Raw genomic sequence first — 57,671 nt, forward strand, 5'->3', positions numbered from 1 at the left:
GTGATACGCACGATGCTGATGCACGACGGAGCGAGTTGGATCTCTGCGTCGATACAGATCGTGACACTCTCGTTCGTCCTTATTGCAGCTTTCCTGGTCGAGAATCTGACACTTGCACTCGTGACCTATACGGTCGGTGTATTCGTCGCGCTCGCGCTCGGTCACGCATCCATGCGTCTGGTACCGCCGGTGCCGTCGGTCAGGTACTCGCGCACTCACCGATATAGATCCGTGCCGTTTGCGATCGAGATATTGATGGGATCAGCTGCGCAGCAGGCGATGTTCTTGATACTCACCGTGGTGGCGTCGATCTCGATGATCGGTGAGATCAGAACTGCCCAGACACTGCTCGGTCCACTGTCCTTGATGTTCGCGGGCATCTCGCCAATTCTGATGCGTAAGTTCGGCAGTGGTGTCGAAGCGAGGAGCGCGAGCGAGTGCATGGCACTCGGCCGCCGAGTGGGCTTGCAGATCTTCTGGGTTTCGATCATCTGCGTTTCGCTGATCTGTCTCACGCTCGAGATTCGACTCTCGGGAGTGCGATTGATGGATCATCTGGTCGGGCCGCACTTTCCGAACTTGATACCGGTCATTCTGCTGTGCGGGTTGGCGGTGGCGTTCAACGGGATTCTGCTGGGAGTCGGCACGTCGATCCGCGTCGTGGACAAGACGGGAAACCTCAACAGATTTCGCGCCTTGCTGTTGCCTCTACAGTTTCTGATCGTTCTCGGGGCAGGACTGACCGACAGCGCCGTGCACGTCGCAGGAGCATTGGCCGCGTCGGCGTGCGTCAGCGCGAGCGTCGCACTCCTGGTCTCGATGAACCGTGGCGCCCGACCGAAAGTTGACCTCTCATGAAGAATCCCAGCGGCGTCATAGTGGCGATTCTGACCTTCCGTCGCGAATCGGAACTGGCTGTATGCATCGACAGCGTCCGGGCATCGATCCAGGCTTCCAGTGTCTCCGCCCAGGTCGTAGTAGGCGACAACGATCCGGAATCCACCACACCGACGTATGTTGCCGACGGGACCGAACGACTGCATCTCGGATTTGGCGGGGTATCTCCGGCGCGACGTGCGCTGGTCGATCTCGCCCGTGCACGAGATCGTCGTTACATCGTCTTCGTCGACGACGACGAGTACGTCGATGTCGACTGGCTGTCGAATCTCCTCACCTGCGCCGCAGATTTCGACGCAGGTGCTGTGGCCGGTCCTGTGATTCCGGTGGGTCTGCCTGCCTCAGAACTTCCATTGCACACTCGCGTTCGCCATTCGACCGGCACCCCGGTTGCGTCTGCAGGCGCTGGAAATCTGTTGTTGGACCTGAAGACTTTGAACGGCTTGAACTTCAGTGACGACTGGGATCTACCTGGCGGCGAGGACACCGAGTTCACGCTCAGGATGAGCGCCGGCGGTGTCCGGTTGTTGTGGTGCGACGAGGCGCTTGCGTACGAACCCGTCGACGAGAATCGGCGTCGGGACTCCTGGCTCTTCGCCCGGTATGTCAACAACGGACGAATCCTCGCGGTCTGTCAGGGACAGCTCGACCTGCCACTGTTGACGGCTCAGAGTGCCAAACGCGCTCTGCTCGTACTCGCGTCGGCGACGTTGATCCCCGTTGCCCTGATCAGTCCACGGATCAAACGCGTGGTTCTCGACCACGGTGCACGCAACATCGGTTGGTTCTCAGAGCGATTCAGCCGCCGCGATTCTCGGACGCCGCGCGCACAGAGGCTGGTGGTAGCGCGATGACACGGTTGTTGATGACGGCATACGCCTGCGATCCGAATCAGGGGAGTGAATCCGGTGCGGGTTGGGCGCTTCTCTCGGCGGCTTCCGAACTGTGTGAGTCGATCACGGTGGTGACTCGCTCCGGTGAGGCTCCCGCATTGGAATCGGAGTGTGAAAAGCTCGGTTGCGAAGTTCGTGTCGTGCGAATAGCGACTTTGACCGCGGAAGAAGCCGGATCGTACGGTCGCTACCTCCGATGGCTCTGGCGCACTTCAGTGTTCGTTCGGCGTGAAGCGGCAAACTTCGACGTCCTGCACCATGCAACGTTCGCCTCCGACTGGCTGCCTCCACCGGTGCTGTTCGGTGGAGCCGGCGGCGCACGACTCGTATGGGGGCCTGCCGGGGGCAACACCTACCCGCCGATGCCGCTCGCCAAGCGCGTCGGTGTGCGGTATCTGGCATCCACGGTAGTTCGAACCTGCTCGACGAAAGCCGTTCGGTCACTGACACATATCTTCATGGCCGGACGAGTTGACACTTTCATCGCGATGAACTCCGACAGCGGACGTGGCGCACCGCGGGCACGCAACGTCGTCATCCAACCCAATTGTGTTCTGGACTACGACGGAATCGAGAAGCAAGCGGTACCCAGGCCGAAACGAAGGCTCTTATTCGTAGGAAGACTGCTGCAGTACAAAGGAATCGACCTGATTCTGGACGCGCTCGAGCATTTGGGCACCGAGTGGTCCATGACCTTTGTCGGGGACGGACCCGCCCGCGGGCGGATCGAGAAGTCGCTTCCGTATCGGCGCGGTCAGGTCACGCTTCGCGGGTGGCGCGACAGATCGGAAGTGGTGGGCGAGATGGGGTCCTCCTCCGTTCTGCTCTTCCCGAGCATGCACGATTCGGGCGGCTGGGTGGCGGCCGAAGCGGCTGCGGTTGGCCTCCCGGTGGTCTGTTTGGATCTCGGCGGTGTGCCGACACTGGCCGGTAGGAACGCCGTGGCGATCCCGGTTGCTCCGGCGTCGACTCTCGCCTCTCGTATCGCTCGATCGGTTGTCGAGACAGAACTTTCTTTCTTTGAACCGCAGCGTGATTGGACTCGATCTCGGATGAAATCGGTCTTGTCGCGCAGCTACGGCCAGTGCAATGAACGTCAACAAACGAACTCGAAGAAGTGGTGAGACAGAATGAGCAGTCCGTTCGAGGTCATCGAGGTGGGTGGCATTCCGTTTGCCGCGACCAATCTCGAGGGAGCTACCGATTGGGTAGTCAACGACAGGCGAGAGGGAGCGGGAACCGGAGTCTCCGTGAGGTTGTCGAATTCCTACTGCGTGTCGGCGGCGCACAGCGATCGCGACTACTCCGCGGTTTTGAAGGGTCCCGGTGTGAACTTCGCAGACGGAACCCCGGTCAGCTGGGTGATGCGCCTGATCGGGGGCACCGCTTCCGATCACGTCGGTGTTCGACCAGTCCGGGGTCCGTCGTTCTTCGAGGCCACCCTGGACAAGGGGCGCCGCTACGGCCTTCGTCACCACTTTGTCGGCACGACAGAAGAGACGTTGAGTCTCTTGACGGATCGAGTCGAGGAGTTATACCCGGGCATCGAGGTGGCTGGCACTTATGCCCCGCCGTTTGCTGCGTTCAGCAAGGAGTTCGTCGATGACATCATCACGAAGGTCGGTCCGTCGGCCCCGGACATCGTGTGGGTCGGCTTGGGAGCTCCGAAGCAGGATTTTGTCACGAAGGCGATAGCGGATCGAACCGACTACGTGGCCGTCGGTGTCGGCGCGGCTTTCGACTTTTTGGCCGGAACTGTCTCGGAGGCACCATCTTTCGTCCAGAACTCGGGTTTCGAGTGGCTGTATCGACTTGCATCGGAACCCAAACGTCTGTGGCGGCGCTACCTGTTCGGTAACTCGACATTCGTTCGGTTGGCATCGCGCGACATTCGAAAGTTCCTAGGCCGTTCGGGGGGACGCACATGAGCGAGATCAAGACTGCCGGGCGATTCGGAGGAATACGGACCACAACCGTGGTTTCGCAACTATCAGGCGGGCTGTCCCGCAACGGAAGGAACGCAGGATGAAACGCGCACTGATTACCGGAATCACGGGACAGGACGGCTCTTACCTCGCCGAGTTGCTGCTCTCCAAAGGCTACGAGGTTCACGGACTGATCCGTCGATCGTCGACGTTCAATACTTCGAGGATCAACCACATCTATGTGGACCCCCACCATGCGGATGCACGGCTTTTCCTTCACTACGGTGACCTCAGTGACGGAGCGCGCCTGGTGACGCTGCTCGCGCAGATCAAACCGGACGAGGTCTACAACCTCGCTGCGCAGTCTCACGTCAGAGTCAGCTTCGACGAACCCGAACACACGGGGAACACGACAGGTGTCGGGTCGATCCGACTACTGGAAGCGGTTCGGATGGCCGGACTCGACTGCCGGTTCTACCAGGCGTCGAGCTCTGAGATGTTCGGTGCGACACCGCCTCCGCAAGACGAGCAGACTCCCTTCTATCCACGATCGCCGTACGGTGCGGCGAAGGTGTACTCGTACTGGATCACCAAGAACTACCGTGAGGCGTACGGAATCTTCGCGGTGAACGGAATTCTGTTCAATCACGAGTCCCCCAGGCGCGGTGAGACGTTCGTGACGCGCAAGATCACGCGGGCGGTCGCACGTATCAAGGCCGGGATCGAGGATCATCTGTACATGGGTAATCTCGATGCGATACGCGATTGGGGGTACGCGCCGGAGTATGTCGAGGGAATGTGGCGCATGCTGCAGGTCGACGAGCCTGAGGATTTTGTGCTGGCCACCGGTGGCAACTACTCGGTGCGCGACTTCCTCACAGTCGCTTTCGAACACGCAGGTCTGAACTGGGAGAACCACGTTCGATTCGACGAACGGTATCTTCGGCCGACCGAGGTGGACGCACTGATCGGTGATCCGAGCCATGCCGAGCGCAAACTCGGTTGGAAGGCCGGCGTGCACACACCCGAATTGGCCCGGATCATGGTCGAGGCAGACATCGAAGCGCTCGAACATGAAGGGCGCCCGTGGATCGACACTCCGGCACTTCCCGACTGGTTGGCGACGCGATGAGTGATTCATTCGCAGCGCGGCCACTCGATCGAGGCGCACCGTTCTACGTGGCTGGACACCGAGGTCTGGTCGGCTCTTCGGTGTGGCGAAAACTGGAATCTGCCGGCTTCTCCCGGTTGCTCGGACAGACCTCCGCCGAACTCGATCTGCGTGACCGGGAAGCTGTTTTCGATTTTTTCGCCCGCGAAAAGCCGACCAACGTGATCCTTGCAGCAGCAAAAGTTGGTGGGATTGCGGCGAACAGCACGTTCCTCGTCGACTTCCTGTCGGAGAATCTCCGTATCCAGGTGAACGTGCTCGACGCTGCCCTTGCGCACGGCGTCGAGCGTCTCCTGTTCCTCGGATCATCGTGCATCTACCCGAAATTGGCGCCGCAGCCGATCAAGGAGGAATACCTGCTCACCGGGCATCTCGAGCCGACCAACGACGCCTATGCAATAGCAAAGATTGCGGGAATACTCCATGTTCAAGCTGCCAGGCGGCAGCATGGTCGATCGTGGATCTCGGCGATGCCCACCAACCTGTACGGCCCGGGAGACAATTTCTCGCCGCGTGGATCGCATGTACTTCCCGCCCTCGTTCGGCGTTACGACGAGGCGCAGTCATCCGCAGTGCCGTTGGTTGTCAACTGGGGGAGTGGCAATCCTCGACGTGAATTTCTGCATGTCGACGATCTGGCGTCGGCGTGTCTGCATCTGCTCGACAACTACGACGGTGCATCGCACGTCAACGTGGGAACCGGCGAGGACCACACAATTCGTGAGATCGCTTCGATGGTCGCCGACGAGGTCGGATACACCGGCGAGACGCGGTGGGACACCTCGAAGCCTGACGGAACAATGCAGAAACTTCTGGACGTGAGCATGATTCGTGAACTCGGATGGCAGCCGACAATCGGATTGCGCGAGGGAATCGCGTCGACGGTCTCGTGGTACCGAGACAACATCGGTGCCGTGCGCACCTGAATTACCCATCCCATCAACACTTCACACACTGTCGAGAAAGCAGATCGAGCAACATGAGCACTCGCATAGCAGTTTTCGGCACGGGATACCTGGGCGCGACACACGCGGCGTGTATGGCCGAACTCGGTCACGAGGTCCTCGGAGTGGATGTCGACGCGGCCAAGCTGGAGAAACTGGCAGCAGGGGAAGTTCCTTTCTACGAGCCAGGTTTGGGCGAGGTCCTACGACGAAACATCGATCGAGGAAGGCTGAAGTTCACGTCGTCTTACGAGGAAGCCGCTGAATTTGCGGACGTGTTCTTCCTCGGGGTCGGTACGCCGCAGAAGAAGGGTGAGTTCGCCGCTGACATGGTCTACGTGGATGCCGTGATCGAAACTCTGGCACCGCTGCTCACCAAACCCGCGGTCATCTTCGGGAAGTCCACGGTGCCGGTGGGAACCGCGGAACGGCTCGGTATGCGCGCGCGGGAACTGGCACCGGTTGGTGACGGCGTCGAAGTCGCATGGAATCCCGAGTTTCTGCGCGAGGGGTTTGCCGTCCAGGACACATTGCATCCAGATCGTCTGGTGCTCGGGGTCGACCGCGGTCGACACGGTCGCGCGGAATCCGCTGCGCGCGAGGTTTATGCAGACCTCCTCGATGAGGGAATTCCCTTTCTCGTCACGGACCTCGCTACGGCCGAGTTGGTCAAAGCGTCAGCGAATGCATTCCTGGCCACGAAAATCTCGTTCATCAACGCCATTTCCGAAGTGTGCGAGGCTGCTGGCGCCGACGTCACAGTGCTCGCCGACGCGATCGGGTACGACGTTCGGATCGGACGTCGATTCCTCAACGCGGGAATTGGTTTCGGCGGCGGTTGCCTACCCAAGGACATCCGTGCCTTCATGGCTCGCGCCGGTGAACTCGGTGCCGACCAAGCACTGACGTTCCTACGCGAAGTCGACAACATCAACATGCGCAGACGGACACGCATGGTCGAACTGGCGCGGGAGGCATGCGGATCGCTTCTCGGTGCGAGAGTCGCAGTTCTGGGTGCCGCGTTCAAACCGGACTCGGACGACGTTCGTGATTCGCCGGCGCTCAACGTCGCGGGTCAGATTCAGCTTCAAGGCGCAGCAGTGAACGTGTACGACCCGAAGGCCATGGACAATTCGCGTGCGCTGTTCCCGACGTTGACCTATTCGGCAAATGCGTTGGAGGCGTGCGAAGGCGCCGATGTCGTCCTGGTGTTGACCGAGTGGCCCGAATTTTTGAAGTTGCAGCCGTCCGATCTCGATGCAGTCGTTCGCAAGAAGGTGATCGTCGACGGGCGCAATTGCCTTTCCCCCGACGAGTGGCGAGGCGCAGGTTGGAACTACCGCGGACTGGGACGCCCGTGAGCACAGGACGTTTCGTCCGTCGCAGCTGATCGATATCGAAATTGAGAAAGCCCGGTTCGCCCTCGCGGTCTGACCGGCAAAGACCGCTCAGACCCGCAGTGGACATGCGTGAGCCGAAGGAGACATCAAGATGGAAATTGTCGACTACCTGAAGATATTGCAAGCCAGATGGCGAATAGTCGCTGCTGTAACCGTGCTCGGAATCCTGGGAGCCCTTTGCGCTTCTCTTCTTTCGACGCCCGTTTACCAGGCCTCGACGAGGCTGTTCGTTTCGACGTCGGCGGGTACCTCGGTCAACGAGGCACTGCAGGGCAGTCAACTTTCACAGCAGCGAGTTCTGTCCTATACAAAACTCCTGACCGGCCGGACACTTGCGCAGCGGACGATCGACGAACTGGGACCGAGGGTGGTCGGCGGGATGTCGGCTGAAGAGTTGGCCTCCAAGGTCACTGCGACGTCGGCGCCCGACACTGTGTTGATCGACCTCGGAGTCAAGGATCCTTCACCGGAGCTCGCGCGAGAGATCGCAAATACTCTGTCGTCCGAATTCGTCGCACTGGCAAAGGAACTGGAGACACCCGAGAACGGCGGAACGCCGCCTGCACGTGTGGTCGTCGAGCAACAGGCCCAAGAGCCGTCTGTTCCCGTTTCGCCCAAGACTTCGCGCAATCTCGCTCTCGGAGCAGTGGCGGGACTGGTGTCGGGAATCGCGCTTGCGTTGATTCGCGATCGACTCGACAACACGGTGAAGGATCGTCGAACGGTGGAAGAGATTGCGGGTGCGGCGATGGTGGGCACGATCCCGTTCGACAAAGTCGTCGAAGTCAACCATGCGATCACTTTCAGTGACGGAAATTCCGTGAGTGCCGAAGCCTTCCGTGAATTGCGCACCAACCTTCAGTTCCTCGAGGTGGATCATCCACCGCGTGTCATTGTCGTCACGAGTTCGCTTCCCTCCGAGGGTAAGACGACGACCGCCGTGAACATCGCTCTTGTCTTGGCGGAGGCCGGTAAGTCAGTGTGCCTGATGGAAGGCGACCTCCGGAAGCCGCGAGTGTCGAAGTATCTGGGGTTGATCGGAAGCGTCGGCGTCAGTTCGGTGCTCTCCGGTCAAGCGACGCTGGACGATGTGCTTCAGCCGACCGAATTCGACGGGCTGACAGTGCTCGCCTCCGGACCGATCCCGCCGAACCCGAGCGAACTACTCGGCACGGACACGGCCAAACATGTTCTCGATGAACTGCGGGCGCGATACGACTACGTCATCATCGACGCCTCGCCGTTGCTACCCGTCACGGATGCCGCGGTCCTGGCCGCGATGTCGGACGGTGCCCTGGTGATCGCCCGACACGGCTCCACGAAGCGCGATCAACTGGCGCGCGCGGTCGGAAACCTACAGAGTGTGGGTGCACACGTCCTGGGCACTGTCATCACGATGACGCCGTCTCGCGGACGCAATGCGTACGAGTACAGCTACTACTACGAGTCGGACAAGTCGCTACCGCAGTTGACCGCGGTGCCCGCGCTCAGCGCTCACCGAAGCGAAGTCGGCTGAGCAGCGGGCCGAGGAGATCGGCGATCTCAAGTCCGATCTCGTGAAACACGTTCTCTTCCTTACCCATCGGATCCATGACGTCCTCGGGTTCGGCGGCACGAAATCGGGGTCTGGCGGCGGCGAGGTCCTCGACAGTTCGTGCATCTGCGAGCGAGCCCAACCGTGCGGCTTCTCGAAGTGTGAACGTGCGCTTGAGCCGCGCCGGAGCCATCGCCAGGACTTTGTCTCGCTGACTTTCGGTCATCGTGAGAATGAGGTCGGCGTCCGAGGCCAGCGCTGTTGTCATGCGTCGGGCTTGAAACTCCGTGGGGTCGCCGCCGAGCCCCGCGAGAACCCTCGCAGCAGTCGGCTCGATCGGGTGTCCGACCATCGCCCGGGTTCCGGCACTCGACGCGGTGAATCCGGAAACTCCGGCTTCGGCGGCATAAGCACGTGCAAGGCGTTCGCCAGTGGGTGATCGGCAGATGTTTCCCGTACAAACGAAGAGAACGTGCATGGCAGAAGCATAGGTTGCACGCGCGACGCACTCGTCGTACGCCCGATGTTGGTTTCGCGCCCACCTGGCGTACGCGTTTCGGAAAGTTCGGACGCATACCAACTACACATGAAGATGACCGTGTTCGGAACGGGATACCTGGGGGCGACCCACGCAGTGTGTATGGCCGAACTTGGTCACGACGTGCTGGGAGTCGACATCGACCAGTCCAAGGTCGACAAGTTGTCTCGTGGGGAGGTCCCGTTCTTCGAGCCGGGTCTGACCGACATGCTCGAGAAGAATCTGGCGTCGGGTCGGCTGCAGTTCACGACTTCCTACGCCGATGCCGCGGATTTTGCCGACATCCATTTTGTCGGTGTGGGGACGCCCCAGAAGAAGGGGGAGTACGCCGCAGATCTCAGTCATGTTCATTCGGTGATCGACATGTTGGCGCCGTTGTTGCGAAAGCCTTCGCTGATAGTCGGGAAGTCGACGGTGCCGGTAGGCACGGCAGCGGCGCTCGGCGAGCGACTCCGAGCGAATTCGCCGGCGGGTGGCTCGGTAGAGGTGGCCTGGAATCCGGAGTTCCTGCGTGAAGGACACGCGATCGCGGATACCTTGAGCCCTGACCGGTTGGTTCTGGGGATCGATCGTGACCGGCCGGGAAACGCCGAAGGCGTTCTTCGCGAGGTGTATGCCGAGATACTGGGCGCGGGGGTGCCGTTCCTCGTGACCGATCTGGCGACGTCCGAGTTGGTCAAGGGATCTGCGAACGCGTTTCTCGCGACCAAGGTGTCCTTCATCAATGCGATTGCGGAGGTGTGCGAGGCGACCGGCGCCGACGTCACGATGTTGGCCGACGCTCTCGGGTACGACGCTCGGATCGGTAGACGGTTCCTCAATGCGGGCTTGGGGTTCGGCGGTGGTTGCCTGCCGAAGGACATTCGGGCGTTCATGGCACGCGCCGGGGAATTGGGTGTCGACCAGGCTCTGTACTTCCTCCGCGAGGTAGACAGCATCAACATGCGACGACGCACAAAAGCTGTGGAACTGGTGACGGCAGCCTGCGATGGCAGTTTGCTGGGAGCTAACGTCTCGGTTCTGGGGGCCGCGTTCAAGCCCGAATCCGACGATGTGCGCGATTCGCCTGCGCTCAACGTTGCCGGAATGATGCAGTTGCACGGGGCAGCGGTCACCGTTTTCGATCCGAAGGCCATGGACAATTCTCGCCGACTGTTTCCCACCCTTCACTATGCAACCTCCACGTCAGAAGCTTGCAGAAATGCTGATGTGGTCTTGATCGCCACGGAATGGGACGAGTTCGCCTCACTCGTGCCCGGCGATTTGGAACCACTCGTTCGGCGGCGGGTGATCGTTGACGCCAGAAATTGCCTCGATCCGGACCTGTGGCGCGGCGCCGGTTGGAACTACCGCGGATTGGGGCGGTAGGTCGACCGTCCAGGTTGCGAAAAAATAGCTGCGAGAAGGCCTTAGGTGAGATGCGCGAACCTCGCAGACCATGCCCAGTGGGTAGACTTCCGGCCGGGGAATGACGGGGTCTGCTGACGGAACCCGTCGCCGGTCGACGAAGGTGGATCATGAACTTGGTTTTGGGTGTGACGGTGGGAGCCAGCGCTGTGCGTTTGGCGCGCCCGGGGACGCCCGACCACAGTGGTCCGGTGTTCCGATCCAGAGCGGTCGATCGCGGTCGTGAGATTCCGGAGGAAGTCGCAGCGGAGGCAACCGGCGTGGCCTTGACCGAGAATGCCGATCTCGGCAGCAATACGGTCGTCGCCTACCGGGATCAAGCGCAGGCCGGAGCACTCCAAACAGCGTTCGAACAGAAAGGCATCGACAACTTCGAGCTGGTTCCCGAAGTAGTCGCGACGCTTCGAATGCTCGAGGAGTCCGGTGCGCTGACCGACCAGAGCACACTCGTCGTCGTCGACATCGGTAGTTCTGGATCGACGATCAGCATTGTGGACAGGCAGATGCGGTCTACCGTCGTCACCGCCCGGTCGACGCGGGTCAGCGGAGATCACTTCGACGAGCTCGTCTACTCGGATCAGACCGTGCGTCGCCGTATAGCTACGCCGGCCGACCCGGGTGGCGATGCCGAACTGCAGGCGCGATGCCGACTCGCGAAGGAACAGCTGTCCTCACGAAGTGCGGTGTGCCTGCCCGGGCCCGGCGGGCTTCTCCTGCTGTCGCGGGAAGTTTTCGATTCGTTGGTCGTCACGTCGGTGGAGGCCTTCGCACGCGAGATACGAGAGGTCATCGCAACGTCCGGCCGTAACCCCGACGCGATTCTCCTGATCGGTGGCGGTGCACGCATTCCGATCGTGCGGGCGACCCTCGCCGCTTGGCTGGAGTGCCCCCTCATCGCGCCCGAGCAGCCGGAACTCGTGACTGCGCAAGGCGCTGCGCTGATCGCGGAGTCGTCGATGACGCCATCGGCGCGCGCGGTATCTGCCCCGGTTCAGGTTCCGGCTGTAGCGCCGATCTTTGCGCCGTATCCGATCCACACCCCGGCGGAGGTACCCGTTCCGGTTCAGGCGTTCAGCCACGGAGGGGTGGCAACGCTCGCGGAATCGGAGCGGCCGAATGCCTTGTCCGAAGCCGCTTCCGGCACGAAGTCCGTTCCGCAGGAACAGGTGCCGAGCCCTTACGCGGCGGAACTGCCTCAGCCGCGACCGAACCGACACGAGCAACGATTCGATCCGGCCGCAGATCTCGCGGTCGCCGACAGTGACCAGGCCACGGACGGATTCGGCACAGAACATGACGCCGACACCGAGGCTGTGATGGTTGACGCCCAGGCGTACTCGGCGATGTACGAAGGCGAGGCACCCGGGGCAGGAACCGCACACCCGTCCTGGCTCGCCGGGACACAACCCGTCGAATCGACATCCAAAGAGCCGAGAAACCCGCTACGGTTCGCGGGCCTCGGCGCCGGTGTGATCGCGGCGATCGTGATCGTGGGGTTGGGATTGGGCTACGGAGGAAAGGTCTTCGATTCCGAGGATGCCGGACCTGTGGCAACCGAGGTGACTACGCCGCCGCCGACGACCACGACTACCCCGCCGCCTACGACCACAACGACCCCGCCCCCGACGACGACGGAGGAAGCCCCTCCGGTCGTCGAGGCTCCGCCAGTCGTGCAGGACACTTACGTGCCGCCCGCGCCCGCTCCCGCGCCGCCACCGCCCGCGATCTACATTCCGGGGCTTCCGCCGATTCTGTTACCGGTTCTCCCACCGATTCCCGGACTCTGAGGCTCGCTTTCAGCGTTTGGAGTGTCGGCCGCCTGACGTGGGGCCGGCCTTGACCGCACTACCGGGTGGGCGAGCCAGAATCACGGCGATAGCAGTAGTGAGCGGAACAGATAGCGCCAGAGCAATCCCGCCGACCGCGGACCGTACGATTTCGATCGCTACAGCGTCACCGACCAGGACGTCCTGAAGAGGGCGACCGCTGACGCTGAAAAGCAGAAGCAGTGGCAACGCCCCGCCGGCGTACGCGAGAACCAAGGTGTAGACCGTGCTGGCGATGTGATCGCGTCCGACCCGCATCGCCCCGCTGAACACCTTTCGGCGGGGTGCGTGCTTGTCGAGTTCGGCCAACTCGAACGCCGAAGATGCCTGGGTGATGGTGACGTCGTTGAGAACACCGAGCGATCCGATGATGAAGCCCGCCAGCAGCAGGCCCGTGATGTCGATGTGCTCGATGTATGTCTGCACATTGGTGTTCTGCTCTTCGGACAGCCCGGTGAGGTGCGTCAGTTCGATACAGAGGTAGGAGAGAACGGCAGCGAGCACCATCGCGGCAAGGGTGCCGAGCAAAGCCGAACTGGTCTTGAGTGAGACACCGTGCGCCAGATAGAGAACCGCGTACAAGATCACCGCGCCGGCGACCAGTGCGACCGGTATCGCAGGCTTACCGTCGAGCAATGCGGGCAGGAGAAACCCGACGACGACGCCGAAGGCGATCACCAGACCGACGAGTGCGCGCAGTCCGCGCCACCGCGCAACGGCGATGATGACGACGGCGAACGCGATGACGATCAGCGCCAGTTGGAGACCACGCGAATAGTCTTCGAAGGAGTACTGCGTGTTTCCGTTCGGGTCGGTCTGACGCACCAGGCGAATGTGGTCACCGACCCGTAGATCCGGTTGTCCGGCACCCGGGATGATCTCGAGGAGTGTCTTCGTTCCGGCATTCGGCCCGGACTCGATATCGACAATACTGCGCTGGCACTGATAGGCGGAGGTGGGTGGCGGTTGCGGTGCACCGACGAATACCCTTCCGGCGGAGGAACTTCCGCAGTCGCCGAGATCCTGCATCGTGACGGTGCCCGCCTCGGTCTCCACCGAACTGCCGTCGGCATTCTGAAAGGGGAGCGGGACGGGAATGGTGTTCTTGTCCGGCCACAGCGCGACAGCTGCCGCGACGACAACCATGCCGATGACGACGAGCAAGCCTATGACGACGCGTGATGCGGTGGGGCCGATCTGAATGGGGCCACCGTGGCCGTGGCCGTGACTCATCGGAAACTGAGTGTCGGACTGGGGATTTGCACCGGTGCAATGTTATCGGCTCCGAAGCGAATGGTCAGCTTCTGCGGATAGTGTCGATCGACGACAGCGTCGGCACAGGTGATTTCCGGGGAAGAGGCGAAACTGGGATTGGTCGAGCTGGGTGGCGGGGAACAGGGGGGGTTGTCCCCGCCACCAACCTGGTATCCACAGGGGGGGGAGGGATACCAGGTGCTCGCGGCACCGAAGTGCTGATAACCAATGTACCCAATTTCAATCGGGTTTGGCGCGTTGTCCAACTACCAATTTCACGACGAATCACGTACCGGTTGGACCGTTTTCGCATCAGGGCAGGTCACTAAATAGTTAAAGTGTCAATCAAACCGCCTGGTATGCGAATGTTGTGACGAAGGTCTCACAAATACCCCGCACTTTTACGTTTACGGGGTATTTGTACAACGAATTGTTTACCTGATTTTGCCCGATTCGACGGGCCGAAATCACTGCTTGTAACTGGTGAGGAAGTTGCCGAATCGCTCGATGGCCACGGCGAGATCCCGGGCCCACGGAAGGGTGACGATCCGAAGGTGATCGTGGTTCGGCCAGTTGAATCCGGTGCCTTGAACCATCAGGATCTTCTCCTGGAGAAGCAGGTCCTGAACCAACTTCTCGTCGTCGTGGATCTCGTAGACGTTCGGATCCAGACGAGGGAACGCGTAGAGCGCACCGCGGGGTTTCACACACGAAACACCCGGAATCATGTTCAATCGCTCCCACGCGACGTCGCGCTGCTCGAGCAGGCGACCGCCGGGCAGGATCAGGTCTTCGATGCTCTGGTGTCCGCCGAGGGCGACCTGAATGGCGTGCTGTCCGGGGACGTTGGGGCACAGGCGGGTCGACGCCAAGAGGTCGAGTCCCTCGAGGAAGCCGGCGGCGTGATCCTTCGGGCCCGTGATCGCCACCCAGCCGGAGCGGTAGCCGGCGACGCGGTAGGCCTTCGAGAGGCCGTTGAACGTCAGGCACAGCAGATCAGGGGCAAGCGTTGCCAGCGAGATGTGCTTTGCGTCGTCGTAGAGGATCTTGTCGTAGATCTCGTCGGCGAGCAGCAGAAGCTGATGCTTGCGTGCCAGATCGACCAACTGCTGCAGAACCTCCATGGAGTACACCGCACCCGTGGGGTTGTTCGGGTTGATGACGAGGAGAGCCTTGGTCTTGTCGGTGATCTTGGATTCGATATCGGCGATATCGGGATTCCAGTCGTTGGCCTCGTCGCAGAGATAGTGGACGGGCGTGCCTCCGGACAGGCTCGTCATCGCAGTCCACAGCGGGTAGTCCGGCGCTGGGATCAGAACCTCGTCCCCGTTGTTGAGGAGGGCCTGCATGGTCATCGTGATCAGCTCGGAAACACCGTTACCGAGGTAGATGTTGTCGACGTCGAGCTCGGGGAAGCCGGGAACCAGCTCGTAACGCGTCACGATTGCGCGCCGCGCCGACAGAATTCCCTTCGACTCCGAATAGCCCTGCGCATAGGGCAGGGCGGCGATCATGTCGCGCATGATCACATCGGGAGCATCGAATCCGAACGGTGCCGGGTTGCCGATGTTGAGCTTGAGGATCCGGTGTCCTTCCGCCTCCAACCGGGCGGCATGCGCGTGCACCGGCCCACGGATTTCGTACAGGACGTTCTGGAGCTTCGACGACTGCTCCAGCTCGCGCTGCGGCTGACGATGGCGGACGGGTTCTGGTGTGCTCACGAGTTACATGATTCCACCACTGTGCAAGTGCATTGTCGGGGACCGTGTCGCGCGACCAGTTGGCTATTGTCGAGCGATGACCCCCAGCGAGCAGATTGCAGCCCCGTACGGATCGTGGACTTCTCCGATCGGAGCAGCGGATCTGGCTGCAGGTGGCCACCCTGTCGAGGGTGGACGATACGTCGGTGACGAGATCTGGTGGGCTGAACTTCGTCCGACCGAGGGTGGTCGGACATCGATCCGTCGATCCGGTCTCGACAACCAACCCGTCGACATCCTCCCTGCGCCGTGGAACGCCCGGACCAGGGTTCACGAGTACGGCGGTGGCGCCTGGACCGTCACCGAGTCCGGAAAACTGGTCTTCAGTGAATTCTCCGATCAACGGGTGTACATCCTCGAAGGAGTCACTCCGCGGGCTCTGACGCCTGAACCCGCGTCGCCGGCCGCGTTGCGATACGCAGACCTGCAGATCGTGAACGGTGAGGTGTGGGCGGTTCGGGAAGCGCACGCGGAGGACGGGGCGATCACTCGCGATATCTGCGCGATTCCGCTCGACGGTTCCGGCAAGGTTCGCTCGATCGTCGGCGGCTCGGACTTCCTCTCGTCACCGAGGCTTTCGCCGAGTGGAACCAAAATAGCCTGGATCGCGTGGAACCATCCGCAAATGCCCTGGGACGGTACCGAACTGCGGGTAGCTCCACTCGTCGACGGCGTCGCTCAGAACTACTCCGTGCTGATCGGCGGACTTGAAGAGTCCGTCCTGCAACCGGAGTGGATCACCGACGACGAACTCTACGCAATCAGTGATCGCAGCGGCTGGTGGAACATCTATCGAGTCGGCGGCAAGATCACCCCGATCTGCCCGGTGAATGCGGATTTCGGTGGCCCACAGTGGCGCTTCGGTGCACGCTGGTTCGTCGAACTCGACAACGGGCACCTTCTCACCGCACGCACGGTGGGAACCGACACGCTGGCGGTACTCGATCCGGCGTCGGGGGAACTGCGCGACATCGCGATCCCGGGTGTCACCAGCATCGGCCTCATGCAGGTTCGCGGCGATCGGTTGCTGCTCACCTCGGGAGGCGCGAAACTGGCGGGCGCGCTACGCGAGTTCGACCTCGGTACCGGCGAACTCACCGAAATCCGTTCGTCGGTCGAAGAATTGCCCGAGTCTGCATACCTTCCGGAAGCGCGAGCTGTCGTGGCTCACGGACACGGGCGAGAAGTTCACGCCGTTGCGTATCCGCCGCGCAGTCCGCGATACAAAGGACTCGACGGCGAACTGCCGCCATACGTTGCGTTTGTTCACGGTGGGCCGACGGCGCACGTCGCCCCGGCCCTCAACCTCGTCTACGCCTTCTTCACCAGCCGCGGAATCGGCGTCGTCGATGTGAATTACGGCGGGTCGACCGGTTACGGACGTGAGTACCGCAACCGGCTGCGCGGACAGTGGGGTGTCGTCGACGTGCAGGACGTAGTCACCGCCGTCACCGGGTTGGCCGAGCAAGGGCTTGCCGATCCGGCCCGCCTTGCCATCGAAGGCGGATCTGCCGGTGGATGGACCGTTCTGGCCGCACTGACGACGTCCGACGTGTTCGCTTGTGGTGCTTCCTATTTCGGCGTGGCCGAACTGGACCTGTTCGTGCAGGAAACTCACGATTTCGAATCGCGCTATGTCGACGGTTTGATCGGCCCGCTGCCGGAATCTGCCGACCTGTACGCGGAACGTGCTCCGCTCAACAACGTCGACGGGTTGAACTGCCCGGTGTTGCTGCTCCAGGGTCTCGACGATCCGATCGTGCCACCTTCGCAGGCGGAGCGATTCCGGGATGCTCTGGTGACCAAGGGTATTCCGCATGCCTACCTGGCCTACGAGGGTGAATCTCACGGATTCCGCAAGCAGTCGACCATCATCAGCTCACGCAACGCCGAGCTGTCCTTCTACGGGCAGGTGCTCGGATTCACCCCACCCGGCATTGCGACACTCGAGCTGTGGAAGCCTGCGATCAGTAGCTGACGGCCCCGCGGCTGCGCGCAAAGGCCGCGAGGATCCGACCTGCCACCAGTGACGGGGTCGACAGGTCGGCCCACGTCCACCTCGCGACTTCCCACCCCGCGTCACGGAGTCGGTCTTCGCGGAGCTTCTCGTTCCAGAGCACGTCCTCGGCGCTGCGCCCGGCGGGCACCAGTCGGCCGTATTTGATGCGGCCGTCGAACTCTCCGATGGTGCGCTGCTCACGCCACAGGAAGTCGACGCGGCCGGCCAACCCTCGAGCGTCGTGGATTTCGACCTGGGGTTCGGGGAGTGGTAAGTGCTCCTGCAGGAACAATGCGAGGCTCCGTGATTCACCGACGCTTTCGATGCGCGAGTCCATCGCGGTGAGCGCGTGGAGCGCATGTCGATGGCGGGGATGGTTCGGGCTGAGTGCAAGCGAGGCCGCAACTGCATCTTTGGTCAACGCTGAACGGTGCAATGCTGAATTGCCCACCACGAGAGCCGGTTCGAAAGGGAGCGTCCTCGCGAGATCCGCAACAGTTCGTGCCGGAGTCGTGACGCGTAGGCCGTCGACGTGGGTGACCTCGTCGTCGGTGAACGATACCGAGTGCACGTGTCGTCGAGCGGATTTACGGCCACCGCCTCGTCGGTCCCGAGAGAGGTGCACAACTTCGAGCGGAGTGTTCCAGAGTTCGAAGCCGTGCACCACCGCTGCCGAGATGTGGCTGACCGCTGCATGTGCCGAAGCGGTACCGGCCACAGCCTCGACGCGCAATCGATGTAGCCCGTATGCGTCGAGGTGGGACAGGTGGTCGCTGGGTACCTAGGCACCGCGATGGATTCTGGACCAATTTCCACTCGCGCAGGCCTGCCGGATCTCGGAATCGGTACGACCTGTCGACAGTTGCTCTGGCCGACGGATGATGCGTATTTGTTCCCCCATACCGATCGATCTTGCTGCGCCCGGCGCTGGAAAGGAAGCCGTGAACCCGGGGCTGTGGATAGCCGTGAGTGAACACCACTTGTCCACAGTTCGAACCGGTTTCGCGTCGCTGGAGAGGGTGTTGGGTGTGGGGAAACGGTGGCAGGTTCTCGGTGTCGCACTCTAGGCAACCCTTGCGTCCGGAGCGTTTGCGTGCCAGGCTGTTGAACTATGACTACAGGAAAGGCGGACACCGCCACCGTCGCGTGAGCGCCGCACCGTTTCGCTCGTCGACGTCACGTCGAGCGACATCGACCGAGAACATCGATATCTTCGATGAAGACAATCAGGCCTTGGAAACAGTCCGCGACGTATGGCTCGAACGCGGTCTGTGTACACGTCCGGCCGATCGATCCACGGCAGAATCTGCTGTCGCGCAACTATACCGACGATCCGGGCTCCCGAAACCGGAGTTCGTCTGGGTTCAGTCGCCCTCTGCTGGATCGGATCTGATCGCCGCCGAAGGTCTGTCGAACAAGATGTCCTTCGACGGCACTGGACTCGACTGCGCTTGCGGGCACATCGCGAGCATGTTTTCGGCGTCGCGCCGACGTATGAACGCGCGTATCGAACGTCGGAGCATTGACTGGCAGATAGAACGCTGGGAGATGGAACGTCGCGCGTTCGGGGGCGTTGGTGCCAGCGTGTCCGAGGGGTCGGATCAGCGGGGGTCGACTCAGCGGGGTTCGACTCAGCGCCGCGTCAATCCAGCGCGGATCATCAGATCCGCAATCTGGGAATCGTTGCACACCACACTGTTCGACGGCGTGGCAGCTGCGATACGAACGATGTCGACCCCGGTGGCGGGTGGAGTGACCTGGTACGGGCAGCAGGACGCCCATCGAATCGCGTACTACGACACATGCCATCGATACGGTCTTGCGACCTTCCGCTCGGAAGACCGTGAACTTCTCGATGTGCAGACCGCACTGGCTGACTCGACCGGGTGGTGGTGGGCGTTCGACGACGTGTGCATCATGGCGGAACGACCCAGGGTCTTGCACTCGGAGCGGATACCGGGCAGTGCGCGGGGAGAACGCCGACTCCACCACTCTGATTCCCCGGCACTCGAATTCGCAGACGGAACAAAGGCGTTCGTTCTGCACGGAGCGATCGTTCCCGACTGGGTAGTGCTCGACCCGACCGCCGAACGCATCGCACACGAGCGCAATGTAGAGATCCGTCGATGTGCAATCGAGCGGATCGGTTGGGATTCCTACATCGAGCTGGCCGGCCTGACACTGGTCGACCAAGCCGACGATCCCGGTAATGCCGGTTGCCTGCTGCAGCTCTACGCGTCACCGGAGGGCTGGGGCCGAAGTGGACGCATTCTCCTCGCGGTCAACGGTTCTTTCGAACGCGACGGGCATCGGCGTCGATACGGCCTTCACGTACCCGGATGGTTTACCTCCGCGTTGGATGCCGCCGGTTGGACTTACGGCATCACCGGCGCCGATTACTCCCGTCTCGTTCGTCGAACCTGAATCTCGACCCCTCAAGCCCCAATCCTCAAACCCTCAATCCTCAAACCCTTGGTGATACTTATGAACTCGAACATGACCTTGTCCGCTCTCACCACCCTCACCGGCCTCGATGTCTTCGACTACCTGGACCAGGAAGTGTCCATTCCTGTGATCGACGGACTTCAGGCGCAGGGCGATCTCATCGTGATCCCGTTTTCGCTGCTCGCAAATATCGTGGCGCCTCTGCCGTGGACACGCTCTGTGAGAGTGCCGCTCTCGGGAGTGGAGTTGCTGCGAAGCGCGGCGGGCGGTAACCCCCACAGTCTGGTTGCAGACGAAGGGGAGTGCACGTGGTCGACGCCGGTGAAAGATGCTCGGGGCCTTGCGCTCGGCATGCTCGACACCCGAGTGACCGCGTACCTGATCCATCCGGAGCACGGCGCGACCGGAATCGCTCCGGGGCGATACGTCATCGGACGGCAGCAGGAAAGGGGCGTCGGGCGTGCGCGCGGTGCGGTGATGCTTGTCGCAGATTGACAGGGCGACCTCGATTTGGCAGCGGGGGAGTGAGCACCACTTGTCCACGGCGAGCACCGCTTTCCGCGTAGAGCAAGGTGTGTTGAGTCGAGGGAAAGGGTGCTCGGTCGGGATTGGCTCCCCACACAAACACGAATGCCCTCACCATGACGGTGAGGGCATTCGCGTGTGGAGCGGTTACTTCTTGCGGCCGGGAGCCTTTGCGCCGGCCTTGAATCCGAGCCCACCTGCCTTGGGGGCGGGCGGCGCGGCAGCAGGCGTCGGAGCTTCCGCGGGTGCGGACGCTTCAGCAGGTGCTTCGGCGGCGGGTTCTGCCTTCACGGGTTCGGCGGCGGGTTCTGCCTTCACGGGTTCGGCGGCGGGTTCTGCCTTCACGGGTTCGGCCTCGGGAGCCGGTGCCGCAGCTGGCGCCGGGGCTGCAGCAGGAGCTGCCTTCCGAGCGCCGGGAGCCTTTGCGCCCAACTTGAATCCGAGTCCGCCGGCCTTGGCGACCGGTGGAGCCTTCGGGGCTTCCGCCTCGGCGGCGGGGGCCTCTGCGGGAGCCTCGGCGGGTGCAGCCGGAGCAGCGGCAGGTGCTTCAGCAGCAGGTGCAGCCTTCGCGCCAGGAGCCTTGGCCCCGCCCTTCATCTGCAGTCCCTTGCCGCCGGGAGCCTTGGCGCCGGACGCCAGGCCCAGACCCTTCGGCTTGGCGACGGGTGCAGCAGCTTCGGGTGCAGCAGCCTCAGCTGCCGGTGCTTCCGCTGCCGGTGCGGCAGCGGCCTTTGCTCCGGGTGCCTTGGCGGCGCCCTTCATCTGCAGTCCCTTGCCCCCGGGAGCCTTGGCTCCGCCCGCAAGACCGAGCCCCTTGGGCTTTGCCGCGGGTGCGGCCGGTGCAGCAGCTTCGGCGGCGGGAGCTTCCGCGCTTGCAGCGGGAGCTGCCTTCTTGGCGCCGGGAGCCTTTGCCCCGCCGGCCATTCCGAGGCCCTTGCCTGGCGCCTTGGCTCCGGGAGCTTTTGCACCTGGTGCTTTGGCGAGGCCCTTCATGGCCAGCCCCTTGCCTGCCGGTGCAGCCTTGGCTTCCGGAGTCGCGGCGGCTTCCTCGACTTCTGCGACCCGATCCTGCTCGACGGTCTCAGCCTTTGCCTCAGCAGCGACCGGTGCCTTCTCACGCGGGATCACCTTGATGTTCTCGCCGAGCTGGGCGGGATCGAGGCGGGTGACGGAGTTCAGCATCAGCTGCGCGACGTCGACGACCTCGACGCCTTCGCCCTGGCCTTGCTCCTGGCGGGCAGTGACGCCGTCGGTGAGCATGACGCGGCAGAACGGGCAACCCGTGGCGATCTTCTTGGGGTTGGTGGAGAGCGCTTCGTCGACGCGGTCGACGTTGATGCGCTTGCCGATGTTCTCTTCCATCCACATGCGAGCACCACCGGCACCACAGCACATGGAACGTTCGCCGTGACGCGGCATTTCGACGAGCTTGGAGCCTGAGGCTTCCATGAGTTCACGGGGAGCGTCGTAAACCTTGTTGTGGCGTCCGAGGAAGCACGGGTCGTGGTAGGTGACGTCTTCGCTCACGGATGCAACCGGGATCAGCTTCTTCTGGCGCACCAGACGGTTGAGCAGCTGAGTGTGGTGCACGACCTCGTAGTCGCCGCCCACCTCCGGGTACTCGTTGCCGAGGGCGTTGAAGCAGTGCGCACAGGTGACGACGATCTTGCGCTTCTTCTGCTCGATACCGTCGAAGACCGAGTTGAGCATCTCGATGTTCTGCATTGCGAGCTGCTGGAACAAGAACTCGTTGCCGGCACGACGTGCGGAGTCGCCGGTGCAGGTTTCGTCGGCGCCGAGGACCATGAACTTCACTCCCGCGGTGGCGAGGAGTTCGGCGACGGCCTTGGTGGTCTTCTTGGCACGGTCTTCGTAGGCGCCGGCGCAGCCGACCCAGAAGAGGTACTCGTAGTCCTCGAAGCTGTCGGCGTCCTTGCCGAAGACGGGGATCTCGAAGTCCATCTCGTTGATCCAGTTGAGACGGTCCTTGGAGTTCTGGCCCCAGGGGTTGCCCTTGTTCTCGAGGTTCTTGAACAGGCCGGCGAGCTCGGAGGGGAACTCCGATTCGATCAGGACCTGGTAGCGACGCATGTCGATGATGTGGTCGACGTGTTCGATGTCGACGGGGCACTGTTCGACGCAGGCGCCGCAGTTGGTGCAGCTCCACAAGGTTTCGGCGTCGATGACCGGGGCCATCTCACCTTCGACGGTTTCACCGACGAGCTTGCGGTCGGCCTCGAGGCGTGCGGCCTCGGGGATGGCTGCGAGTGCGGCTTCCTTGACGTTGCCTTCGCTGTCGACGAGTCCGATCTCGTCGCCGCCCATGTCCTTGCGTCCACCAGCGAGCAGGTACGGGGCCTTGGCGTAGCCGTGGTCACGCAGCGACATGATGAGCAGCTTGGGGGAGAGCGGCTTTCCGGTGTTCCAAGCAGGGCACTGGGACTGGCAACGCCCGCACTCGGTGCAGGTGGTGAAGTCCAGCCAGCCCTTCCAGGAGAAGTCTTCGATGTTTCCGGCGCCGAGAGTGTCTGTGTCGGGGTCGACGTTCTCCATCGTCAGGACTTTGCCCTTGGACATCATGGGCTTTGCCGCGCCGAGCGCGACGGTGCCGTCGTCTTCACGCTTGAAGTAGATGTTGAAGAACGCGGAGAAGCGGTGCCAGGCGACGCCCCAGGTGATGTTGCGGCCCACGATCGCGAGCCAGATCATGCCGGTCATCAGCTTGACGAACGCGAACACCGAGATCATGACGGGGCTGGCGGGAAGCAGTTTGGCGACCTGCATGGTGAAGAAGTCGGTCCACGGGTTGGCGTGACCGTAGGTCGCGATCTTGCCGGCCTTGACCATGATCATGCCCAGGCCCTCGAGCAGGACGATGCCCTCGATGACGTAGGCGGCCTTGAAGTTGGAGCCGCCGAACCGGGACAGGCGCGCAGGCAGGCGCGGGTGGTTGAGCTGACGGATCACGATCAGCGTGGTGATACCGATGACGGTGCCGAGGCCCAGGATCTCGTCCCACAGGTGCCACGCCCACGTGTTACCGAAGATGGGCCAGTGGAACTCGGGGTTGAACGTCTGGCCGTAAGCCTCGAACCAGAGCAGGAATCCGCCGAGGAAGCCGACCATGACGAGCCAGTGGGCCCAGCCGACGCTGCGGAACTTGTTCATGCGCGTGTGCGCGATGAACTCGATGATCATCTGCTTGAAGCGAGGGAAGAACGGGCGCCATCGATCGGGTGCCGACTGGCCGATGCGCACGGTGTTGAACATCCTCAGCGCGCCTGAGAGGAAGATGTACCAACACACCAAGCTCAGCAGAGCACCAATCGTGCCCAACGTAATCGTCAGGGCATTCATGTCGCGGCCTTTCGTTTCAGGGCGACGCGTCGGCCACCTCGGGACAGCCCACTGATACTAACCTGCGTTATGTTACCCGCCAGTAACTAGCATTACCAGCCTGTAGATACCGACTGGTAACCGCTCGTGGCCTGGAGAGATCAATCTTCTGCGTCGGACGGGCTTGGTCAAACGCAGACATGTCTGGTCGTCACGTTAGGCGGTGGCCGTCGGGCTCCTTTCTGTCAGGCAGCCCTAACTCGGTTTCCGGGCAGGTGAGGACAACCGACCGGCTGTTATCGTTACGCCCGTCACGCACAGGGGAAACGGGTGGTGTGAGTCATCGACTTGCGCCCGCTCGCTCCCGGGGAGGATCAAAAATGTTCATTCGTAAAGCTGCGGCCATCGCAGCGATGACCATTGCCGCTACGGGCATCGCTGCAGGTACTTCTTACGCAGCTCCGGAGACGTCACCCGACGTTTCGTACACCGCCGAGGTCGTCGACCAGGCTGTTGTCACCACCATCGATGCCGGGGCATTCCGGGTATCGGGTGACGGCACACACGTCGACTTGCAGAACAGCCAGGGCGCAACTCTCGTGAGCCTGCCGCTCGCGTTCAACCTCGGGGACGTTCAGTTCCCGTTCGACGAGACCGTCAGTGAGGACGGCAAGACCCTCACCCTCAAGCCGAACTTGGACCCGGCCAGCTCCAAGCCGAAGCCGGTCGCTGCCGAGTTCACCCCGGTTGCTTCGCCTGACGAGGATCAGAAGGCAATCGAGAAGTTCCAGTCACAGCTCGGGCTTGCCACGCAGATCGGTAGCCTCACCGGCACGATCGTCGGAGCAGTCATCGGTTGCATCGTGGGTCTGCCCGGCCTGGTTATCGGCTGCCTCCCCGGCATGGTCACCGGTGCCGGTATCGGTGGAGTCGCCGGTACCATCCTCGCCGGCGGCGGAACCGCAATCGTCGCGGGCATGGACCTGATCAAGGTCCTGAACGCTCCGGCCGGAACAACTCTCTTCCAGTAAGCAGCTCTACCGGTTAGACGTCACGAACGCCGAAACGGGCGCCACACCTTCGAAAGGTGTGGCGCCCGTTTTGCTGTCTAGGGGAATGCGTGCGATCAGTAGTCGCGAACCTTCAGGCCTGGATTGGCTGCGAGGATGTCGTTGATCGGCGTCGCGTACTGCGTCGGTGCTTCTTGTCCGAACAACGTCTCGGCCTGAGCGATCTCGCACAGGGGAGAGGTGGCGACGTTGGACGCACTCGTGATGCCCACTGCCAACGTTCCGGAGACGATGGGGCCACCGCTGTCACCCTGCAGGACACAGATGTTGGTGGTGAAGCCGTTGTCGAGGGTGTGATCCAAGACCTTGGCGACGCGGTTGACGCCGGTGACGACGCCGCAGCTGAAGCCGGTGGTCGATCCCGCCTTGCAGACCGGGGCGCCCACAATGGGATCGGCGGTACCGGTGATGTTGACCGAACGGTTGAACGGGACCCGCACGCTGTTGTTCTCGAAGCGGTACTTCGCGTTGTCGTCGATGTTGATGATCGAGTAGTCACGCCCGTCGAAGCTGCTCTTGGCGAAGTATCCGACGCGGGGCCCGGTCTGGTTGTTCACCATCGGGAAGACCTGGCTCGAGTTCGAGGTGCCGGCAGCGGCACGGTTGGGATCGCAGTGACCGGCGCTGATGTTGACCGTGCGTCCTGAACCGTCGGTGCCGTTGAAGCCGAATGAACAACGCAGTCCGGTGTTACCGGAGGTTGCGCCGAAGGCGTCTCCGCCCAGTGCAGCGTCGCCGGTTGCGGATCCGGTTGCGGGAATGAGGTCCGCGACGATCGGGGGAACCAGTAGCGGAGCAGCGGTGTGGACGACGGTCCGCTTCAGGAACTCAGGCAATTCGATGCCGGCGGCAGGATCGGCGGTGAGGGCGACTCCGTTGCCGACCACGTCGACGGCGATGCCACGCACGAGGTCTGCGACTTCGGCAGGCTGCGAATCGAGCCAGGTGTTGAGTGCCGAGAGTTGACCTTGCAGAGCCTGCTCGCTCTGCGCGACGTCCTTGACCTCGAAGCCGGCCTTCTCGGCGGCCTCGCGGGCAGCATCCTTGTCGCGACCGTCAGCGAGAGCGACGATGCCCTTGCCGAGGTCGTCGAGCCACACGCCGGCAAAAGAGTCGGGAAACTGGACGCGCGCGATGGCGGCGAACTCTGCGAGCTTCTGCGCGAGTTCGGAACGCGAGACGAACTGGTCGGGCGTCAGCGCCAAGTCGTGCTGTAGGGCTTCGGCGAGTTCGACGGGCAGATGGGCTGCCTGATCGGATACACCGGGTTCATTCGGTTCTGCGTTCGCGACCGCGGTAATCGGTCCGAGGAGCAGCAGCGCGGCCGAACCGAACACTGCGGCGCGACGTGCGATGGAGCTTCGCATGTGGGCCTTTCCACTTCGTTGACCGCGTACCACCCCCCTGGGAGCACACGGATACGGCTCACGGACTTGTGGTGAGCCGATCACAGTCGACCATGACTATATGGGTTCGAACGCGCTATTCCCACCCGTTACATGAGCAAACAGCGCTGACCCCGACCGACAACAGCACTGTGCCCGCCGATCAGAACAGATCGGCGGGCACAGTGCGTGAATCAGGCGTTGGTCAACCCGCAGTGCGAACGCGGATTCCGGAACCGACACCGCCGCCGGATGCGCGATCTGCAGCGTCGAGGATGTCTCCGACCGGGATACCCAGATTCGAGGTTCCACCGGAGGTCGCGAGTACCAGGTTCGCTTCGTTGCAACTGGGTGCGCCGCTGCTGTTGGAACCGCTGGTGATGCCCAGCGCCAGGGTTCCGGAGACGATGGCGCCGCCACTGTCCCCGGCGAGGGTGCACGCGGTACCGGCGAACCCGCGGACGGTTCGTGAATCGCCGTCAGCCATGACCAGTTGTGTTTCGACGCGATCGGCTGCCACGACGCCACAGGTGAAGGACGACGTCTGACCCGACTTGCAGATGGGAGCGCCGATCACGGGACGTGCTGTTCCGGTGATCGCGAGGGTGGTCCCGTTGGCACCGCGGACGGCAGCGCGGTCGAGGCCCGCGTCGATGCCCGACTGGTCGAACTTGATGACCGAGTAATCGAGATCACCGGCGTTGTTGCCGACGGAAGACTGTGAGAAGGCGCCGATCAACTGACTGTCGTCGACGTTCGCGTGATTCGGCAGGTAGACCGGCGACTTCGAGCCCTCGGCCGGATTGCAGTGTCCGGCACTGATATTGAGTGCATTGTTCTGATCGTCGACGGCGTTGAACCCGAACGAGCAGACCGAGATGTTCTCGGTCGGCGTCTCGCGAATGGGACCTGTCGACGTGATGTAGGTGTCGCCGCCGAGCGCTCCGGGATCAACCGATCCGCCACCGTCCGGGCTGAGAACGATCTTGGTGTTCTCGAGCAGGTCGGAAGATTGAGTGCCTGCCCGACGGGGCTGTTCGCAACGTCGATGACGACCTGATTGTTCAAGACGTCGATGGTCGCCGAATTGACTGCGCGTGATATTTCCTTGGGCAGCCCGGCGATCCATCCGTTGACGTCGGCCAGCGTCTTCTCGAGGGTGTCGGCGGAGACGGGGGCGACGTGGGTGCGGTATCCGTCGTCGGCCGCGATTCGAGCAGCTTCGGTGGTGGTGACGGCTACGACGGGTTGACCGTCGAGTCCCATCCACGATCCGGCGTAGTCGCCGGGGCGCTCGGACTTGAATTCCTGGGCGTACGCGCCGAGTTCCTGAGCTTTGGCAGCGCGGTCGAGATACTCCTGTGGGGAGATCTTCAGGTCGCGTGTGATCGCCTCGACCAGCTCAGCCGGAAGCTGGTCGGCTTCGAGCTGTTCGACATGCGTGTCGGAGGCGGGCTCTGCCGATGCCGTCGTGGTGAATGGAGCTGCGAGCAGTAGTGCCGAGGCGCCGACCACAGCGGTGCGGATCGCCAACGAGTTACGCATGAAATCCCTTCAAGTCCCCGGCACCGAGCCGGTAGGTACCGCACCCACCATAGGGGAAAAGTTTCGACGAGGAATATGCGCCTCCTCTCTGGCTGTTCAATCTTTCTGTCTAACTTGGCATTCCGGGTCTCGGGGCCAATGGCATGACGGGCATGTCGGGATTCGGCACCACCGGATCGGTTGTGTCGGTCGGGTTGGAGGGCTGCGTCGGCGTTGTCTGTGTATCAGTGGGGTCGGTCACGGCGGGAGTGTCCGGGGTAGCCGGATCGACCGGATTCAGCGGTCCGACGACCGGCGGCAGGTTCTCGATCCGAAGGGGGTCGAGCTGGATGGTGATCGGCGATCCCTGTTGCGCGGGGACGTTCGCCGCAGTGGATTTCTCGGTACCGGTGCCCGGACTCGCCGGGATGGGCTGGGATTCGGGTGAGGTCGATTCCGCTTCGGATGACCACGACTGCGCCGTCGGCTGCGCGCCGAGAGCGGGCACTTCCGACGGGAGCGAGGTCGCTGAGTGCGAAACCGTGCCGGGCGGACTCGCCGCAGTGGCGGGCGTGGTGCCGGTGGGCAGGGGAGATTGTGCGTCGAGAATCCCGGGCGGTGAAATGGTCGGAGTGTGTCCGATGATGACCGCGGCCGCGCACCCCGACGCCGTCAGAAAGACTGCGGCGGCGGCTGCGGCGATGATCGGTCGGCGCTCCGACCGCCACTGACGATTCAGCCAACCGTCGACGCTCGGTGCTTTCGTGCCCGGTACTTCCACGCCGGATTCCGGCTCCGGTTCGATCAGGACGAACGGCGGAAACTCCTCGAGGGTGTCCTCTGGCTCGGCAAGATCGGTTGGCTCGGGTTCGGAACAGGTAGAGGTGATCGAGTAAGGCGCGGCCAACGCTGCGGCTCCGCGGGCTGCACTGTCGTCGGCATCCGGATCCGCGAGCCAGGCCGCGGAGGCTTTCTCTTCCGGAATCAGTTCGACGCCGTCGAGATCCATGCTGTCGAGTGCGCCGCGCAGTGCGTCGACGGAATCGTTCGACCAACCTGCCGGGATCACCGCAGAGATGTTCAGGTTCTGATCAGTGAGTGTTCGGACCTCCTTGACCAGGCAATACATTGCTGTCGCTACGAGTTCCTCTCCTCGCGTCATGTGCTCGGAGAAGTTGTCGGTATCGTCAGTTCCGACCCTGTCGAGGAACCCGCGCAAGCCGGTTGACCCCAACGCGGTTTCACCTAGCTGCACGGTGCCGTCAGGAGCGTGGTGCAGCACCGATTCGCGTTCGAGGATCACTGGTTCCGAGTCGGGTTTCGCGATCGCAGCAATGCTTCGTTTATTGCCGACGGCGAGTTCGACTCCCCACTTCATAGCGATCCCCGTTTCACAGTTACCGAACTTTGCTCGGCATGCATGTCCTGATTCCTGTGAAAACTATCACTTAAACGGATATACGCAACCCTCCGGACAATATGCAGCTAACTATTTGTTCGGCGGTGTCATGCTGCGAAGGATGGTGAGCAGTTCCGAACGAGACTGCGCCCCGACGCGCCGCTTGATGCGTGCGACATGGTGCTCGACGGTTTTAGCGGAGATGTAGAGGCGTTCGCCGATTTCCCGATAGGTCAGGCCGACGACGACGAGTTCGGCAACTTCTTGTTCGCGCTCGGTCAGTACCGACGGTGGTGCCGCGCTGTCGGTCGGATCGGTTGCATTGGTCTCGGCCGTCGACGTTGTGCGTAGCGAGCGCGCAACGTGGAGCAATGCGGTGGCCGATTTGGTGTCCGGTGTGCGCAATGCTGCTTCGCCCGCCAAGCGGGCCGCGTCCCAGGGCAGCCCGATGCGGTTGAGCGTTCGCGCTGCAGCTTCCACGTCGTCTGCGTCGACGCTGCCCTGCATGAGTAGAAGCCACTGGCGTCCGGCGGTCGCCAAACCGGCTGCGTAAGTGTGGGTTTTGGCTGATTCCGCGAGTGTATGGGCGTGTGGAAGGAGATCGGCCGGTGACTGCGAGAGGATCGACGCCTGGACGCCGTACCAATGCAGCGGCGAAGACCACAGCGGAGGCTCGCCGAGTGCTCGGAGGAGCGTGCGTGCGTCGTCGACCAGATGCTCGACCTGCTCGGCCTCGTCGAGTCGTACTGCCGCAAGCCACAGTTCGCCGATGGGAAGCAAATTGAAGAGATCCACGCTGCAGGACGAGAGGGTGCCGGCTGCGCCCGACCAGGCTCGCCGCAGCTGGGCGAGATCGCCGGAGCGTCGAGCGAGACCCACGATCATGGCATGCAGAAACAGTGCGTCACGCTCACGGAGGGGGCCGCGGACTACCTCCTCCGGTAGATCTTCGACAGCAGTGTCGTGCCCACGGGTCATCGCGATCCACGCGTCGAGAAGGTGAAGCCGCGCCCACGTGTGACTGCTTGCGTCGTCGGCGGCGATCGCGGCCGCGACGACAGCGGCGGCCCGTTCATGGGCGCCGTTGTGCAGGAGTGCAAGAGCTACCAGCGCCGGGGCGGAATCAGGCTGGAATTCAGATGTGCCGGAGCCGCCGGGGAGCGAAAGTGCGCGCGACATCGTGTTGAGCGCACTCGGTGCACTCCCCGTGACCGATTGCATCAGTCCATTGGCCAGTGTGGCAGCGCCGACCGTGGAGCTCGACGGTGATCCAGTATGCCCGGCGAGCGCCGCGTTCGCGTCGTCGACGTTGCCGATGCCGAGGAAGGTGATTGCGGCGAAGGGGGATTCGGTTTCGGTGCGCCCTGGCCCGAGCCAGGTGTAGAGATCTGCGGCGGCGCGGAGTTGGCCGCATGCTGCGGACGAAGCTGCGCGGATTCGCACCGCCGCAGCCAGTCTCGCGTTGTCGAGATCGGGTTCGGCGATGACGGAATCGGCCAAGCGGCAGGCAGTGTCGAGGTCACCACTCCGAGCCGAGACCTGGGCGTACAGCAGCGTGTCCGCCACGCCGAGAGGCTCGATCGAATTCACACGACGAAAAAGATCTGCCGCGACCGTCGGCGTGCTCGCGTCGACTGCGTCTCGTAGTACAGCCGTGAGATCGCGGTGGCGGATGCCGGAGTCGAAAAGTCTTCGTGCTGTATCGATATCGAGGGTTCTCGCGTTCGCTCGTGATTCGACGATTCTGATCAGCTCGCTGCGGATACGTCCTGTGCTGGTCGACTCTGCCACAACGCTCGCGACGAGAGGTGATCGCGAACCGAACAGTCCGGTGGCCAGTGCTCGGTCGAATGCCGCTGTGAGACTGAACTTCTCCTGCCCCAGATCGAGCTCGAAAGCGTCGATGTCCGGGACGGCGAATGAAACCTCGAGGATCTCACGCTCGATCGGATGCAGAGCGGTGACCTGATGGAGGATGTGTGTGCGTACGGCTGTCGCCATTTCCGGGCGGCCCGCCGAGGCGGCGGCGAAATACGCTTCGACGGCCCCGAAGGAACCACCGGCCAGATGCTCGAGCGTCAGCACGGCACGATCGTCGAGCGGAACTCTTCGCTCCGCGGCGATCTTCCGAATATCTGACCGGTTCAACGGGTTCAGATGTAGGACGGTACCGAAACTCGAGATGTTCGAGTAGATCGGTGCGAGTGGAGGATCGATCCGATCGGAGGCGATGACAACTCCGCGGTCGTCACGTTGAACCAGCTCGTTCAGAGCACGGATTTCGTCGGAGGTCAGAGCCTGCGCGTCCGCGATCACCACAATCGCATCGGCCGGGGCGTCATGCGTGACGACGGTGACCACGGGTCTGTCACCAGATTCGATCCTCTTGCGCACCGCCCTCGTCACTTGGGGCCGAGCGCTGGCGTCGGTCCCGGTGACGAACAGGCGCAGTGGCGATGCAGTCAGGTCGATGCCGCGCAAAAGTCCTGCAATGTAAGACGATTCGGTGCCGCTGTCACGGTTCATCGAAAGCCCGCCGGTCAGCGGATCGGCGCGGTGACGCCGCCGACGACACCACCGACCACGTTTCCGACACCACCGACGACGTTACCGAGACCTCCGACCACGCCGCCGACACCGTCCCCGACGCCGTTGACCAAACCGCCGACACCGTTGCCGATGCCGGTCGCAGCATCACCGATACCGGTTCCGACGCCTGCTCCGGGCGCGGGCGCTGGTGCCGGTGCCGGGGCGGGAGCCGGTGCGGGCGCCGGGGCGCCGGGTGCGGCAGGTGCAGGCGCCGACTGGGCGGTCTCACCTGGTGCGGGAGCAGATCCAGCTGGTGCGCCGGCAACCGGAACTGCCCCTGGTACCGTCGTCGAACCGCCTGCGGCAGCAGGAGAGCCGGGCTGATTGTTCTGAGTAACGTTGTTCGCAGTCGTGGATCCGTTACCTGCTGCTTCGGCTGCCGTGGTGCTGCCGGGGGTAGAGCCCGGCGTGGTCGAAGCGGTGGACGAGGTGGACTCACTGGTGGTGTCCGCCGAACTGGACGGAACGTTGATCTTGTCCATGGCCGTTCCGATTCCGAGTCCGCCTGCGGCGAGCACGATGAACGCTCCTACCACCGCAGCAACGACGCCCACCCTCGACGAGCGTCGAGTCGCCGTGTTCTCTTCCTCTGTCGGCTCGGCAAGCAACGGAGTCGAGAAGGCAGGAACCGGTGCGGGCTTGCGCGACGGCTCGGCGGGAATCACTGCAGTGGCGGCGGCCGGCACTTGCGAGTCTCGGGCGTCGAGGGCGAGTGCCGCGGCGCCGGACGCCGCGCACGACGCGGGATCGGCGTCGGCGATCACCGGAACACGAAGCTCCGCGGACAGTAGTTCGGCGACAAGGGGAATGGACGAGCTTCCGCCGGCCAGAACAACCTGATTGACATCACTGGACTCGACGCCGGCAGATCGCAGGCTTTCGCGAACCAAGGCCACCGATTCGGTGAGGGCGGGCCTGATCAGATCCTCGAGCTCGGAACGAACCAGTCGAATGTCGCTGACGGCGCCGGGAAGCGTCACGCGAGCAACGGTTTCCGTCTCGGTGGAAAGTTCCTCCTTGGCTGCGCGGGCTTGCTCGCGCAGAGTTTCCAGCGCTGCAATCGTCTCGGGAGCAAAGGGATCAAGGGCTGCGAAGTGGTCGGAAACCGCATCGAGCAGGTGCACGGTGACGAGGTGATCGAATTCGTCGCCGCCGATGTCCTCGCTGCGCAGTGGCTTTCCGAAGATCTCGCTTCGTCTGCCGGTCGTGGACATCATCGTGACGTCGAGCGAGCGAGCGCCGAGGTCGTAGACGACGGTCAGACCGTCGTTGGCAGCGTTTCCGGAAGCGGCGAGCCACGCCATGACGGCCGCGGGTTCGGCGACGAGAGTAGCCCCGTGAACCCCGGCGTCGTCCAGCGCGGACTCCATGGTGCGTGCTGTGTGACGATTCCACCCCACCGGGTGAGCCAGGACAACAGCTGGACCTTCTTCGCCGCCAGCCTGGCCGACGAGCGCGCCTACCGCTGTCGCTGCGAGAGACTCGCCGCGGTACTCGGTACCGTCGGCGGCAAGTATCGGGATCGGGTCTCCGACGCGCTCGACAAATCCGGTGATGACGGTTCCGTCGTCCAATTGCAGCGCACTGGGTAAGCGGACCTGTTGCGTTTCACCGGTCGAGCCGTCGGTGACAGCTACGAGAGTGGCCGAACCGATGCTGATGCCGAGCCCTGCCGCCATGAACGAACTCCCCTGGTCGTGGGCGACAGAAGGACTGTCGCGGTTGTCTGCGATGTCGGTTTCAGGACCTGGATCGTTACCGGATCGGAGGCGTCGCGGCGAAGTAGGGGACCGATCCCCTAATCGGAGCAAATCCCCCTATTCCGAACGGGCGTACCCCGTAGGGGGCTTCCCTGTCTGTCCACGCAGAAGAGGGGGATGCTCCCCGTTGGCCCCAGTCGCAAAAGTTCTTAGCGTTGATTCCACTCGCTACCTCTGGCAGCGCACCAGTTTCCGGATCACCGGCAACAACCCACCGGCAACAACCCGGTCAACGAACTTCAGGAGAACCCGCCATGGCAACGAACGCCGTACTCGAATTCATCCTCGGGCTACTTCGTGACGACGAGGCAGCTGCCAACTACTGCGCCAACCCGACCGCGGCACTCAACGCTGCCGGTCTGTGCGACGTCAGCCCCGCCGACATCGTCGCGGTCGCTCCGCTGGTTGCCGAGTCCGGACTCTTTGCCGGTGGCGGCGCCGACCTGTCCGCGATCGTCAACGCCGGCGCGTCCGCTGCGGGTGCCATCGGCGGCGGTCTCGGAATCGGTGGTGGTCTCACCGGTGGACTGGGTGGCGGCCTCGGCGGCAGCCTGGGTCTCGGCGCCGGTGCAGGCCTCGGAGTCGGAGGCGCCCTCGGCGGCCAGTTCGACCTGGTCGGCGACTTCGCAGCAGCCCTCAGCGCTGCGCTTGCCATCGGCGGAGAGATCAGTGCCGACCTCGGCGCAGCCTTCGGCGCCGTCATCGAAGCCGGCCTGGGCCTCGGCGGTGCACTCGATCTCGAAGGAGCTCTCGATCTGGGCGCACAGCTCAGCGCGGCTCTGGGCGGCGCCCTCGGAGTGACCGGCGGTCTGACCGCGGAACTGGGCGCAGCCCTCGACGCCGCCATCGGCGCGGTCGGCGGACTCGACCTGACGGCGGGGCTCAGCGGAGCCCTCGCACCCGTCTTTGCCATCGGTGGCGACCTCGGAGCCGACCTCGGACTGGCTCTCGGTGGACTCCTCGGCGGCGCAGCAGACCTCAGCGGTCTCCTCGACATCGGCGGCGAACTGGGCGCGAGCCTGACCGGCGCACTGGAATCCGCCCTTGCACTGGGCGGCGGCCTCGATCTGGCCGGCGCTCTGACGGGCGACCTCAGCACGGCGTTGTCCGGCGCGCTCTCCGGTGTCCTGGGAGCCGGCGGCACGATCGGCGCCGATCTGGGTGCATCACTCGGCGGCGTCCTCGGAGCGATCACGGATGTCAGCGTTCTCACCGATATCGCGGGCGGCCTCGATCTCGGTGCAGCCCTGAGCGGCGCACTCGGAGGAGCGCTCGGCGTCGGCGGCGGCTTGGAAACTGCACTCGGCGGCGCACTCGACGCAGCATTGGGCCTCGGCGGAGGACTCGACCTCGACGCCGTACTCGGCGGCGGTGCAGACCTGGGCGCGCAGCTCAGCGCGGCACTCTCCGGCGCCCTCGGTGCCGGCGGAACGGTCGGCGCCGATCTGGGCGGCGCACTCGGTGGACTGCTCGGGGGAGCACTCGACCTCGAAGGCGGTCTCGGCGCAGACCTCGCAGCGGCTCTGGGCGGCGGTGCGAATCTGTCGACGGCCCTCGAAGGTGTCCTCGGTTCGGCACTCGGCGTCGATGCCGGGCTGGCGGGCGGTCTCGGCGGCGCACTCGACGCAGCACTCGGCGCAGGCGGACTTACCGGAATCGACCTCGGTGGTGCACTCGGCCTGGGCGGCGAAGCAGGCTTGGCAGCCGGTGTGGCTGCGGCTCTCGACACCGCTCTCGCAGGTGCTGGCGGCTTGGGTGCTGTCGGTTCCGTGGGCACGGACCTCACCGGCGCGCTGGACGGTGCGCTGGGAGCCGGCCTCGGGCTGGGGGGCTCTCTCGACAGCGTTCTCGGTGCCGAAGGCGCACTCGGTGGAGCGCTGGACACGGCACTGAACCTCGGCGGAATCGACACCGGTTCGATCGGCGCCGACCTGCCCTCCGTCGACCTCGGCGCAGTGAACCTTGGCCCGATCTCGGCTGAACTGCCTTCCGTCGACCTCGGAAGCATCGCGGCAGACGGCCTGAACCTCGGCGGTGTGACCGGCGACCTCGGAGCAACGGTGGGCGGTGCTCTGGACGCAACAGCAGGTCTCGACGCAACAGCAGGTCTCGACGCCGCCACGAACGCTGCGGCCGGTTTGGGTGGGTCGCTCGGCGGAGCACTGAACGGCGTCACCGATCTCGGTGGATCGCTCGGCGGGGCTGTCGGAGCAGTCACCGACGTGACAGGTTCGATCGGTGCCGACGCAGCCGCGGCTGCCGGTGGCACCGTCGACGGTGGCGGTACCGTTGGCGGCGGCGGAGTCGCTGACCTGGGTGGATCCCTCGGTGGAGCAGTCAGCGGCGTGTCCGACCTGACAAGTTCCTTGACCGGTGCGCTGAACCCGTGGTCGTCGATCGATGCGACCGACGCTTTCGGTGCGGGCTCCGATTCGGGACTGAGCGCCGATACCGGACACTCGCTCTTCGCCGAGGATTCGGTTGCAGCACCGGTCGATCACATCGACCCGGTTGCGGTTGTCGACCACCTGCATCCCTGATCTGCTGACGCAGGAACTGAAATCGGTCAAAATGACCTGATGTAACAAATCCGGCCCTGCGTGCGCTATGCGTTCGCAGGGCCGGATATTCGAGTCGGGAAGAATTGCGGGTCAACGTAGCTCATGAGTGATTCAGCGAGTCAGGTAAGCAGTCGGAAGGCGCGCGTCGCGTCGTCGACGGCGTCGTTGCTCGAACGAACAGCCGTCGTGGCGAAGGATTTCGGGCGCACGGATCTGGTGCGCCGACTCGAGAATGCTCAGGTCAGAGTCAATGATCCACGTATTCGTATCGTGGTGGTCGGTCCCCTCAAACAGGGCAAGAGCCAGTTCGTCAATTCTCTGCTCGGCATCGACGTGTGTTCGGTCGGTGACGACGAGACCACTGCCGTGGCGACGGTCGTGCAGTACGCGGAGACCTCGGTCGCCGAATTGATTCTCGCCGATCCGGGTGCGGCGCCCATCCGGGTGCCCCTCCCGCTCGAGGAACTGATGGGGATCACCCCGGCCACGCCTCGCGCCGAAGGGCGTGAAGTTCTGCGTGTGGAAGTGGGTGTTCCCAGTCCGCTGTTGGCCGACGGTTTGGTTCTGATCGACACCCCCGGTGTCGGTGGTCATGGAAATCCGCATGCTGCAGGAACATTGGGATTGATCACTGCGGCCGATGCCGTGTTGGTTCTGTCGGACTCCAGTCAGGAGTTCACCGAACCCGAGCTGGGATTCATCCGCCAGGTCGTCAATCTGTGTCCTGCGGTGGCCGGTCTGATCAGCAAGACCGATCTGTACCCGCACTGGCGACAGATCCTCGACGCCGATCGCGGACATCTCCAGCGCGCCGGGTTGGACCTGCCGCTCATTCCGATCTCCTCGGTACTGCGGTCGCACGCACTGAGGCTGGGGGACAAGGAACTCGAGGCGGAATCCGGATTTCTGGACCTCTATCAGTTCCTGCGGGACAACGTGGTTGCGCGTGCCGAGTCGAACACGCGACGCGCAGTTGCGATGGACGTGCGTTCCTCGGCAGCACATCTGACGTTGGAGATGGGCAGTGAGCTTGCGGCGCTGAAGGATCCGTCCACCGCTCAAGCGGCGGTCGCCGGCCTGCGGCGTGCCCGGGCAGCGGCCGAGGAACTGCACAAGAAGACCTCGCTCTGGCAACAGAGCCTCGGCGACGGCATTGCAGACCTCGCCGCCGACATCGATCACGACCTCCGGGACCGGTTGCGCCGGGTCACCCGCCAGGCCGAAGAGACGGTCGACGAAGGCGATCCAGGTAAGGACTGGGACGTAGTGGGGGAGTGGCTCGAACAGGAGATCGCCACCGCTATCGGTGACAACTTCGTGTGGGCTCACGATCGAGCTCAATGGTTGGCAGAAGTTGTGGCGCAGCACTTCGCGGAGACCGGCGACGTCGCGCTCCCGCATCTCGACGTCGCCGACACCGACGGTTTCCTGGAACCGGTTGGCGCGTTGTCGGACCTCGAATCCGGCCGTATCGGCATCACTCAGAAGGTCCTGGTCGGCATGCGCGGCTCGTACGGCGGCGTCCTGATGTTCGGCTTGATCACCACGATGATGGGCATGGCACTGGTCAACCCGATCTCCATCGGAGCCGGGGTTCTGCTGGGTACCAAGGCTTATCGCGAAGACAAACAAGCACAGGTGCTCAAGCGTCGGGCCGAGGCGAAAGCGGCTATCCGACGGTTTGCCGACGACGTCAGCTTCCAGGTGGGCAAGGAGTCGAAGGACCGCCTCCGCCTGGTGCAGCGGCTTCTGCGGGATCATTTCACCGACATCGCCGAGCAGGCGCTGCGCTCGATCAACGAATCCCTCCGCGCCACGCAGGAAGCTGCGCAGTTGGAGTCGAGCGAACACGCCGCTCGTATCAAGCGTCTGGAGACCGACATGCGCGTCGTCGCAGAGCTTGACACCGTTGCCGGAACGCTGATCGGCGAAACTCCGGCTCCTGCTTCGGCAAAGGTGACCAACGCATGAGTGCCACGACCGCCGTGACCGCTGTGGAGTCGGCACATGCTCTGATCGACCAGGCCAGACGGGTCTACGCGGACCAGCCGCAGACGCGAGCCCAGTTGGACGAATGCGCTGCCCGACTCGGCGAGCCACTCCGGGTGGCGCTCGCCGGCTCCCTCAAGGCGGGGAAGTCGACGCTGCTCAATTCGCTTGTCGGACAGGATATAGCGCCTACCGACGCGACGGAGTGCACGCGCGTCGTCACCTGGTATCGGAACGGGACAACGCCCCAGGTGACTGCGACGGCCGAGAACGGTGCCGAGTTCAACGTGCCGGTGACGCGCCGCGACGGCAGGCTCACGTTCGATCTGGGGGAGTACACCGCAGACTCGGTGGACCGCATCGACGTCGACTGGCCGTCTTCGGCATTGGCTCGTACGACGATCATCGACACCCCAGGTACGTCGTCGCTCTCGACCGAGGTTTCGGCCCGAACCTGGGACATGCTGGTTCCCGATGGTGGTGCGCCCGGCGCGGACGCGGTGGTCTACCTGCTGCGCGCCCTGAACGCCAGTGACATGCAGTTCCTCGGGAAGATCGCTGATCATGTCGGCGGAGAATCCGGCCCGCTCGGAGTGATCGGTGTTCTCTCGCGTGCCGACGAGGTCGGCGCAGGCAGGCTCGACGCGTTGTCTTCGGCGAAGGACGTCGCGGCACGATTTGCCGAGGAATTGGAGCGAACCGGCCTGTGCCAGTCGGTGGTTCCCGTGGCAGGTCTGCTGGCACTCGCCGCACGGACGATGCGGCAGAGCGAGTTCGCTGCCTTCTCGGCGCTCGTGCAGGTTCCATCCGAGGATCTGAGCCTGGCCTTGCTCTCCGCGGATCGTTTTGCCAGGCAGGACAGTCCGCTCCCGGTCGACGCGGCGATGCGGGCGCAATTGGCCGATCGGTTCGGGCTCTTCGGAATTCGCCTCGCCGTGACGTCGATCAAGCTGGGGGCCACTGATTCACCGTCTCTGGCCGCGGAATTGCTGGAGCGAAGCGGACTGGACGAACTTCGTCAGGTGATCGACGTTCAGTTCGGGCAGCGCGCGGATCAACTGAAATCGCACACCGCGCTGGTGACGTTGGGCCGAATCCTCGAAGCCGATCCGAGTGAGGAAGGCGATCAGATCGCGGCGGAGGCACAACGGTTGCTCGCCGACGTTCACGGTTTCCACGAACTTCGCCTGCTCGGGCGACTTCGTTCGGTACACACAGATCTGCCACCCGATGACCTGGCACAACTGCAAAGGCTGATCGGTGGCTACGGAATCCGGGCCAGTGACCGGTTGGGCTGCGAACCGGAAGAATCGCCGGAGGTGCAGCGTGCGCGGGCTACCGCGGCTGTCCGGCGATGGCGCGAGTTGTCCAGGCATCCGCTCTTCGACAGGTTCACCTCCCACGCCTGCCTGGTTGCTGCCCGCAGCGCCGAGGGCGTCTTGGCTGAAATTGTGCCCGAATAGGGACCCGTTCACTGTGCGAGCGCTTGGAGAGGGTTCTATCTTGAGTTCGGGATGACCCGGACATAACTCCCAGGTTCGGGTCCCACCTCGATGGGAGCACGCGCATGGCGAGTGACATCAAGTCCGCTTCACCGGATCGAGCCACCCTCGTCCTGGGGACGCTCATCCTGGTCGCTGCGGTCGCGAATCTCAATCTCTCGGTCGCGAATGTCGCGCTGCCGGACATCGGGCGGGCCTTCGACGCCAGCCAGACGCAACTGAACCTGATCGCGGTCGGGTACTCGTTGGGCCTGGCCGGAACGGTGCTCTACCTTGGGGCGTTGGGAGACCGATACGGCCGCAAGATGCTGCTGGTCACCGGCATGGCGCTGTCTATTCCGGCGTCGATCGTGGCTGGATTCGCCGGGAACTTCGAAGTGCTGTTCCTTGCTCGGATAGTCGGAGGCGTCTCGGCAGGTCTTGCATTCCCGACCACGCTGGCGATCATCACGGCGCTGTGGGCCGGACCGGCACGGACCAAGGCGATTGCCATGTGGTCCGCAATCGGTGGCGCGATTTCAGCACTCGGTCCGATCGTCTCGGGGGCGCTGCTCGAGCAGTTTCACTGGGGTTCGGTCTTCTTCGTCACCCTTCCGTTGGCTCTCGTGGCACTGATCTGTTCGCTGGTGTTGGTGCCCGCGCACGTCAACGAGACGACCGAGCGAGTTGATCACCTCGGCGGCATAGTGTCGATCGTCTTCATCGGGGCGCTGGTGCTGTCCATCAACTTTGCGCCGGTAAAGGGTTCGGGCACGTTGGCTCTGGTGCTCGGGGCGATAGCGGTCGTCGCGGGTATCGGGTTCTTCCTGCAACAGCGACGCGCGGTCAATCCGCTGTTCGATCTTCACGTAGCTGCGCGCCCGACCTTCTGGGTCGCGGCGGTGGGCGGGTTGGTCGTGTTCGGTTCGCTCATGGGCGCGATGTTCATCGGCCAGCAGTTCCTGCAGAACGTCCTCGGCTACTCGACGCTGGCAGCCGGTGCGGCCATCATTCCGGCTGCGCTGGCGATGGTGATCGTTGCGCCGCGCTCGGCGACCATGATCGAAAGGTACGGCGCCCGCGTCACGCTGCTCTCCGGCTACCTGTTCGTGGTTCTCGGGTTGTTTGTCGCGCTTTTCCTGTGGAACGAAAGCACACAGTATTGGCAGGTCGCGCTTGCCTATGCGCTTGTCGGGATCGGCGTCGGCCTGGCAGGCACACCGGCATCGCGTTCGCTGACCGGATCCGTTCCCGTGCACCGCGCTGGTATGGCGTCGGGAACCTCGGATTTGCAACGCGATCTGGGCGGCGCCATCATGCAGTCGATTCTCGGCGGAATACTCACGGCCGGGTACGCAAAATCGTTGGGGAATGCGATCTCGTCCTCGCCGAACGCATCCGAGGTGACTCCCGAAACTCAGGCCGCGCTCACCAAATCTTTCTCCAGCGCCGAAGTTCTCGCGGAACGCTACCCGCAATACGCGGACCAAATCATGACCGCCGCCAAAAACGCCTTCCTGGACGGGGATACAAACGCCTACATCGCGGCGATCATCATCGTGTGTGCCGGTGCCGCGGTGGTGACGTTCTTCTATCCGCGCCGCGAGCGCGAACGTGTCCTGCTGGCGCAGTACGCGGCAGAATCCGATCTCGCCGCGGAGAAGAGTTGAGCGCGCTCTGGTACTGATGAAGGATGCCACAACTACTTCACATCGATTCGTCTGCCGAACTCCACAACTCGACCTCTCGTGAACTCACCGCCCTGTTCGCTCAGCAGTGGTCGAACAACAGTCCGGATCACACGACGGTGACGGTGGACCTGCACCGGGATCCCTTGCCGCACCTCGCGGACGCGGCCCTGCACTATGCACCACGCTTGCGGGTCGAGGGAGAGATTCCGGATCCCGCCGCGGAAGCACTACAGGCTCGGGTCCTCGAGCAACTTACCGCTGCAGACGTAGTCGTGATCGGCGCGCCGATGTACAACTGGTCGATCCCGTCGACGTTGAAGGCGTGGATAGATTACGTGCACGTCCTGGGGACTACGGTGCCTTTCGACACGCGTACTCAGCCGCTCGCAGGTAAGCCCGTGGTGATCGTGTCCAGCCGTGGGAACACCTATGCACCGGGCTCGGGGAACGAGGCCAACGATCACACCGTCCCGCCACTCGTTCAGGTGCTCGGGGTGTCGATGGGAATGGATGTCTCCGTCATCACCGCGGAACTGACTTTGGCGCAGCGTATTCCGGCGATGGCACCGCTGATCGAGCAGGGTGACGCGAGCCTGCGTGCTGCCCGGGAGTCGTTGACCGAGCTGGCCCGTACCTTGGGGGCCTGATCAGGAAGTTCGACCAGGTTCAGGTGAGAAGCGAGATCATCGACGCCACGTCGGCCGGCTCTACGTCGTAACCCGGGAAGTAGCAGCACACTTCGTCGGCATGCTCGCCGAACCGGCGCCGAATCTCGGCGGCACACTCTTCGGGGGTGCCGACGACGGCGAGTGTGGTCAGCATCGGATCGGTGATCAGTGATGCCATGTCGGCGTAACCACCTCGCTTCGACAGGGCATTGAGTTCCGGTTGGACCTCGCCCCACCCTTCGACGTCGAGCACCGGACGGTATGCGGGCGTCGAACCGTAGAACGAGAGCAGGGCTCGGACGCCTCGGGCGGCCGCGGCAAGTTGATCGTCGCCGCGGCCGACGCCGACGATGACCTGCGGGATGATCGTGAATTCGTCTCGGGTGCGGCCGGATTCACGGAGGCCGGCATCGACGGCCGGAAGTGTTCGTTCGAGGAAATGGCGTTGCGTGTGGAACGGCATGACCAGGAGTCCGTCGGCCACCTCCGCCGCCGTCCGGGTCATCACCGGTCCGAGCGCACCCATCAGGATGGGCGGCGGTCCATAGGGATTGGGGCCTGGATCGAACGTCGGGGGCATCAGAGTGTGGGTGAAGAACTCGCCGCGGAAGTTCAGCGTCGAGGTGTTCTCCCACGCCGTGAAGATCGCCTTGACCGCTGCGACCGTCTCCTTCATGCGGGCCGCTGGACGCGACCACGTTGCGCTGTAGCGTTTTTCGATGTGCGGTTTGATCTGCGATCCGAGACCGAGGCGAAAGTGGCCGCGACTGAGCAACTGTAGGTCGTTGGCCGAATGCGCCAGATGCATGGGACTGCGGGGGAATGCGATGGCGACGTTGGTCATCAGGTCGAGGTCGACGGCCGATGCCGCTTCGACGAGCGGGAAGAACACGTCGTGTGGTCCCTCGAATGTGAACAGGCCACCGGCGCCGGTGTCCGCGAGTTCACGGCTGCGAGCAGCGCCCGCGCCCGGCGCGGAGTCGAGTTGTACGTGAACCTTCATCGGCGTACTCGCAGCCAGGTGCTGACACCGGGAGCAAACGGAGCGATCGCCGCCACTGCTACAAGGACGCAGTAGAGAATCGGACCCCATCTCAGAACTCCGGCGCCGATATCCGCGGCGCCGTCGACCAGAGACATGAAGCCGAGTCCGGCCGCGATGCTGAGGGCTCCGACGATCGCCGTCATCACCCGCCCGGCGTTCTTGCGGGCACGGAGGAGTTGAAGGCTCATGAGTGCGAGCAGGATCAGGACGAGAGCGCCGCCGCCACTGCCGGCCAGGACGACCGTGACGGCATCGGAGATGTCGGTGGACGAGTATCCGGGATTGTCGCGCGCAGTCGATTCTTCGAGGGCTGACCGGACGTCGTCGAGGCTGGTGACTACCACTCCGGCGATACCGGCCAGGACGACGAACGAGCCGATCCAGGCAGAGGTGGACAAGGTCACGGCCTTGGGTATCTCGTCGTTCGCTGCAGGTCGGAGCGGCCGAACCGAGACGTCGGGTCGCTCGGGTGCCGGGCGCGCCGGCGCCGGTCGAGCAGGTCGAACGGGAGAATTGTCGGGATCGGTCACCGGCCGATCGTAGCCATTCGGAGAGATTCGGAAGTGATGTGGCGCACTTTTTCGGCTTTTCGGGGAAGGCGGGAACAAATCTACGTGGGCTGTAGTTGACCATTTCGACAAGCTTGAGCGCCCTCGGCTCAACTTCAAGTTGACTCCCGGCCACGGTCGGAGGCAAACTTGAGCGGAGGACGCTCACCAAGCGAAAAACTCGCGGTCATGTTCGAGATCAACCACTCGGGCAGAGAACCGCAGAACGAAAGGTAGGAACACTATGGCTCGTGCAGTCGGTATCGATCTCGGTACGACCAACTCGGTAGTTGCAGTGCTGGAGGGCGGCGAGCCCGTAGTGGTCGCCAACGCCGAAGGCTCACGTACCACCCCCTCGGTGGTCGCATTTGCCAAGAACGGCGAGGTTCTCGTCGGTCAGCCCGCGAAGAACCAGGCAGTCACGAACGTCGACCGCACCCTCCGCTCCGTCAAGCGCCACATCGGCACTGACTGGAACGTGGAAATCGACGGCAAGAAGTACACGCCGCAGGAAATCAGCGCCCGCACGCTCATGAAGCTCAAGCGTGACGCGGAGGCTTACCTCGGTGAAGACATCACCGACGCCGTCATCACCGTCCCCGCATACTTCGAGGACGCACAGCGTCAGGCAACCAAGGAAGCCGGCCAGATCGCCGGCCTCAACGTCCTTCGTATCGTCAACGAGCCCACCGCGGCTGCACTGGCATACGGACTGGACAAGGGTGACACCGAGCAGACCATTCTGGTCTTCGACCTCGGTGGCGGCACCTTCGACGTCTCCCTGCTCGAAATCGGCGACGGCGTCGTCGAGGTTCGCGCAACCTCCGGTGACAACCACCTCGGTGGCGACGACTGGGACGAGCGCGTCGTCGCTTGGCTGGTCGACAAGTTCAAGGCTCAGAACGGCATCGATCTGACCAAGGACAAGATGGCCCTGCAGCGTCTGCGTGAGGCTGCGGAGAAGGCGAAGATCGAGCTCTCCAGCTCGCAGAGCACCTCCATCAACCTCCCGTACATCACGGTCGACGCGGACAAGAACCCGCTCTTCCTGGACGAGCAGCTCTCCCGCAGCGAGTTCCAGAAGATCACCTCGGACCTGCTCGATCGCACCCGTGCGCCGTTCCAGGCAGTGATCAAGGACAGCGGAATCGCCGTCAAGGACATCGACCATGTCGTGCTCGTCGGTGGCTCCACCCGTATGCCGGCAGTCTCCGATCTGGTTCGTGAACTGACCGGTGGCCGTGAGCCCAACAAGGGTGTCAACCCGGACGAGGTCGTCGCAGTCGGCGCCGCACTCCAGGCCGGCGTGCTCAAGGGCGAGGTCAAGGACGTTCTGCTCCTCGACGTCACGCCGCTTTCCCTCGGTATCGAAACCAAGGGTGGCGTGATGACCAAGCTCATCGAGCGCAACACCACCATCCCCACGAAGCGTTCCGAGACCTTCACCACCGCTGACGACAATCAGCCTTCGGTGCAGATCCAGGTCTTCCAGGGTGAGCGCGAAATCGCTTCGCACAACAAGCTGCTCGGCTCCTTCGAGCTCACCGATCTGCCGCCCGCCCCGCGTGGCGTTCCGCAGATCGAGGTCACCTTCGACATCGACGCCAACGGCATCGTGCACGTGACGGCGAAGGACAAGGGCACCGGCAAGGAAAACACGATCAAGATCCAGGACGGCTCCGGTCTGTCCAAGGAAGAGATCGAGCGCATGGTCAAGGACGCCGAGGCTCACGCCGAGGAAGACAAGGCACGTCGCGAAGAGGCAGAGGTCCGCAACCAGGCCGAGTCGCTGGTCCACCAGACGGAGAAGTTCGTCAAGGAGCAGCGTGAAGGTGAGAACGCGGGCAAGGTCTCCGAGGAGATCCTGACCAAGGTCGAGGCAGCGGTCAAGGACGTCAACGACGCCCTGGCAGGCACCGACATCGCTGCAGTGAAGACCGCAGTGGAGAAGCTGGGCACCGAGTCGCAGGCTCTGGGTCAGGCCATCTACGAGGCTTCCGCTGCAAACGAGGCCGGAAACACCGACGGCGCAGGCAATGACGACGACGTCGTCGACGCCGAGGTTGTCGACGAGCCCACCGACTCGGACAAGAAGTGACCTCGGACAACTCCGAGAACAACCCGGTCGACCCCGAGACCGGTGCACAGGGAGAGGCGGCGGGGGAATCCCTGCCGCCGCTCGACTCGGAAGACACAGGGGTAGTTCAGGAAGCAGAGTCGATCGTGGAGGAAGCATCCGCCACCGATCAGCTCGCCGAACGAACTGCGGATCTGCAGCGACTTCAGGCGGAGTTCACCAACTACCGTCGTCGCGTCGAGCGTGACAAGCAGGTCATCAAGGAAACCGCGCGCGCTTCGGTCATCACCGAACTCATCGGAATCCTCGACGACCTGGATCGCGCTCGGGCACACGGTGACCTCGAATCAGGTCCACTGCGTGCACTCGCGGACAAGCTCAACACGACCCTGACGGGTCTGGGTTTGACCGACTTCGGTAACGAGGGCGATGATTTCGATCCCGCACTCCACGAAGCGGTGCAGCATGAAGGCGAAGGCCACGACCCCGTACTCGGGACGGTCATGCGCAAGGGTTACAAGCTCGGCGACCGGGTCCTTCGGACCGCAATGGTGGCCGTGACGGACCGGGTAGGCGACAAGCCTGCAGACGGTTCAGAACAAGAAGCGAAGTAAGAGTGAGAGGAGGAGACGCCCAGTGAGTCAACGGGAGTGGATCGAGAAGGACTTCTACAAGGAGCTGGGCGTCTCGTCCACCGCGACGGCCGACGAAATCAAGAAGGCGTATCGCAAGCTGGCCCGGGATCTTCATCCCGACGCCAACCCTGACGATGCGAAGGCCGAAGAGCGTTTCAAGTCCGTCAGTGAAGCTCATGCCGTTCTGTCTGATCCGGACAAGCGCAAGGAGTACGACGAGGCCAGGCGCCTCTTTGCCAGCGGAGGCTTCGGTCCCCGTGCGCAAGGTGGCGGTGGATTCAACCCCGGAGCTGGTGGTTTCGACATCAACGACCTGTTCGGCGGCGGTGCCGGCGGGCAGGACTCGGGTCTCGGAGACATCTTCGGCGGATTGTTCAATCGCGGGGGAGCGGGCCAGCGCACAGCTGCGCCCAACCGACCGCGTCGAGGCAAGGACCTCGAGACCGAGACGACGCTCGCCTTCCGCGAAGCGGCGCTCGGTGTCACCGTCCCACTTCGTCTGACCAGCCCGACGTCGTGCACCACGTGTCACGGCAGCGGCGCAAAGCCGGGCACCAGCCCGCGAGTGTGCCCGCATTGCAACGGAACCGGCGTGGTCAGCCGCAACCAGGGCGCATTCGGATTCAGTGAGCCGTGTGACGACTGCCGGGGAACCGGCTCGATCATCGACTCGCCTTGCGAGGACTGCCACGGTAGCGGCGTCACCAACCGGACACGGACCATCACGGTTCGCGTGCCGGCAGGCGTGAGCGACGGTCAGAAAATCAGACTCAAGGGCAAGGGCGAAGCGGGTCTCCGCGGAGCTCCAGCGGGTGACCTGTTCGTCAACATCCGCGTCAAGCCGGACAATGTCTTCGGCCGTAACGGCGACGATCTGACGCTGACGGTTCCGGTGAGCTACGGCGAACTGGTGCTCGGGACGACACTGTCCGTGCCGACCCTGGACGGCCGTGTCGGAGTGAAGGTTCCGGCCGGAACGGTGGACGGACGCATTCTGCGAGTTCGCGGACGCGGCATCCCCAAGCGTCCCGAGGGGGCAGGCGACCTTCTGGTCACCGTCAAGGTATCCGTCCCGCAGAAGTTGGACGACCCGGCGATCGAAGCGCTGAAGACCTATCTCGAAGCCGAGAAGGCGAGCGGGTTCGATCCACGGGCCGGGTGGGCCGGTGCATGATGACCGAACGACCGCAGAATCAATGGGATGCGACGGTCGATCCTGACGCCCAGATCTTCGTGATCTCGGTGGCAGCCGAGTTGGCCGGAATGCATGCGCAGACCTTGCGTAACTACGATCGACTCGGTTTGGTCACCCCTCACCGAACCACTGGTGGCGGACGACGCTACTCCCCGCGTGATGTTGCGCTTCTGCGTGAAGTGCAACGGCTTTCGCAGGACGAGGGCGTCAACCTCGCCGGAATCAAACGGATCATCGAACTGACCAACCAGGTCGAGGCTCTGCAGCATCGCGTCCGCGAACTGGCCGAGGAAATCGCGAAAGTCCATGCGGGCTATCGCCGGGACCTCGTTCCGATTCCACGCAACAACGCGTTGGTGGTTTGGAAGCCACGAAACCAGCGATAGTTCAGACCTTTGCGCAAACGGCTCCACGCCCTGCTCGGATTCACCTCATCGAATCCCGCAGGGTGTGGGGCCGTTTTGGCGTTTCCACCCAGCGGGAATCGGTCTGTCGAGGCCGCCCGAATATGCATAGCGTCCGCTTCCATGACTCCTCTTTTGTGCGTTTGACGTTATCCAGATCACATTCTATGCTCCAACCCAAGCAACTGCTTGCTAGATCATCAAGCGGGTGCTTGGTTGGCTGGTGCTCGAAATCAGGCGTTCCCACCGGCCGATCCTTCTTTCGTCAGGTATTCGCCTGACGTTCGGTGCATACATGTGTTCTAGGAGTGCAGACATGAATCGTCGGCCCATTCTTGTTGCGGCAGTTGCCGTGACGGCTCTGGCTCTCGCGGGGTGTAGTGGTTCTTCGGAGTCCGAAGGTGGCGCGGATTCGCCGTACCGCGTCCTGCTGACCGGCGGGATCAGTGCGCAGGGTGTTCTCGCGGCGAACTCGCAGACTTCCCTGCTGGCCACGAAGGCCGGCGTTCAGGTCCAGAACGAGGCCGGGGGCATCGGCGGCCGTCAGATCGAGCTCACCACTGTCGACGACGCGGGTGATGCAACCATCGCCGTCACCAAGCTGCGCGAAGCCATCAACTCGGGGAACAAGCCTGACCTCTACCTCAACTCGGGTCCTTCGTCGATCGCGGCTGCGGTTCTCCCGATCCTCAAGCAGAACAACATCCTCTCGCTGAGCATGGCGCCTTCTCCCGATTCCACGGACCCCTCGAAGTTCCCGCTGAACTTCGACCTGGCTCCGGGCGCGACCGACACCGCTCGCGGCATCTCCGAGTATGCAAAAACCAAGGGCTACAGCAGCGTCGGAGTCCTGCACGGTAGTACCGCTTACGGTGAACTCTTCGGCGAGGAGATGACCAGTGCGCTCGAGAAAGTCGGTCTGAAAGCTGCCGGCAACGAAGAATACGACGCCGCTGCTCTGGACATGACGGCGCAGTTGCAGTCGCTCAAGAATGCCGGTGCAACGGCAATCGCGTTGGACGCGTACGGCGCCCCGCTCGGATACGTGTTGCAGAGCCTGGAGCGACTCGGCTGGGACGTGCCGTTGATCGGCAACACGTCGGTCTCTGCCACCAACCTCATCGCCAATGATCCGCCCGCCGGCGTGCTCGGCACCCCGCAGGTGAAGAACCTGGTGACGCAGGTGTTCACCAGCACGGTGTTCGATCCGAACAACGCGCTCGTCAACACGATGGTGGACACGATGGCGTCGCTGGGCTCGATCCCGTCGACGCTGATCCTCGCGGACAACTACGACGCATTCCCCCTCGTCGCGGCAGCAGCGGAGAAGGTCGGCAGTTCGACCGATCCGAAGAAGCTCGCCGAAGCACTGGAAACCGCAGAGGTTCAGGAGAATGCCAAGACCGCATTCCTCTCGCGCTACAACTTCAGCTCTGACAACCACGGCCCGAACCCGGATACCAGTGAGCTGAAGTTCATCAGCCCGACGAAGATCCTCAACGGTCAGTTCGGAAACCCGGCTGCGTCATGACCATTCTGTGGTCCGGATTGGCGCTCGGCGCGGTCTACGTGCTGGTTGCCATCGGGTACAACATCGTTTTCGTTTCCTCCAACACGTTCAACTTCGCTCAAGCTCAGCTGATGATGGTGGGCACTTTCGTCGCCTACACGGGTCTCGTGACCCTGAAACTTCCCGTTCTCGTGGTGGCCGTCATGGCAACCGTGACCGTGATGCTCCTCGCCTCGGTCGAGGAGATCGTCGCGATCAGACCGGTGGCCGATCACCAGAACCAGCTGGTCACCACGCTTGGCGTTGCCACTCTGCTCAATGGTGCAACTCAATTGATTTGGGGTAGTGAACCTCTCACGGTTCCGTTCTTCGGATCGAACGAACCGATCACCCTACTCGGCGGCCGTACCTACCCGGTCGAGATCGCTCTGCTTGTTGCGGCGATCGCACTGGTCATCGGGTTGAGTTACGTCTCGAAGAAGACCATGACGGGTCTGGCTCTGATCGGCATCTCCGAGGATCGTGAAGCGGCGATGCTGCGAGGAGTCAATGTACGACGGTTGGCGCTGGGTGCGTTTGCCTTCTCGGGTGCGTTGGCCGGTGTCCTCGGACTCCTTGTCGGCCCCAAGACGTTTGCAGTTGCGACGTTGGGTGCCGCGCTGGCCCTCAAGGGATTCGTGGCGTTGGCGATCGGCGGGTTCGGCTCTCTGCCAGGTGCTTTGATCGGCGGCCTGACCGTCGGCCTGGTGGAATCGTTCACCGCCCTGTGGGCGGGAAGTCAGTACAGCAATATCGCCGTCTTCACGGTGCTGATCATCATCTTGATGGTCAAACCTGCCGGCTTGTTCGGCAACGTCCGAGAACGGGTGGTGTGAAATGGTAAGCGCGTGGCGGACTTTCCGTTCCCTTCCGAGTTGGATCATCCCGCTGGTCCTGGCGGTAGTGATCTTGCTGCTGCCCGTGATGGGGCTCGACCTGTCGACATCACGGCAGATTCAATTGGCCTGCATCCTGGCACTTGTGGTCAGCGGCCTGAACCTGAGCCTCGGCTTTGCCGGTGAACTGGCGCTCGGCCAGGCCGCGATGTACGCGGCGGGTGCATACACCGCGGGTCTGATGTCCCAGGCCGGTCACACCGACATCCTGGTCCAGCTCGCTGCGGCCGGTGCCGTGGCATTGGGCGTCGGCATCTTGACGGGCGTTCCCGGTCTGCGACTGGGCAACTGGTCCCTGGCGATGACGTCGTTCTTCCTGGTGCTGCTCGTGCCGGACGTACTGGCGATCTTCGGCGGCAAGACCGGCGGCCGAAACGGCCTCACCGGTATGGAGCCGCCGACGCTCTTCGGCTCCGAACTCGACACCCAGCAGTACTACATGGTGGTTGTCGTGGTGACCGTCCTCTGGTTCGCGGTGATGCGCAACCTGGTGGTCTCGCGCCACGGCATCGCGTTCCGCACGCTCAAGCAGTCGCCGGTGCTGGCGTCGTCGCAGGGTGTGTCGGTGTTCCGGATGAAACTGCTCGGCTATGCGATCGGTGCGTTCCCGGCCGGTCTGGCGGGTGCGTTGTTCGCCAATACCGACCTGTTCATCTCGCCGGAAGCCTTCGGGTTCACCTTTGCGACAGCGGTTCTGGCGGCATCCATCCTGGGCGGTGCGGCAAGTGTGTACGGCGCCGTAGTCGGTGCCGCGATCATGCAGCTCGGTCCCAACCAGTCGACGGCATTTCAGGAATACTCGCTGATCTTCTACGGAGGCTTCCTGATCATCGGCGGTGTGCTGCTCTCCGGTGGGCTGACCAAGGTCGGGCGAGCGATCGTCTCGAAACTCGATCGCAGGGCCGGCCTGGGCGTAGTCGTCGCAAAGGAAAACAGCGGCGGAACACCGGAACTGGCGCCGATCAATGGCGCTCGGTTGGTGGTCGACGGAGTGTCCAAGGCATTCGGTGGTAACCAGGCACTCAATGCGGCAACCCTGACGGCAGAGGCCGGTAAGGTCACCGCGTTGATCGGGCCCAACGGTTCGGGTAAGACGACCATGCTCAACATGATCTGCGGCTTCTACACCGCGGACGCCGGCGTGATCACAATCGGTGACACGGTGGTCTCGCAGTCGTCGCCGCACAAGGTGGCGCGCGTGGGGGTGGCGCGCACGTTCCAAACTCCGACGATTCCGGAGAACATCACGGTTCTGGAAGCTGTTGCATCCGGACGGTATTCGGTGCACCGCGCGTCGATGGCGTCGGCTGTGCTTCGCCTGCCCAGCTTCCGCAGGATCGCGAAGGCCGACATCGTCGAGGCCGAGCGTGTTCTCGAGCTCGTGGGGATGTCGCACCTGCGCAACGAGATCGCGACGTCGCTGCCCCTGGGGATGCGTCGCATGCTCGAAGTTGCTCGCGCCGTCATCGCCGAGCCGAGGGTCGTACTCTTCGACGAGGTTGCGTCCGGACTCGACGAGGACGAACTCGAACGCCTGGCAGACCTGATCCGGGTACTGCGAGATGCTGGGGCCACAGTGGTGTTGGTGGAGCACAACTTCCGCCTCGTGCTCTCGCTCGCCGACGAGATCGTGGTACTGGCGCAGGGGCAGGTGATCGCCACCGGCGATGCGGCGACGATCGAACATCACCCGCGCGTGTTGAGCGAATACCTCGGAGTCAAGTCCGGTGATGAGGATGCGCTGCTCGAAGAAATCGGCGCGGTAGACCATCAGACCAGCGAGGTGAAGTGATGGAACCGATTCTGAAGGTCCGTAACCTGCAGACCGGGTACGGCGATCTGCGCGTCGTCTGGGATGTCTCGTTCGACGTCTATCCCGGTCAGGTGACAGCCCTGCTCGGACGCAACGGTGCAGGCAAGACGAGCACGCTCCGTGCTCTGTCCGGCCTCAACAAGGTGGCCTCTGGAACCGTCGAAATGGACGGTGCCGACATCACCGGAGTTCCCGCCCACAAGCGGGTGCGGCAGGGTATGGCGTACGTGCAGGAGGGTAAGCGGGTCTTTCACAAGCAGACCGTCGAGCAGAACCTTCTGCTGGGCGGGTACACCCGCAAGGCAAAGCGCGGCGAGCTGATGGAATCCGTCGAGTCCATGTACGAGATGTTCCCGATCCTGGGGGAGAAGCGTGCGCTTCCCGCCGGTTCCATGTCGGGCGGTCAGCAGCAGATGCTCGCGATCGGCGCAGCGCTGATGGCGCAGCCGCGATTGCTCCTTCTCGACGAACCGTCGGGCGGGCTGGCTCCGGTGATCGTCGGTGAGGTGATGGACCGCGTCCAGCAGCTCAAGGAAACCGGCCTGGCTGTTCTGCTGGTGGAGCAGGCAGTGGAGGCCGCGATGAGCGTCGCCGATCACGTGACGGTCCTCGACATCGGCAAGGTGGTCCTCGACGCCGACGCCAAGGACATCGACGACCTGGCAGTGCTCAAGGACGCGTACTTCGGACGCATCTGATCTGCAGCGATGTCACTTCAGCCCGGCCACCTCGGCCGGGCTGAAGTTGTTTTCCCGCTCCGTGGCACGGGGGCTGGCCAGCTCTGGACCATCGATCTACCGTCCAGCAAACAACCCCTGCGAGAGGCAAACTTGATGACTGCTCCCGACGTGCTCGCCCCGGCAAAGCTGGGCCCGGTGACCTTGCGAAATCGAATCATCAAGTCCGCGACATTCGAAGGCAAAACTCCCGACGCCCTGGTCACCGACGAGCTGATCGAGTTCCATCGCCGCCCGGCAGCCGGCGGAGTCGGGATGTCCACCGTCGCGTATTGCGCCGTCGCACCGGAAGGGCGCACCGAATACGGCCAGCTGTGGATGCGGCCCGATGCCCTCCCCGGACTGCGACGACTCACCGATGCCATTCACGCCGAAGGGGCAGCAGCATCGGCGCAGCTCGGGCACGCCGGCCCCGTCGCGAATCAGAAGTCGACCGGACTGCCCGCGCTGGCACCGTCGAGTTCGTTCAATCCGTTGAGCATGAGGATGATTCGCACTGCCACCACAGCGGACATCACCAGAATTGCGGCGGCGCACGGGAGCGCTGCGCGACTTGCCGTCGAAGCAGGATTCGACGCCGTCGAGATCCACTTCGGCCACAACTATTTCGCGAGCTCGTTCCTGAGCCCGAAACTGAACCGTCGTAAGGATTCTTACGGCGGATCGCTCGAGAATCGGGCTCGCGTCGTACTCGAAACTGCGCGCAGTGTGCGCGATGCAGTCGGCGACAAGATCGCGATCTTGGCCAAGCTGAACATGGACGACGGTGTGCCAGGCGGATTCTGGGTGGACGAAGCAATCCAGGTGGCGCAGTGGCTCGAGGCATCCGGAAGTGTCGATGCGCTCGAGTTGACGATGGGTAGCTCACTGCTCAACCCGATGTACCTGTTCAAGGGTGATGCGCCGATCCGCGAGTTTGCCGCCGCGATGCCGCAGCCTGTTCGGCTCGGTGTGCAGTTGGTGGGCAAGAGCATGTTGCATGCCTATCCGTACAAGCCGCTGTTCATGCTGGAAGAGGCTCGGCAGATCCGTGCTGCGGTGAAGTTGCCGCTCGTGCTGCTCGGCGGTGTCACGGACAAAGCGGGCATGGATACCGCAATGGCGGAAGGGTTCGAGTTCGTCGCCATGGCACGGGCACTGCTCAGAGAACCGGATCTGATCAATCGGATCGCAGCCGAATCCGATACCCAATCACTGTGCATCCACTGCAACAAGTGCATGCCTACGATCTTCAGTGGTGCCCGCTGCGTGTTGGTCGAACGCGTCTGAGTTGGTCAGCGCACACCACGTCCCGACATCCATGCGGATACCGGGTCGTGGGCCGTAGCGGATCAAGTTCGTGGTTGCTTCAACGCTCGGTTCAGTTCTGCGTGAAGACGTCGTAGGAGGCGTTCATCGTGGGGTAGCCGGTGGCCATGTAGTCGGTGAGGATGACGTGCGTCGGGTCACCGATGATGCGGGTCCCGTCGAGGGTGGGGTTGCCGGCGTAGTTGTTGGCTGCCATGACGGTCTGGACTCCGTCGGCGACGTTGTAGGTGACGTCGACACCGATGCCGCGGGGATCGCTGCTGTAGGCGGTGACGATTTCGGTCGTGTGCGGAGCCAGGTAGGAGCGGGGGCCGTTGATCCACTGTCCGTAGGGGTTGGACGCGCTGTCCAGCAGCATCGGGTTGTCGGTGTTGTTGGTGATGGTCATGGCAACCGTCGGGCCGTCCGTCGGCATGGTGCCGGCGTTGGCGACCGCCGCGGTTCCCAGTGCGGTTCCGCCGAGAGCGAGGGCGATCGCGGTGACTGCTACGAAGCGAGTGGTGTTGGTACGCATGATGTCTGCTCCTGGGCTGGTGTGTGGTTGCCGTTCTCGGCGATGAATCAATCTTGTCGCGAATCAGGGCTGCTGTATGTCCGCCGACGGGGCCGTGGCGGGGTTGAATCGCGTGTCCCCCGATCGGGGGAGGCGCAAGTGCTCGCATTGCTGGTACGGGCGTGAGAAAGTGAGCAATGCGAGAAGGCACGAAGCCGGTGGTCGGCAAGGTTTCCGTGGTGGTCGGCGACGATCACCCGTTGTTTCGTGAGGGCGTGGTTCGGGCCCTGACCGGCAGTGACCGCATCGACGTTCTGGGCGAGGCCGACGACGGCGCAGCTGCGCTCGCAATGATTCGGGAATTACGCCCGAAGGTGGCGCTGATCGATTTCCGGATGCCGCACCTGGACGGGACCCAGGTGGCAGCAGCAGTGGTTCGAGACGAGTTGCCGACCAGGGTGCTCCTGCTCAGTGCTCACGACGAATCGTCCGTCGTGTATCAGGCTCTGCAGGCGGGTGCTGCCGGATTCCTGCCGAAGGAATCCACCCGGGCCGAGATCGTGAGCGCCGTGCTCGACTGCGCCGCGGGCCGAGATGTGTTGCCGCCCACCATCGCTGCCGGACTGGTGGGAGAGGTGCGTCGCCGTAGCGAGCCGTCCGGCCCGACTCTCAGCGCCCGTGAGCGTGAAGTCCTCGGATTGATCGCACAGGGCGCCAGTATCCCCACCATCGCCTCCCAGCTCTTTCTTGCGCCTTCGACCGTCAAAACCCACGTGCAGCGCCTCTACGAGAAACTCGGAGTCAACGATCGAGGCGCCGCCGTCGCCGCCGCGATGCGGCAGGGTCTGTTGGAGTGAACGGGAGTCACCGCAGTACGTACGTGACGTTCATGGCCGGGTAACCCGAGGTCATCGTCACCGTGACGTCGTGGCCGTCGGGGGCGTACGTTCCGCCGGCATCCGCCCTGGTCTTCGAGTTGGTGGCGCTGAAGACAAACACTCCACCGTCGTCGGAGCGATACGTGAGCACGACGGGAAAGTCGTTCTGATTCTTGCTCGTGGCGACCACGTTGACGTTCATGTTCGGCAGGATGTAGTCGGCCGGCGGGACGATCCAGTCGCCGTTCGGGTTGGACGCGTCGACCAGATACAGGGCCCCGAAGCCCGAATTGCTGATCATCGCCGTCGTGACGGAAGTGTCGGTTATCGACTTCACAGCGTTCGCACCGGCGGCGCGGGCAACCAGAGCTGCCATGCTGAGGCCGGAGAAGGAAATTGCTTCGGGTCGAATTGTGTTGGTAGTCATGATTTTTCTCCTCGATTTGTCGGTCTCGGTGACCGTGTGTTTCGGTGATGAGACAACTATGGCCCCGAAATCCCTTCGGGTCTGTCCACCTACGGGTCCGAGTGCTGGATGACATCGGTGTCCCCCGATCGGCGGACAAACCCGTCCGGGCCCGCCCACCCGGCGTCACGAGGGTGGAGGCTCCGCCCACCCAGTGTCATGGGGTGGAGGCTCCGCCCACCCAGCGGGAGAACCCGTTCCTCTACCAACCAGTCCACTCGTAGCGTGACCACCATGACCGATCCTGACTTCTCCACCGCACCACTCGACGTCGTAGTCATCGGCGCCGGCGTCGCTGGCATGTACGCCATGCACCGACTTCGCGAGCAGGGGCTGCGTGTCCACGGCTTCGAGGCGGGCTCCGGAGTGGGCGGCACGTGGTATTTCAACCGCTACCCCGGCGCACGCTGTGACGTCGAGAGTTTCGACTACTCCTACTCGTTCTCCGAAGAGCTGCAACAGGATTGGGACTGGAGCGAGAAGTACGCCGCGCAACCGGAGATCCTCTCGTACCTCGATCACGTGGCTGATCGCTTCGACCTTCGCACTGGCTTCACCTTCGACACACGCGTTCTGAGTGCACAGTTCGACGAGGGTACTGCCACGTGGCGAGTACAGACCGACGGCGGTCACGACGTCACCTCACGCTTCGTCGTGTGCGCCACGGGCAGCCTCTCGACCGCAAACGTTCCGAACATTGCGGGCCGTGAGACCTTCGGTGGCGATGTGTTCCACACCGGTTTCTGGCCGCACGAGGGAGTCGACTTCACCGGCAAACGAGTCGGCGTGATCGGTACCGGATCTTCGGGCATCCAGTCCATTCCGCTGATCGCCGAGCAGGCCGATCATCTCTACGTGTTCCAGCGGTCCGCGAATTACAGTGTGCCGGCAGGAAACACGCCTCTCGATGACAAGCGCCGCGCCGAGATCAAGGCCGGCTACGCAGAGCGTCGAGCGCTGTCCAAGCGCAGTGGCGGTGGATCGCCGTTCGTTTCGGATCCTCGCAGCGCCCTCGAAGTCTCGGAGGCCGAGAGAAACGCGGCATACGAGGAGCGGTGGAAGCTCGGCGGTGTCCTGTTCGCCAAGACATTCGCAGACCAGACGAGCAACATCGAGGCCAACGGGACAGCGGCAGCGTTTGCCGAACGCAAGATTCGCTCGGAAGTCCAGGATCAGGCGATCGCCGACCTGCTCATTCCGAACGACCACCCCATCGGAACCAAGCGGATAGTCACGGACACGAACTACTACCAGAGCTACAACCGTGACAACGTCAGCCTGGTGAATCTCAAGTCCGCACCGATCGAGGCGATCGACGAGGCTGGAATCAAGACGGCCGATGCGCACTACGAACTGGATGCGCTGGTGTTCGCCACCGGGTTCGACGCGATGACGGGAGCGCTCGATCGCATCGAGATCCGCGGCCGCAATGGCGAGACGTTGCGCGAGAACTGGCATGCGGGTCCAAGGACGTATCTAGGCCTCGGAGTACACGGGTTCCCCAACCTGTTCATCGTCACCGGGCCGGGTAGCCCGAGTGTGCTGTCCAACATGATTCTCGCTGCCGAGCAGCACGTGGACTGGATCGCGGGCGCGATCAACCACCTCGATTCGGCGGGCATCGACACCATCGAACCGAGTGCCGAAGCCGTGGAC

At 63.2% G+C, this 57,671-nt stretch carries 43 protein-coding genes and 1 pseudogene (2 of these 44 cut by a window edge); 30 read left to right on the forward strand and 14 right to left on the reverse strand.

Going from position 1 to position 57,671, the window contains the following annotated elements:
• The 8 genes from GJB56_RS28895 to GJB56_RS28930 form a co-directional block, all read left to right on the forward strand.
• Positions 1-858: the 3' portion of a hypothetical protein gene (locus GJB56_RS28895; protein ID WP_113682279.1), read on the forward strand. The gene continues 354 nt to the left of window position 1, outside the view; 858 of the gene's 1,212 nt are visible here — the last part of the coding sequence; its start codon lies beyond the left edge, outside the window; the stop codon is at positions 856-858.
• The gene (locus GJB56_RS28900; protein WP_113682280.1) at positions 855-1,751 is read left to right on the forward strand and encodes a glycosyltransferase family 2 protein; all 897 of its coding nucleotides are present in this window, start codon (positions 855-857) and stop codon (positions 1,749-1,751) included. The genes GJB56_RS28895 and GJB56_RS28900 overlap by 4 nt, the downstream gene beginning before the upstream one ends.
• Complete coding sequence (locus GJB56_RS28905) at positions 1,748-2,914, forward strand: glycosyltransferase family 4 protein (RefSeq protein ID WP_113682281.1); 1,167 nt, start codon at positions 1,748-1,750, stop codon at positions 2,912-2,914. The genes GJB56_RS28900 and GJB56_RS28905 overlap by 4 nt, the downstream gene beginning before the upstream one ends.
• 6 nt (positions 2,915-2,920) lie before the next feature.
• Positions 2,921-3,718 carry a WecB/TagA/CpsF family glycosyltransferase gene (locus GJB56_RS28910; RefSeq protein ID WP_113682282.1) on the forward strand — a complete coding sequence of 266 codons (798 nt, stop codon included), beginning with the start codon at positions 2,921-2,923 and terminating at the stop codon, positions 3,716-3,718.
• Positions 3,719-3,815: 97 nt separating this feature from the next.
• Positions 3,816-4,847 (forward strand): GDP-mannose 4,6-dehydratase, encoded by a 1,032-nt coding sequence (gene gmd, locus GJB56_RS28915; protein WP_113682283.1) that lies wholly within the window; start codon positions 3,816-3,818, stop codon positions 4,845-4,847.
• The gene (locus GJB56_RS28920; RefSeq protein WP_195849571.1) at positions 4,844-5,812 is read left to right on the forward strand and encodes a GDP-L-fucose synthase family protein; all 969 of its coding nucleotides are present in this window, start codon (positions 4,844-4,846) and stop codon (positions 5,810-5,812) included. Before gmd ends, GJB56_RS28920 begins: the two co-directional genes overlap by 4 nt.
• 53 nt (positions 5,813-5,865) lie before the next feature.
• Positions 5,866-7,191, forward strand: a complete 1,326-nt coding sequence (locus GJB56_RS28925) for a UDP-glucose dehydrogenase family protein (RefSeq protein ID WP_084325744.1) — start codon at positions 5,866-5,868, stop codon at positions 7,189-7,191.
• A gap of 130 nt (positions 7,192-7,321) precedes the next feature.
• On the forward strand, positions 7,322-8,746 hold the full coding sequence (locus tag GJB56_RS28930) for a polysaccharide biosynthesis tyrosine autokinase (protein WP_021333832.1): 1,425 nt from the start codon (positions 7,322-7,324) through the stop codon (positions 8,744-8,746).
• On the opposite strand, the gene GJB56_RS28935 is transcribed toward GJB56_RS28930, so the two are convergent.
• A complete protein-coding gene (locus GJB56_RS28935; protein ID WP_069146129.1) occupies positions 8,718-9,242 on the reverse strand; it encodes an arsenate reductase/protein-tyrosine-phosphatase family protein in 525 nt (174 codons plus the stop codon). The genes GJB56_RS28930 and GJB56_RS28935 overlap by 29 nt on opposite strands.
• 108 nt (positions 9,243-9,350) lie before the next feature.
• On the opposite strand from GJB56_RS28935, the gene GJB56_RS28940 reads away from it, so the two are divergent.
• A complete protein-coding gene (locus GJB56_RS28940; RefSeq protein ID WP_080910172.1) occupies positions 9,351-10,670 on the forward strand; it encodes a UDP-glucose dehydrogenase family protein in 1,320 nt (439 codons plus the stop codon).
• Positions 10,671-10,819: 149 nt separating this feature from the next.
• The gene (locus tag GJB56_RS28945) at positions 10,820-12,496 is read left to right on the forward strand and encodes an Hsp70 family protein (protein ID WP_230091103.1); all 1,677 of its coding nucleotides are present in this window, start codon (positions 10,820-10,822) and stop codon (positions 12,494-12,496) included.
• 9 nt (positions 12,497-12,505) lie between these two features.
• Here GJB56_RS28945 and GJB56_RS28950 read toward each other — a convergent pair whose 3' ends face one another.
• Entirely contained in the window at positions 12,506-13,768 is a 1,263-nt protein-coding gene (locus GJB56_RS28950) for a YibE/F family protein (RefSeq protein WP_113682285.1), read from the reverse strand.
• Positions 13,769-14,256: 488 nt separating this feature from the next.
• Positions 14,257-15,510, reverse strand: a complete 1,254-nt coding sequence (locus GJB56_RS28955; protein ID WP_019747413.1) for a pyridoxal phosphate-dependent aminotransferase — start codon at positions 15,508-15,510, stop codon at positions 14,257-14,259.
• A 76-nt stretch (positions 15,511-15,586) separates the two neighbouring features.
• Between GJB56_RS28955 and GJB56_RS28960 the strand changes: the two genes are divergently transcribed.
• The gene (locus tag GJB56_RS28960) at positions 15,587-17,527 is read left to right on the forward strand and encodes a S9 family peptidase (RefSeq protein ID WP_113682286.1); all 1,941 of its coding nucleotides are present in this window, start codon (positions 15,587-15,589) and stop codon (positions 17,525-17,527) included.
• Here the strand turns inward: GJB56_RS28960 and GJB56_RS28965 are convergent.
• Positions 17,517-18,266 carry a hypothetical protein gene (locus GJB56_RS28965; protein ID WP_230091104.1) on the reverse strand — a complete coding sequence of 250 codons (750 nt, stop codon included), beginning with the start codon at positions 18,264-18,266 and terminating at the stop codon, positions 17,517-17,519. The two genes, GJB56_RS28960 and GJB56_RS28965, sit on opposite strands and share 11 nt — an antisense overlap.
• Before the next feature lie 428 nt (positions 18,267-18,694).
• On the opposite strand from GJB56_RS28965, the gene GJB56_RS28970 reads away from it, so the two are divergent.
• Both GJB56_RS28970 and GJB56_RS28975 read left to right on the forward strand, forming a co-directional pair.
• Positions 18,695-19,972, forward strand: coding sequence for a DUF6745 domain-containing protein (locus GJB56_RS28970; RefSeq protein WP_113682287.1), 1,278 nt, complete (start codon positions 18,695-18,697; stop codon positions 19,970-19,972).
• Between the two features lie 60 nt (positions 19,973-20,032).
• Positions 20,033-20,488, forward strand: a complete 456-nt coding sequence (locus GJB56_RS28975; RefSeq protein ID WP_029254716.1) for a hypothetical protein — start codon at positions 20,033-20,035, stop codon at positions 20,486-20,488.
• Positions 20,489-20,665: 177 nt separating this feature from the next.
• On the opposite strand, the gene GJB56_RS28980 is transcribed toward GJB56_RS28975, so the two are convergent.
• The gene (locus tag GJB56_RS28980; RefSeq protein WP_154606707.1) at positions 20,666-23,875 is read right to left on the reverse strand and encodes a (Fe-S)-binding protein; all 3,210 of its coding nucleotides are present in this window, start codon (positions 23,873-23,875) and stop codon (positions 20,666-20,668) included.
• Between the two features lie 359 nt (positions 23,876-24,234).
• Between GJB56_RS28980 and GJB56_RS28985 the strand changes: the two genes are divergently transcribed.
• Complete coding sequence (locus tag GJB56_RS28985) at positions 24,235-24,885, forward strand: glycine zipper family protein (RefSeq protein WP_020968768.1); 651 nt, start codon at positions 24,235-24,237, stop codon at positions 24,883-24,885.
• 95 nt (positions 24,886-24,980) lie between these two features.
• Here GJB56_RS28985 and GJB56_RS28990 read toward each other — a convergent pair whose 3' ends face one another.
• From GJB56_RS28990 to GJB56_RS29010, 5 genes and pseudogenes are all read right to left on the reverse strand, one after another.
• Positions 24,981-26,291, reverse strand: coding sequence for a S1 family peptidase (locus tag GJB56_RS28990; protein ID WP_029538548.1), 1,311 nt, complete (start codon positions 26,289-26,291; stop codon positions 24,981-24,983).
• Between the two features lie 223 nt (positions 26,292-26,514).
• A pseudogene (locus tag GJB56_RS28995) lies at positions 26,515-27,854 on the reverse strand (S1 family peptidase).
• Between the two features lie 109 nt (positions 27,855-27,963).
• Complete coding sequence (locus tag GJB56_RS29000) at positions 27,964-29,211, reverse strand: hypothetical protein (RefSeq protein ID WP_113682289.1); 1,248 nt, start codon at positions 29,209-29,211, stop codon at positions 27,964-27,966.
• Positions 29,212-29,322: 111 nt separating this feature from the next.
• Positions 29,323-31,758 carry a LuxR C-terminal-related transcriptional regulator gene (locus GJB56_RS29005; RefSeq protein ID WP_081328986.1) on the reverse strand — a complete coding sequence of 812 codons (2,436 nt, stop codon included), beginning with the start codon at positions 31,756-31,758 and terminating at the stop codon, positions 29,323-29,325.
• A gap of 14 nt (positions 31,759-31,772) precedes the next feature.
• Positions 31,773-33,500: an Hsp70 family protein gene (locus GJB56_RS29010; RefSeq protein WP_113682290.1), complete on the reverse strand. Its 1,728-nt coding sequence runs from the start codon at positions 33,498-33,500 to the stop codon at positions 31,773-31,775.
• A 335-nt stretch (positions 33,501-33,835) separates the two neighbouring features.
• Here GJB56_RS29010 and GJB56_RS31950 point away from each other — a divergent pair, with 335 nt between their 5' ends.
• The 5 genes from GJB56_RS31950 to GJB56_RS29035 all read left to right on the forward strand — a co-directional run bounded on the left by GJB56_RS31950 (position 33,836) and on the right by GJB56_RS29035 (position 41,950).
• Positions 33,836-36,121: an IniB N-terminal domain-containing protein gene (locus tag GJB56_RS31950; RefSeq protein WP_046378121.1), complete on the forward strand. Its 2,286-nt coding sequence runs from the start codon at positions 33,836-33,838 to the stop codon at positions 36,119-36,121.
• A gap of 123 nt (positions 36,122-36,244) precedes the next feature.
• Positions 36,245-38,113, forward strand: a complete 1,869-nt coding sequence (locus tag GJB56_RS29020; RefSeq protein WP_069146139.1) for a dynamin family protein — start codon at positions 36,245-36,247, stop codon at positions 38,111-38,113.
• On the forward strand, positions 38,110-39,594 hold the full coding sequence (locus GJB56_RS29025; RefSeq protein WP_113682293.1) for a dynamin family protein: 1,485 nt from the start codon (positions 38,110-38,112) through the stop codon (positions 39,592-39,594). Before GJB56_RS29020 ends, GJB56_RS29025 begins: the two co-directional genes overlap by 4 nt.
• A gap of 104 nt (positions 39,595-39,698) precedes the next feature.
• Positions 39,699-41,282 (forward strand): MFS transporter, encoded by a 1,584-nt coding sequence (locus GJB56_RS29030; protein WP_019749380.1) that lies wholly within the window; start codon positions 39,699-39,701, stop codon positions 41,280-41,282.
• 23 nt (positions 41,283-41,305) lie between these two features.
• Entirely contained in the window at positions 41,306-41,950 is a 645-nt protein-coding gene (locus GJB56_RS29035) for an FMN-dependent NADH-azoreductase (protein ID WP_113682294.1), read from the forward strand.
• Positions 41,951-41,969: 19 nt separating this feature from the next.
• Here GJB56_RS29035 and GJB56_RS29040 read toward each other — a convergent pair whose 3' ends face one another.
• Complete coding sequence (locus tag GJB56_RS29040; RefSeq protein WP_060939117.1) at positions 41,970-42,974, reverse strand: TIGR03617 family F420-dependent LLM class oxidoreductase; 1,005 nt, start codon at positions 42,972-42,974, stop codon at positions 41,970-41,972.
• Entirely contained in the window at positions 42,971-43,546 is a 576-nt protein-coding gene (locus tag GJB56_RS29045; protein ID WP_021343221.1) for a hypothetical protein, read from the reverse strand. Before GJB56_RS29045 ends, GJB56_RS29040 begins: the two co-directional genes overlap by 4 nt.
• Before the next feature lie 262 nt (positions 43,547-43,808).
• On the opposite strand from GJB56_RS29045, the gene dnaK reads away from it, so the two are divergent.
• The 9 genes from dnaK (at position 43,809) to GJB56_RS29090 (ending at position 54,139) form a co-directional block, all read left to right on the forward strand.
• Positions 43,809-45,662 carry a molecular chaperone DnaK gene (dnaK, locus tag GJB56_RS29050; protein ID WP_019749384.1) on the forward strand — a complete coding sequence of 618 codons (1,854 nt, stop codon included), beginning with the start codon at positions 43,809-43,811 and terminating at the stop codon, positions 45,660-45,662.
• Positions 45,659-46,255 carry a nucleotide exchange factor GrpE gene (gene grpE / locus GJB56_RS29055; RefSeq protein ID WP_019749385.1) on the forward strand — a complete coding sequence of 199 codons (597 nt, stop codon included), beginning with the start codon at positions 45,659-45,661 and terminating at the stop codon, positions 46,253-46,255. Before dnaK ends, grpE begins: the two co-directional genes overlap by 4 nt.
• A gap of 22 nt (positions 46,256-46,277) precedes the next feature.
• Positions 46,278-47,450, forward strand: a complete 1,173-nt coding sequence (dnaJ, locus tag GJB56_RS29060; RefSeq protein WP_019749386.1) for a molecular chaperone DnaJ — start codon at positions 46,278-46,280, stop codon at positions 47,448-47,450.
• Positions 47,447-47,857: a heat shock protein transcriptional repressor HspR gene (locus GJB56_RS29065; protein ID WP_003944355.1), complete on the forward strand. Its 411-nt coding sequence runs from the start codon at positions 47,447-47,449 to the stop codon at positions 47,855-47,857. Before dnaJ ends, GJB56_RS29065 begins: the two co-directional genes overlap by 4 nt.
• A gap of 334 nt (positions 47,858-48,191) precedes the next feature.
• Positions 48,192-49,406, forward strand: coding sequence for an ABC transporter substrate-binding protein (locus GJB56_RS29070; RefSeq protein WP_047890168.1), 1,215 nt, complete (start codon positions 48,192-48,194; stop codon positions 49,404-49,406).
• Positions 49,403-50,260, forward strand: coding sequence for a branched-chain amino acid ABC transporter permease (locus GJB56_RS29075; protein WP_019749388.1), 858 nt, complete (start codon positions 49,403-49,405; stop codon positions 50,258-50,260). Before GJB56_RS29070 ends, GJB56_RS29075 begins: the two co-directional genes overlap by 4 nt.
• Before the next feature lies 1 nt (position 50,261).
• The gene (locus GJB56_RS29080) at positions 50,262-52,112 is read left to right on the forward strand and encodes a branched-chain amino acid ABC transporter ATP-binding protein/permease (protein ID WP_097387723.1); all 1,851 of its coding nucleotides are present in this window, start codon (positions 50,262-50,264) and stop codon (positions 52,110-52,112) included.
• The gene (locus tag GJB56_RS29085; protein ID WP_020723665.1) at positions 52,112-52,831 is read left to right on the forward strand and encodes an ABC transporter ATP-binding protein; all 720 of its coding nucleotides are present in this window, start codon (positions 52,112-52,114) and stop codon (positions 52,829-52,831) included. Before GJB56_RS29080 ends, GJB56_RS29085 begins: the two co-directional genes overlap by 1 nt.
• 132 nt (positions 52,832-52,963) lie before the next feature.
• Positions 52,964-54,139, forward strand: a complete 1,176-nt coding sequence (locus tag GJB56_RS29090) for an NADH:flavin oxidoreductase (protein WP_024487410.1) — start codon at positions 52,964-52,966, stop codon at positions 54,137-54,139.
• A 91-nt stretch (positions 54,140-54,230) separates the two neighbouring features.
• Here the strand turns inward: GJB56_RS29090 and GJB56_RS29095 are convergent, their stop codons facing one another.
• A complete protein-coding gene (locus GJB56_RS29095) occupies positions 54,231-54,692 on the reverse strand; it encodes a hypothetical protein (protein WP_019749392.1) in 462 nt (153 codons plus the stop codon).
• A gap of 176 nt (positions 54,693-54,868) precedes the next feature.
• Here GJB56_RS29095 and GJB56_RS29100 point away from each other — a divergent pair, with 176 nt between their 5' ends.
• The gene (locus GJB56_RS29100; RefSeq protein WP_046378127.1) at positions 54,869-55,528 is read left to right on the forward strand and encodes a response regulator; all 660 of its coding nucleotides are present in this window, start codon (positions 54,869-54,871) and stop codon (positions 55,526-55,528) included.
• A 7-nt stretch (positions 55,529-55,535) separates the two neighbouring features.
• Here GJB56_RS29100 and GJB56_RS29105 read toward each other — a convergent pair whose 3' ends face one another.
• Positions 55,536-55,976, reverse strand: coding sequence for a hypothetical protein (locus GJB56_RS29105; protein WP_060939120.1), 441 nt, complete (start codon positions 55,974-55,976; stop codon positions 55,536-55,538).
• A gap of 273 nt (positions 55,977-56,249) precedes the next feature.
• Here GJB56_RS29105 and GJB56_RS29110 point away from each other — a divergent pair, with 273 nt between their 5' ends.
• A protein-coding gene (locus GJB56_RS29110) for a flavin-containing monooxygenase (RefSeq protein WP_113682296.1) crosses the window boundary here: on the forward strand, positions 56,250-57,671 show its 5' portion. 204 nt of this gene lie beyond the right edge of the window; only the first 1,422 of its 1,626 coding nucleotides appear in the window; the start codon lies at positions 56,250-56,252; its stop codon lies beyond the right edge, outside the window.

It is taken from the genome of Rhodococcus sp. AQ5-07, from assembly GCF_009707305.1.
GTDB classification, from domain to species: Bacteria; Actinomycetota; Actinomycetes; order Mycobacteriales; family Mycobacteriaceae; genus Rhodococcus_F; species Rhodococcus_F erythropolis.

Excerpts from the sequence above, each read along its gene's own strand:
- GJB56_RS28940 (WP_080910172.1), top strand. The coding sequence starts at position 9,351 with ATGAAGATGACCGTGTTCGGAACGGGATACCTGGGGGCGACCCACGCA.
- GJB56_RS29105 (WP_060939120.1), bottom strand. The coding sequence starts at position 55,976 with ATGACTACCAACACAATTCGACCCGAAGCAATTTCCTTCTCCGGCCTC.
- GJB56_RS28935 (WP_069146129.1), bottom strand. The coding sequence starts at position 9,242 with ATGCACGTTCTCTTCGTTTGTACGGGAAACATCTGCCGATCACCCACT.
- GJB56_RS28990 (WP_029538548.1), bottom strand. The coding sequence starts at position 26,291 with ATGCGAAGCTCCATCGCACGTCGCGCCGCAGTGTTCGGTTCGGCCGCG.
- GJB56_RS29075 (WP_019749388.1), top strand. The coding sequence starts at position 49,403 with ATGACCATTCTGTGGTCCGGATTGGCGCTCGGCGCGGTCTACGTGCTG.
- GJB56_RS28945 (WP_230091103.1), top strand. The coding sequence starts at position 10,820 with ATGAACTTGGTTTTGGGTGTGACGGTGGGAGCCAGCGCTGTGCGTTTG.
- GJB56_RS28900 (WP_113682280.1), top strand. The coding sequence starts at position 855 with ATGAAGAATCCCAGCGGCGTCATAGTGGCGATTCTGACCTTCCGTCGC.
- GJB56_RS28980 (WP_154606707.1), bottom strand. The coding sequence starts at position 23,875 with ATGAATGCCCTGACGATTACGTTGGGCACGATTGGTGCTCTGCTGAGC.
- GJB56_RS28985 (WP_020968768.1), top strand. The coding sequence starts at position 24,235 with ATGTTCATTCGTAAAGCTGCGGCCATCGCAGCGATGACCATTGCCGCT.
- GJB56_RS28920 (WP_195849571.1), top strand. The coding sequence starts at position 4,844 with ATGAGTGATTCATTCGCAGCGCGGCCACTCGATCGAGGCGCACCGTTC.
- GJB56_RS29020 (WP_069146139.1), top strand. The coding sequence starts at position 36,245 with ATGAGTGATTCAGCGAGTCAGGTAAGCAGTCGGAAGGCGCGCGTCGCG.
- gmd (WP_113682283.1), top strand. The coding sequence starts at position 3,816 with ATGAAACGCGCACTGATTACCGGAATCACGGGACAGGACGGCTCTTAC.
- GJB56_RS29000 (WP_113682289.1), bottom strand. The coding sequence starts at position 29,211 with ATGAAGTGGGGAGTCGAACTCGCCGTCGGCAATAAACGAAGCATTGCT.
- GJB56_RS28930 (WP_021333832.1), top strand. The coding sequence starts at position 7,322 with ATGGAAATTGTCGACTACCTGAAGATATTGCAAGCCAGATGGCGAATA.
- GJB56_RS29070 (WP_047890168.1), top strand. The coding sequence starts at position 48,192 with ATGAATCGTCGGCCCATTCTTGTTGCGGCAGTTGCCGTGACGGCTCTG.
- GJB56_RS28910 (WP_113682282.1), top strand. The coding sequence starts at position 2,921 with ATGAGCAGTCCGTTCGAGGTCATCGAGGTGGGTGGCATTCCGTTTGCC.
- GJB56_RS29010 (WP_113682290.1), bottom strand. The coding sequence starts at position 33,500 with ATGGCGGCAGGGCTCGGCATCAGCATCGGTTCGGCCACTCTCGTAGCT.
- GJB56_RS29035 (WP_113682294.1), top strand. The coding sequence starts at position 41,306 with ATGCCACAACTACTTCACATCGATTCGTCTGCCGAACTCCACAACTCG.
- GJB56_RS29080 (WP_097387723.1), top strand. The coding sequence starts at position 50,262 with ATGGTAAGCGCGTGGCGGACTTTCCGTTCCCTTCCGAGTTGGATCATC.
- GJB56_RS28975 (WP_029254716.1), top strand. The coding sequence starts at position 20,033 with ATGAACTCGAACATGACCTTGTCCGCTCTCACCACCCTCACCGGCCTC.
- dnaK (WP_019749384.1), top strand. The coding sequence starts at position 43,809 with ATGGCTCGTGCAGTCGGTATCGATCTCGGTACGACCAACTCGGTAGTT.
- GJB56_RS29100 (WP_046378127.1), top strand. The coding sequence starts at position 54,869 with ATGCGAGAAGGCACGAAGCCGGTGGTCGGCAAGGTTTCCGTGGTGGTC.
- GJB56_RS28905 (WP_113682281.1), top strand. The coding sequence starts at position 1,748 with ATGACACGGTTGTTGATGACGGCATACGCCTGCGATCCGAATCAGGGG.
- GJB56_RS28950 (WP_113682285.1), bottom strand. The coding sequence starts at position 13,768 with ATGAGTCACGGCCACGGCCACGGTGGCCCCATTCAGATCGGCCCCACC.
- GJB56_RS29030 (WP_019749380.1), top strand. The coding sequence starts at position 39,699 with ATGGCGAGTGACATCAAGTCCGCTTCACCGGATCGAGCCACCCTCGTC.
- GJB56_RS29095 (WP_019749392.1), bottom strand. The coding sequence starts at position 54,692 with ATGCGTACCAACACCACTCGCTTCGTAGCAGTCACCGCGATCGCCCTC.
- GJB56_RS29005 (WP_081328986.1), bottom strand. The coding sequence starts at position 31,758 with ATGAACCGTGACAGCGGCACCGAATCGTCTTACATTGCAGGACTTTTG.
- GJB56_RS31950 (WP_046378121.1), top strand. The coding sequence starts at position 33,836 with ATGGCAACGAACGCCGTACTCGAATTCATCCTCGGGCTACTTCGTGAC.
- GJB56_RS29025 (WP_113682293.1), top strand. The coding sequence starts at position 38,110 with ATGAGTGCCACGACCGCCGTGACCGCTGTGGAGTCGGCACATGCTCTG.
- GJB56_RS29065 (WP_003944355.1), top strand. The coding sequence starts at position 47,447 with ATGATGACCGAACGACCGCAGAATCAATGGGATGCGACGGTCGATCCT.
- GJB56_RS29040 (WP_060939117.1), bottom strand. The coding sequence starts at position 42,974 with ATGAAGGTTCACGTACAACTCGACTCCGCGCCGGGCGCGGGCGCTGCT.
- GJB56_RS28960 (WP_113682286.1), top strand. The coding sequence starts at position 15,587 with ATGACCCCCAGCGAGCAGATTGCAGCCCCGTACGGATCGTGGACTTCT.
- GJB56_RS29085 (WP_020723665.1), top strand. The coding sequence starts at position 52,112 with ATGGAACCGATTCTGAAGGTCCGTAACCTGCAGACCGGGTACGGCGAT.
- GJB56_RS28925 (WP_084325744.1), top strand. The coding sequence starts at position 5,866 with ATGAGCACTCGCATAGCAGTTTTCGGCACGGGATACCTGGGCGCGACA.